The 55,960-nt window shown below is 71.5% G+C and carries 54 protein-coding genes and 4 tRNA genes (2 of these 58 only partly in view); 42 read left to right on the top strand and 16 right to left on the bottom strand.

From position 1 onward, the window contains the following. The 6 genes from H0E84_RS02185 to H0E84_RS02210 all read left to right on the top strand — a co-directional run. Window positions 1–587, top strand: the 3' portion of a protein-coding gene (locus H0E84_RS02185) for a PepSY-associated TM helix domain-containing protein (protein WP_180676985.1). Its footprint begins 967 nt before the window's first position; only the last 587 of its 1,554 coding nucleotides appear in the window; the start codon falls outside the window, past its left edge; its stop codon occupies window positions 585–587. Further along, the gene (locus H0E84_RS02190) at window positions 584–850 is read left to right on the top strand and encodes a DUF3325 family protein (protein WP_180676986.1); all 267 of its coding nucleotides are present in this window, start codon (window positions 584–586) and stop codon (window positions 848–850) included. The genes H0E84_RS02185 and H0E84_RS02190 overlap by 4 nt, the downstream gene beginning before the upstream one ends. A gap of 56 nt (window positions 851–906) precedes the next feature. After that, window positions 907–1,857, top strand: coding sequence for a 4-hydroxy-3-methylbut-2-enyl diphosphate reductase (gene ispH / locus H0E84_RS02195; RefSeq protein WP_180676987.1), 951 nt, complete (start codon window positions 907–909; stop codon window positions 1,855–1,857). A gap of 75 nt (window positions 1,858–1,932) precedes the next feature. Next, window positions 1,933–2,008, top strand: a tRNA-Thr gene (locus tag H0E84_RS02200). 52 nt (window positions 2,009–2,060) lie between these two features. Further along, the gene (locus H0E84_RS02205) at window positions 2,061–2,321 is read left to right on the top strand and encodes a hypothetical protein (RefSeq protein ID WP_180676988.1); all 261 of its coding nucleotides are present in this window, start codon (window positions 2,061–2,063) and stop codon (window positions 2,319–2,321) included. Between the two features lie 164 nt (window positions 2,322–2,485). Continuing rightward, a complete protein-coding gene (locus tag H0E84_RS02210) occupies window positions 2,486–2,815 on the top strand; it encodes a hypothetical protein (RefSeq protein WP_180676989.1) in 330 nt (109 codons plus the stop codon). Between the two features lie 11 nt (window positions 2,816–2,826). Here H0E84_RS02210 and H0E84_RS02215 read toward each other — a convergent pair whose 3' ends face one another. After that, window positions 2,827–3,246, bottom strand: a complete 420-nt coding sequence (locus tag H0E84_RS02215) for a VOC family protein (RefSeq protein ID WP_180676990.1) — start codon at window positions 3,244–3,246, stop codon at window positions 2,827–2,829. Window positions 3,247–3,350: 104 nt separating this feature from the next. Beyond that, window positions 3,351–4,286, bottom strand: coding sequence for an AraC family transcriptional regulator (locus H0E84_RS02220; RefSeq protein WP_219339556.1), 936 nt, complete (start codon window positions 4,284–4,286; stop codon window positions 3,351–3,353). 86 nt (window positions 4,287–4,372) lie between these two features. Here H0E84_RS02220 and radA point away from each other — a divergent pair, with 86 nt between their 5' ends. Then, a complete protein-coding gene (gene radA / locus H0E84_RS02225; RefSeq protein WP_180676992.1) occupies window positions 4,373–5,752 on the top strand; it encodes a DNA repair protein RadA in 1,380 nt (459 codons plus the stop codon). 321 nt (window positions 5,753–6,073) lie between these two features. On the opposite strand, the gene H0E84_RS02230 is transcribed toward radA, so the two are convergent. After that, a complete protein-coding gene (locus tag H0E84_RS02230; protein WP_180676993.1) occupies window positions 6,074–6,967 on the bottom strand; it encodes an SMP-30/gluconolactonase/LRE family protein in 894 nt (297 codons plus the stop codon). A 176-nt stretch (window positions 6,968–7,143) separates the two neighbouring features. On the opposite strand from H0E84_RS02230, the gene H0E84_RS02235 reads away from it, so the two are divergent. After that, on the top strand, window positions 7,144–7,953 hold the full coding sequence (locus H0E84_RS02235) for an SDR family NAD(P)-dependent oxidoreductase (RefSeq protein ID WP_180676994.1): 810 nt from the start codon (window positions 7,144–7,146) through the stop codon (window positions 7,951–7,953). 81 nt (window positions 7,954–8,034) lie between these two features. Here the strand turns inward: H0E84_RS02235 and H0E84_RS02240 are convergent, their stop codons facing one another. After that, on the bottom strand, window positions 8,035–8,823 hold the full coding sequence (locus H0E84_RS02240; protein WP_180676995.1) for a cytochrome C assembly family protein: 789 nt from the start codon (window positions 8,821–8,823) through the stop codon (window positions 8,035–8,037). A 219-nt stretch (window positions 8,824–9,042) separates the two neighbouring features. Between H0E84_RS02240 and ffh the strand changes: the two genes are divergently transcribed. The 11 genes from ffh (at window position 9,043) to H0E84_RS02295 (ending at window position 17,056) form a co-directional block, all read left to right on the top strand. After that, window positions 9,043–10,413, top strand: coding sequence for a signal recognition particle protein (gene ffh, locus H0E84_RS02245; RefSeq protein WP_180676996.1), 1,371 nt, complete (start codon window positions 9,043–9,045; stop codon window positions 10,411–10,413). A gap of 19 nt (window positions 10,414–10,432) precedes the next feature. Next, a complete protein-coding gene (locus H0E84_RS02250) occupies window positions 10,433–11,233 on the top strand; it encodes an aminotransferase class IV (protein WP_180676997.1) in 801 nt (266 codons plus the stop codon). Window positions 11,234–11,379: 146 nt separating this feature from the next. Beyond that, window positions 11,380–12,501 (top strand): YjgN family protein, encoded by a 1,122-nt coding sequence (locus H0E84_RS02255; protein WP_180676998.1) that lies wholly within the window; start codon window positions 11,380–11,382, stop codon window positions 12,499–12,501. A gap of 5 nt (window positions 12,502–12,506) precedes the next feature. Continuing rightward, a complete protein-coding gene (locus H0E84_RS02260) occupies window positions 12,507–13,538 on the top strand; it encodes a M48 family metallopeptidase (protein ID WP_425600450.1) in 1,032 nt (343 codons plus the stop codon). Window positions 13,539–13,633: 95 nt separating this feature from the next. Then, window positions 13,634–13,900: a 30S ribosomal protein S16 gene (gene rpsP, locus H0E84_RS02265; protein WP_180677000.1), complete on the top strand. Its 267-nt coding sequence runs from the start codon at window positions 13,634–13,636 to the stop codon at window positions 13,898–13,900. Window positions 13,901–13,937: 37 nt separating this feature from the next. Continuing rightward, window positions 13,938–14,453, top strand: a complete 516-nt coding sequence (gene rimM, locus H0E84_RS02270; RefSeq protein ID WP_180677001.1) for a ribosome maturation factor RimM — start codon at window positions 13,938–13,940, stop codon at window positions 14,451–14,453. Between the two features lie 210 nt (window positions 14,454–14,663). After that, complete coding sequence (trmD, locus tag H0E84_RS02275) at window positions 14,664–15,437, top strand: tRNA (guanosine(37)-N1)-methyltransferase TrmD (protein WP_180677002.1); 774 nt, start codon at window positions 14,664–14,666, stop codon at window positions 15,435–15,437. Between the two features lie 114 nt (window positions 15,438–15,551). Then, window positions 15,552–16,010 carry a 50S ribosomal protein L19 gene (gene rplS / locus H0E84_RS02280; RefSeq protein WP_180677003.1) on the top strand — a complete coding sequence of 153 codons (459 nt, stop codon included), beginning with the start codon at window positions 15,552–15,554 and terminating at the stop codon, window positions 16,008–16,010. A gap of 156 nt (window positions 16,011–16,166) precedes the next feature. After that, window positions 16,167–16,433 (top strand): hypothetical protein, encoded by a 267-nt coding sequence (locus tag H0E84_RS02285; protein WP_180677004.1) that lies wholly within the window; start codon window positions 16,167–16,169, stop codon window positions 16,431–16,433. A gap of 57 nt (window positions 16,434–16,490) precedes the next feature. After that, complete coding sequence (locus H0E84_RS02290; protein ID WP_180677005.1) at window positions 16,491–16,661, top strand: hypothetical protein; 171 nt, start codon at window positions 16,491–16,493, stop codon at window positions 16,659–16,661. Then, window positions 16,658–17,056 carry an RNA-binding S4 domain-containing protein gene (locus tag H0E84_RS02295; protein WP_180677006.1) on the top strand — a complete coding sequence of 133 codons (399 nt, stop codon included), beginning with the start codon at window positions 16,658–16,660 and terminating at the stop codon, window positions 17,054–17,056. The genes H0E84_RS02290 and H0E84_RS02295 overlap by 4 nt, the downstream gene beginning before the upstream one ends. A gap of 264 nt (window positions 17,057–17,320) precedes the next feature. Here H0E84_RS02295 and katG read toward each other — a convergent pair whose 3' ends face one another. The 3 genes from katG to mutS form a co-directional block, all read right to left on the bottom strand. After that, on the bottom strand, window positions 17,321–19,579 hold the full coding sequence (gene katG / locus H0E84_RS02300) for a catalase/peroxidase HPI (protein WP_180677007.1): 2,259 nt from the start codon (window positions 19,577–19,579) through the stop codon (window positions 17,321–17,323). 211 nt (window positions 19,580–19,790) lie between these two features. Beyond that, window positions 19,791–23,090 carry an AAA family ATPase gene (locus H0E84_RS02305; RefSeq protein WP_180677008.1) on the bottom strand — a complete coding sequence of 1,100 codons (3,300 nt, stop codon included), beginning with the start codon at window positions 23,088–23,090 and terminating at the stop codon, window positions 19,791–19,793. A 50-nt stretch (window positions 23,091–23,140) separates the two neighbouring features. Next, window positions 23,141–25,750 carry a DNA mismatch repair protein MutS gene (gene mutS, locus H0E84_RS02310; protein ID WP_180677009.1) on the bottom strand — a complete coding sequence of 870 codons (2,610 nt, stop codon included), beginning with the start codon at window positions 25,748–25,750 and terminating at the stop codon, window positions 23,141–23,143. A gap of 207 nt (window positions 25,751–25,957) precedes the next feature. Here mutS and H0E84_RS02315 point away from each other — a divergent pair, with 207 nt between their 5' ends. From H0E84_RS02315 to H0E84_RS02385, 15 genes are all read left to right on the top strand, one after another. Next, entirely contained in the window at window positions 25,958–26,602 is a 645-nt protein-coding gene (locus H0E84_RS02315) for a cation efflux transmembrane domain-containing protein (protein ID WP_180677010.1), read from the top strand. A 322-nt stretch (window positions 26,603–26,924) separates the two neighbouring features. Continuing rightward, complete coding sequence (locus tag H0E84_RS02320; protein WP_180677011.1) at window positions 26,925–27,245, top strand: ArsR/SmtB family transcription factor; 321 nt, start codon at window positions 26,925–26,927, stop codon at window positions 27,243–27,245. 150 nt (window positions 27,246–27,395) lie between these two features. Further along, a complete protein-coding gene (locus tag H0E84_RS02325; protein WP_180677012.1) occupies window positions 27,396–28,424 on the top strand; it encodes an ArsJ-associated glyceraldehyde-3-phosphate dehydrogenase in 1,029 nt (342 codons plus the stop codon). A gap of 166 nt (window positions 28,425–28,590) precedes the next feature. Further along, window positions 28,591–29,853 (top strand): organoarsenical effux MFS transporter ArsJ, encoded by a 1,263-nt coding sequence (gene arsJ, locus H0E84_RS02330; protein WP_180677013.1) that lies wholly within the window; start codon window positions 28,591–28,593, stop codon window positions 29,851–29,853. Window positions 29,854–30,116: 263 nt separating this feature from the next. Continuing rightward, window positions 30,117–32,768, top strand: a complete 2,652-nt coding sequence (locus tag H0E84_RS02335) for a TonB-dependent receptor (RefSeq protein ID WP_180677014.1) — start codon at window positions 30,117–30,119, stop codon at window positions 32,766–32,768. A 396-nt stretch (window positions 32,769–33,164) separates the two neighbouring features. Beyond that, entirely contained in the window at window positions 33,165–33,656 is a 492-nt protein-coding gene (locus H0E84_RS02340; protein WP_180677015.1) for a CinA family protein, read from the top strand. Window positions 33,657–33,696: 40 nt separating this feature from the next. Next, window positions 33,697–35,382: a 2-polyprenylphenol 6-hydroxylase gene (gene ubiB / locus H0E84_RS02345; protein WP_180677016.1), complete on the top strand. Its 1,686-nt coding sequence runs from the start codon at window positions 33,697–33,699 to the stop codon at window positions 35,380–35,382. A gap of 33 nt (window positions 35,383–35,415) precedes the next feature. After that, window positions 35,416–36,063 (top strand): transcriptional repressor LexA, encoded by a 648-nt coding sequence (gene lexA, locus H0E84_RS02350; protein ID WP_180677017.1) that lies wholly within the window; start codon window positions 35,416–35,418, stop codon window positions 36,061–36,063. A gap of 204 nt (window positions 36,064–36,267) precedes the next feature. Beyond that, complete coding sequence (gene recA / locus H0E84_RS02355; protein ID WP_180677018.1) at window positions 36,268–37,308, top strand: recombinase RecA; 1,041 nt, start codon at window positions 36,268–36,270, stop codon at window positions 37,306–37,308. Window positions 37,309–37,357: 49 nt separating this feature from the next. Further along, on the top strand, window positions 37,358–37,849 hold the full coding sequence (locus tag H0E84_RS02360; protein ID WP_180677019.1) for a regulatory protein RecX: 492 nt from the start codon (window positions 37,358–37,360) through the stop codon (window positions 37,847–37,849). 159 nt (window positions 37,850–38,008) lie between these two features. Beyond that, on the top strand, window positions 38,009–40,639 hold the full coding sequence (alaS, locus tag H0E84_RS02365; RefSeq protein ID WP_180677020.1) for an alanine--tRNA ligase: 2,631 nt from the start codon (window positions 38,009–38,011) through the stop codon (window positions 40,637–40,639). 150 nt (window positions 40,640–40,789) lie between these two features. After that, entirely contained in the window at window positions 40,790–40,996 is a 207-nt protein-coding gene (gene csrA, locus H0E84_RS02370; RefSeq protein ID WP_180677021.1) for a carbon storage regulator CsrA, read from the top strand. 75 nt (window positions 40,997–41,071) lie between these two features. Next, window positions 41,072–41,164 (top strand) — tRNA-Ser (locus H0E84_RS02375). 110 nt (window positions 41,165–41,274) lie between these two features. Next, window positions 41,275–41,351, top strand: a tRNA-Arg gene (locus tag H0E84_RS02380). 121 nt (window positions 41,352–41,472) lie between these two features. Further along, complete coding sequence (locus H0E84_RS02385) at window positions 41,473–42,297, top strand: EcsC family protein (protein WP_180677022.1); 825 nt, start codon at window positions 41,473–41,475, stop codon at window positions 42,295–42,297. On the opposite strand, the gene H0E84_RS02390 is transcribed toward H0E84_RS02385, so the two are convergent. The 7 genes from H0E84_RS02390 to H0E84_RS02420 form a co-directional block, all read right to left on the bottom strand. Then, window positions 42,258–43,154, bottom strand: coding sequence for an alpha/beta hydrolase family protein (locus tag H0E84_RS02390; protein WP_345776255.1), 897 nt, complete (start codon window positions 43,152–43,154; stop codon window positions 42,258–42,260). The two genes, H0E84_RS02385 and H0E84_RS02390, sit on opposite strands and share 40 nt — an antisense overlap. Next, complete coding sequence (thiD, locus tag H0E84_RS02395; protein ID WP_180677023.1) at window positions 43,151–43,957, bottom strand: bifunctional hydroxymethylpyrimidine kinase/phosphomethylpyrimidine kinase; 807 nt, start codon at window positions 43,955–43,957, stop codon at window positions 43,151–43,153. The genes H0E84_RS02390 and thiD overlap by 4 nt, the downstream gene beginning before the upstream one ends. Window positions 43,958–43,962: 5 nt before the next feature. Then, window positions 43,963–45,672, bottom strand: a complete 1,710-nt coding sequence (locus H0E84_RS02400) for a SulP family inorganic anion transporter (RefSeq protein WP_180677024.1) — start codon at window positions 45,670–45,672, stop codon at window positions 43,963–43,965. Window positions 45,673–45,675: 3 nt separating this feature from the next. Then, the gene (locus H0E84_RS02405) at window positions 45,676–45,927 is read right to left on the bottom strand and encodes a helix-turn-helix domain-containing protein (RefSeq protein WP_180677025.1); all 252 of its coding nucleotides are present in this window, start codon (window positions 45,925–45,927) and stop codon (window positions 45,676–45,678) included. Window positions 45,928–46,075: 148 nt separating this feature from the next. Further along, window positions 46,076–47,473 (bottom strand): PhoH family protein, encoded by a 1,398-nt coding sequence (locus H0E84_RS02410; protein ID WP_180677045.1) that lies wholly within the window; start codon window positions 47,471–47,473, stop codon window positions 46,076–46,078. Between the two features lie 109 nt (window positions 47,474–47,582). Beyond that, window positions 47,583–48,062 (bottom strand): peroxiredoxin, encoded by a 480-nt coding sequence (locus tag H0E84_RS02415; RefSeq protein WP_180677026.1) that lies wholly within the window; start codon window positions 48,060–48,062, stop codon window positions 47,583–47,585. A 32-nt stretch (window positions 48,063–48,094) separates the two neighbouring features. Beyond that, window positions 48,095–48,661, bottom strand: coding sequence for a glycine cleavage system transcriptional repressor (locus H0E84_RS02420; RefSeq protein ID WP_180677027.1), 567 nt, complete (start codon window positions 48,659–48,661; stop codon window positions 48,095–48,097). A 191-nt stretch (window positions 48,662–48,852) separates the two neighbouring features. Between H0E84_RS02420 and dapA the strand changes: the two genes are divergently transcribed. Beyond that, window positions 48,853–49,758, top strand: a complete 906-nt coding sequence (gene dapA / locus H0E84_RS02425) for a 4-hydroxy-tetrahydrodipicolinate synthase (RefSeq protein ID WP_180677028.1) — start codon at window positions 48,853–48,855, stop codon at window positions 49,756–49,758. A gap of 14 nt (window positions 49,759–49,772) precedes the next feature. Further along, window positions 49,773–50,291: a hypothetical protein gene (locus tag H0E84_RS02430; protein ID WP_180677029.1), complete on the top strand. Its 519-nt coding sequence runs from the start codon at window positions 49,773–49,775 to the stop codon at window positions 50,289–50,291. Window positions 50,292–50,392: 101 nt separating this feature from the next. On the opposite strand, the gene fdxA is transcribed toward H0E84_RS02430, so the two are convergent. Both fdxA and H0E84_RS02440 read right to left on the bottom strand, forming a co-directional pair. Next, the gene (fdxA, locus tag H0E84_RS02435; RefSeq protein ID WP_180677030.1) at window positions 50,393–50,716 is read right to left on the bottom strand and encodes a ferredoxin FdxA; all 324 of its coding nucleotides are present in this window, start codon (window positions 50,714–50,716) and stop codon (window positions 50,393–50,395) included. Between the two features lie 247 nt (window positions 50,717–50,963). Continuing rightward, a tRNA-Glu gene (locus H0E84_RS02440) sits at window positions 50,964–51,039 on the bottom strand. A 143-nt stretch (window positions 51,040–51,182) separates the two neighbouring features. Between H0E84_RS02440 and pcnB the strand changes: the two genes are divergently transcribed. The 6 genes from pcnB to pgi all read left to right on the top strand — a co-directional run. Beyond that, on the top strand, window positions 51,183–52,517 hold the full coding sequence (gene pcnB / locus H0E84_RS02445) for a polynucleotide adenylyltransferase PcnB (protein ID WP_180677031.1): 1,335 nt from the start codon (window positions 51,183–51,185) through the stop codon (window positions 52,515–52,517). Beyond that, entirely contained in the window at window positions 52,514–53,062 is a 549-nt protein-coding gene (gene folK, locus H0E84_RS02450; RefSeq protein WP_180677032.1) for a 2-amino-4-hydroxy-6-hydroxymethyldihydropteridine diphosphokinase, read from the top strand. Before pcnB ends, folK begins: the two co-directional genes overlap by 4 nt. 4 nt (window positions 53,063–53,066) lie before the next feature. Then, entirely contained in the window at window positions 53,067–53,876 is an 810-nt protein-coding gene (panB, locus tag H0E84_RS02455; protein ID WP_180677033.1) for a 3-methyl-2-oxobutanoate hydroxymethyltransferase, read from the top strand. A 48-nt stretch (window positions 53,877–53,924) separates the two neighbouring features. Then, window positions 53,925–54,782, top strand: coding sequence for a pantoate--beta-alanine ligase (gene panC, locus H0E84_RS02460; RefSeq protein ID WP_180677034.1), 858 nt, complete (start codon window positions 53,925–53,927; stop codon window positions 54,780–54,782). 103 nt (window positions 54,783–54,885) lie between these two features. Then, window positions 54,886–55,266 (top strand): aspartate 1-decarboxylase, encoded by a 381-nt coding sequence (gene panD / locus H0E84_RS02465; protein WP_180677035.1) that lies wholly within the window; start codon window positions 54,886–54,888, stop codon window positions 55,264–55,266. Between the two features lie 2 nt (window positions 55,267–55,268). Then, window positions 55,269–55,960, top strand: the 5' portion of a protein-coding gene (pgi, locus tag H0E84_RS02470; RefSeq protein WP_345776256.1) for a glucose-6-phosphate isomerase. The gene runs 838 nt beyond the window's last position; 692 of the gene's 1,530 nt are visible here — the first part of the coding sequence; it begins with the start codon at window positions 55,269–55,271; its stop codon lies beyond the right edge, outside the window.

The following is a 55,960-nucleotide window of genomic DNA, read 5'->3' on the forward strand; positions in this document are numbered from 1 at the left end:
TGGCGCAGTTCGGCGGCGCGCCGCTGCGCTGGCTCTACTTCGTCCTCGGGCTGGCCGGCTGCGTGATGCTCGCGACCGGCATGCAGGTCTGGGTGCGCAAGCGCGAACAGCGCGTGGCCGCGGCCCATGCGCTAAGCGGCTATGGCCTGGTGCGCGCGCTCAACGTCGGCGTGGTCGCCGGCATGCCCTTCGCGTGCGCGGCGATGCTGGTCGCCAATCGGCTGCTGCCGGCCTCGCTGGACGACCGGGCCGGCGCCGAGGTCATGGCGTTCTGCCTTGCCTGGGCCGCGGCCGCGGCCTGGGGCGCGGTGCGCGAGCGTTCGGGCCAAGGCTGGCGCGACCTGTTCGCGGCGACCGCACTGGCGATGGCGGCGATCCCGCTTGCCAACCTCGCCACCGCGCCGCACAGCCACCTGTTCGCCACCGCGGCGCGCGGCGAATGGGCGCTCGCCGCTGTCGACCTGACCGCGCTGGGGTTCGCGATCGCGTTCGTGGCGATCGCGCACCGCGCGCATCGGCGGCTCGCGCCCGCGGCCGCAGCGCCGCGCGCCGCGGCGGCCCGGGCCGGGGAGGAGGGCCTGACATGATCGTCGCCGGGGTCCTTCTGCTGCTGGCGGCCTGGTGGCTGCTCGCGAGCGCGATGCCGCCGCGCGATCCGCCGCTGCCGCCGCGCCGCCGCCGGTTGCGCCTCGCCGGCGCGGTCGCCCTGGCCGCCAGCCTGCCGTGCTTCGTGGTCCCGATCGGCGTGGAGCAGGGCCCGGTGTTCTGGGGAGCCGCCATGATGCTCGCGGCGATGGCGATCGCCCTGGTGCGCGCGCTGCGCGACGGCGGCCGGGCGCGCCGCGGCTGACGGCGCCGCTGCGGGTTCGGGCGCCGTTGCGCCTGCCCGCGGTAGAATCCCCGGCCATGGACATCGTCCTCGCCAACCCCCGCGGCTTCTGCGCCGGCGTCGATCGCGCGATCGAGATCGTCAAGCGCGCCCTGGAAACCCTTGGGGCGCCGATCTACGTCCGTCACGAGGTGGTGCACAACCGCTACGTGGTCGAGGACCTGCGCCGCCGCGGCGCGGTCTTCGTCGAGGAGCTGGACGAGGTGCCGGACGGCGCCACGGTGATCTTCAGCGCCCACGGCGTCTCCCAGGCGGTGCGCGCCGAGGCGGAAACCCGCGGCCTGAAGGTGTTCGACGCCACCTGCCCGCTGGTGACCAAGGTGCACCTGGAGGTCTCGCGGCATTGCCGCGCCGGCCGCGACGTGGTGCTGATCGGCCATGCCGGGCATCCCGAGGTCGAGGGCACCATGGGGCAGTGGCGCGCCGAGGCCGGGTCGGGCGCGATCCACCTGGTAGAGGACCTGGGCGACGTCGACACGCTCGTCCCGGGCCAGCCCGACAATCTCGCCTACACCACCCAGACCACGCTGTCGGTGGACGACACCCGCGGCATCATCGCCGCGCTGCGGGCCAGGTTCCCCGCCATCCAGGGCCCGAAGAACGACGACATCTGCTACGCCACCCAGAACCGCCAGGACGCGGTGCGCGAGCTGGCGCGGCAGTGCGACCTGGTGCTGGTGGTCGGCTCGCCCAACAGCTCCAACTCCAACCGCCTGCGCGAGCTGGCCGAGCGCGACGGCGTCGAGGCCCACCTGGTGGACGGCGCCGGCGAGATCGACCCGGCCTGGGTGGCCGGGCGCCGCCACATCGGCGTCACCGCCGGAGCCTCGGCCCCCGACGTGCTGGTCCAGGGGGTGCTGCAGCGGCTCCACGAGCTGGGCGCCGGGGGCGTGCGGGAGCTGAACGGCGAGCCGGAGAACATGGTCTTCGCCCTGCCCAGGGCGCTGCGGGTGCAACTGGTCGACTGATCGCCGACCCGCTAGAATGCGCCTCCCCGGGACTCTGCCGCAGCGCCGCTGCGACGGGCTCTCCGGGGCCCACATGCCGGAATAGCTCAGTTGGTAGAGCGGCGCATTCGTAATGCGTAGGTCGTAGGTTCGAATCCTATTTCCGGCACCAGATCCTGACCGACGGCCGCCGCCGGTGGCCCGAGGCGTGCGAGGTGATGCAGTTGGAACCGATTGCGCTCGAAGACCTCGCCCTGCTCGAAGTGCTGGTCCGCATCGACCAGCGCGCCGACCTGGTCGAAGGCGACACCGAAATCGTCAAGCGCCTGGTCGAAAGCGGCCTGGCGGAGAACGGCGACGGCGAACTCACCCTGACCGTGGCCGGCGTGGAGATGTGCAAGTCGCTGCAGCATCGCGCCGCCGCCGACTCCCAGGCCGAGCGCATCCGCAGGGAGCGCAGCGGCGCCAGCGACGCCGCGGCCTGAGCGACGCGCCCGCGCTGCATCCCGCCGCCGGTTCGCGCGCGGAACGGTCGCCGCACCGGCTCCCTTGCCGGTGTTCCCGCGCCCTGCCGATCCGGCGGCTCGCCGTTTCGCGGGTTCATCGATCGGACATCCCCGTTTCATCGGATGTACGCGCGAGCGCGGGCATGCTGCAGTTCCCCTCGGCGCTTCCCGACGGCATGAACCGCTATCGCATCGACATCTTCCTGGCCGCCGACGGCCACGGCTACGTGATCGCACCGGCCGGCGCCGCCCTGGCGCCGGAACTGGTGCGTGCGCTGGGCGGCCTGCACCATGGATGGACCCAGGACGTCGGCGCCGCCGCAACCCTGCCGGGATGGCGCGCGGTGCGCGACGACATCGACGCCTGCGGCTACAGCATCCTTGCCGAGACGGATTTCGCCAGGCTGCTGCTGGCGCCGCGCCTGCAGACGCCGAAGGTGGTGCCTGCCGCGCGGCGGACCGAAGCGGCCTGAGCCGTCGCCGGCTATCGCGCCGGCATGTACGGATCCCAGAACCCCGCCGCAGGTTCGGTCTGTTCGACCACGTCGACCCACATGCCCGAGGGGTCGCGCACGCCGAAGCGTCGCTGGCCCCAGGGCTCGTCGGCCAGCGCGTAGGCGATCGAAGCGCCGGAGCGCTGCAGCCGCTCGAACTCGGCCGCGGCGTCGGCGACCTGCAGGGTCAGGAACATGCCTTCGCCGTTGAAGCGTTCCGGCCCGGGCGGAGTGGAAGGATGGTCGGGCGTCATGAAAGCGATGGCGGCCGGATGCTCGCTGGTGGATTGCAGGTAGGTGAACCAGGTCGATTCGAACGCCACGGCGAAGCCGAAGTGCCGGACGTAGAAGTCGCGGCACTCGGCCATGCGCTCGGTGACGATGACGGGATAAGCCGATTGCAGGAGCATGGCGGGGGTTTCCTGTGCAAGGACGGGCGAAGGGCCGGATTCGGCGAAGGCGTGCGGCGCCGGCGAACCGGCGATCGGGAGCAGCAGGGCGAACACGATCGCCCTCACGGCGCGGCGTCCCCGCGCAGCGGCAGGCGGATCGCCGTCCGCCATTCGGCCGGCGGCAGCGACTGCGGATCGTTCAGGTATTCCTCGACCACGGGCGCGTCGGCGGCCTCCTCGCCGCTGGCCGGGAGCCATTCGCCGAACAGCCAGCGGTACGGCCGTTCCAGTTCGGCGTAGGGACCGACGAACTCGACCGCGGCGTAGCGGCCGCCGGCGATGGTGCGGCGTTCGAACTCGCCGTCGCCGGCGAAGGTCTCCTCGACCTGGATGCAGGCGTCTGCGACCAGTTCGCTGGCCGGCTTGCTTTCGGGGTCGTCGTAATAGAGTCCGAATGAGCGCGCCTGCACCGGATCCAGGCCGCGGCCTGCGGCCCAGGCGCCCAGGCGGCCGAAGGCCTGCCCGATGTCGTGGTAGGGGCCGTGGTGGCGCAGCGCCGCGACGGCGATGGCCGGCTGCCGTTCGATCTTCGCCTCGTACATGGGCGTGTCCTCCTGATTTGCGAAGGGGCAGGGCGGCGGCTGTGCGCTGCCCTGGCGCCGGCGGAACTCCCCGGGCGGCAGGCCGTAGGCCAGGGCGAAGGCCCGCCCGAACGCGGCGCTGCTGCCGTAGCCGCAGCGACGGGCGACCGCATCCAGCGTGAGCGAGCCGTGCAGCAGTTCGACCGCGGCGCGGTGCAGGCGCAGGCGCCGCAGCGTCTCGGCCACGGTCTCGCCCATCATTCCGCGGTAGATGCGGTGGAAGTGGTGCGGTGAGAAGTGGCCGACCGCCGCCAGCCGATCCAGCGTCAACGGCTGGTCCAGCCGGTCGGACAGGTACGCGACCACCTTGTCGATGCGGGCGGCGTACTGGCTGCGGGTGGCGGGGCGTTGCATCGGGGCGATTCCGTCGTGGCGCAGGTGCAGGGTGCCGGGACGCGATTGATCCAGGTTGCGCATTGTTTCGCGGGGAGGGCGCGTCTCCGTCGCTGAGACGCGCTCGGGTATCCTGCAGGTCCGGAAGCGAATGCGAAAGCGGCGGGAAAATGGGCAAGGCCAAGACCGCCTACGTCTGCGGCGAATGCGGCGCCGAGTACAGCAAGTGGCAGGGCCAGTGCGGCGAATGCGGCGCGTGGAATGCGCTGTCGCAGGTCGTGCTGGAGCCGGCCGCGGCCGCGCCGGCCGCCGCGCGGCGCTCGGGCTGGGCCGGCAAGCTCGATGCGCCGAAGATCACCGCGCTCAAGGACGTGCGCAGCAGCGAGGAGGTGCGCGTGTCCACCGGCATCGGCGAGCTGGACCGGGTGCTCGGCGGCGGCCTGGTGGAGGGCGCGGTGGTGCTGGTCGGCGGCGATCCCGGCATCGGCAAGTCGACCCTGCTGCTGCAGGCGGTGGCGCGGATGGCGGCGACGCTGCCGAGCCTGTACGTGACCGGCGAGGAATCCCTGGCGCAGGTGGCGGGGCGCGCGGCGCGCCTGGACCTGCCGCTCGACGGCCTGCAGGCGCTGGCCGAAACCGGCGTCGAAGCCATTCTGCAGCACGCCGCGGCGGCGCGGCCGCGGCTGATCGTCGCCGATTCGGTGCAGACCCTGTGGACCGAGTCGCTGACCGCCGCGCCCGGCTCGGTCAGCCAGGTGCGCGAAAGCGCCGCGCGCCTGGTGCGCTACGCCAAGGAGACCGGTACCGCGGTGTTCCTGGTCGGCCACGTCACCAAGGAGGGCGGCATCGCCGGGCCGCGCGTGCTCGAGCACATGGTCGACGCGGTGCTGTATTTCGAGGGCGAGAGCGGCAGCCGCTTCCGGGTGCTGCGCGCGTTCAAGAATCGCTTCGGCGCGGTCAACGAACTCGGCGTATTCGCGATGGGCGACAAGGGCCTGAAGGAGGTGCCGAACCCGTCGGCGATCTTCCTGTCCGGCGGCAGCACGCCGCAGCCGGGCAGCTGCGTGATGGTCACCCGCGAGGGCACCCGCCCGCTGCTGGTCGAGGTGCAGGCGCTGGTGGACTCCTCGCCCCTTTCCAACCCGAGGCGGGTCGCGGTGGGCCTGGAGCAGAACCGCCTGGCGATGCTGCTGGCGGTGCTGCACCGGCACGGCGGCATCGTCGTCGGCGACCAGGACGTGTTCGTCAACGTAGTCGGCGGCATCCGCGTGCAGGAGACCGCCGCCGACCTGCCGGTGCTGCTGGCGGTGCTGTCGTCGCTGCAGGACCGGCCGCTGCCGGAGAAGACCGTGGCCTTCGGCGAGGTCGGCCTGTCCGGCGAGATCCGCCCGGTGCCCAACGGCGAGGAACGCCTGCGCGAAGCCGCCACCCACGGCTTCAGGCGCGCGGTGGTGCCCAAGGCCAACGCGCCGAAGTCCGGGAGCTTCAAGGGCCTGGAAGTGATCGCCGTGGAGCGCCTCTCCCAGGCCCTGGAACACGCCGGCCCTTAGGAGCGGTCCCTGGCCGCGAAAGCCGCGGGCGGCTCCGGTCCGTCCGGCGGTGACCCAGGCACAGCCGCCCGCGTCGGCCATCGCGTGCATGGCACGCTCCCACGAGCCGCGCCGCCAACCGCGCGAGCATCGGTGTCCCGTAGGAGCGGCCCATGGCCGCGAAAGCCCGCGACGTCGGCCGTCTTGCGAAGCCACGAAACCGGCGATTTACGTGTACTGGCGTACGCGAGCATGGCGCGCCCCCGCGGGTAGGCAGCGCCCCTCCCATGCCGGCGATGACGCAATCGCCGCCGACATCGCGGAAGCGCCAAGCGCCGCCGGTCAGCCGCCGAAGCGCGCGGCGGCCAGGCCCGTCGCGTCGGTCTCCACCGCGAACAGCGCGCCCGCCAGCGGCTCGCGCGCGAGCCGCCCGGCATCCAGCCCGGTACGCGCGCTGGTGACGTAGAGCGTGCGCAGCTCGGGGCCGCCGAAAGCGCAGCTGGTGACGTGGCTGGCCGGCACCCGGATCCGCGCGAGTTCGCGGCCGTCCGGCGCATGGCAGCTGACGCAGGCGCCGCCCCAGCGCGCGATCCAGACGCGACCCTCGCGGTCGGTGGTCATGCCGTCCGGTGCGCCGTCGTCCGCGCCCTGCTGCAGCCACGGGCGGCGCTCGCCGAGCGTGCCGCGCTCGGGATCGAAGTCGAACGCCCAGGTGCGGCCGAGACCGGTCTCGTTGAAGTACATGGTGCGCTGGTCGGGCGACCAGGCAGGGCCGTTGGCGATCAGCACGCCGTCGAGCTGGCGGCTGCAGCCCCCGCCGGGATCGAACCGGTACAGCCCCCCGGTGGGCTCGGTGCAGGCGAAATCGGTGGTCCCGGCCCAGAAGCGGCCGCGCGCGTCGCACTTGCCGTCGTTGAAGCGATTGCCGTCGCGGTCCGGTTCGGGCCGGTGCAGGCGCTGCAGGCGGCCGTCGGCGGGATCGAAGAACGCGAAGTCGCGGCGCAGCGTCACCAGCAGTCCCGGCGCGTGCTCGCGCTCGGCGATCGCCGAGATCTCCTCGCCGAAGCGCCAGCTGTCGCGGCGCTCCCCGGCAGGCGCATAGCGGTGCAGGGCGCGGCCGAGGATGTCGACGAAGTACAGCGCCTGTTCGCGCACCGACCACAGCGCACCCTCGCCGAGTTCGGCCCCGGCCGGCCAGACGCAGCGGGCTTCGCCCGTGGGGCTGGGTGTCTGCATGGGTGAATGCTCCCTTTCGTCATATGGTCGGGTCCGCGCGCGGTGCGGCGGGGCCCGATTGTGGACCAGCCGGTCGCCGCCGGCGACCGCGATGCCGCCGCCGTGGCGGCGGTGCGCTTTCAACTTCGCCGTCGATGCTCCACCATCCCCGGGGCCCCGCACCAGGACGATCCCGCATGAGCGATGCCGCAGCCAGGCCGAAGGCATCCGCGACCGACGCGCCTGCCGAATCGACGTATCCCAGCCTGCACGGCCGCCGCGTGTTCGTGACCGGTGGGGGGAGCGGCATCGGCGCGGCGCTGGTCGAGGCCTTCGCGCGACAGGGCGCGCGGGTGGCCTTCGTCGACATCGAGGCCGGGCACAGCGATGCCCTCTGCGAGCGCATCGCGCAGACCGGACTGCCGCGGCCGTGGTGGCGCCGGTGCGACGTGATCGACGTGCCCGCGCTGCAGGCGGCGGTGCGGGACGCCGCGGCCGAACTCGGCGACTTCCACGTGCTGGTCAACAACGTCGGCAGCGACGATCGCCATGCCCTCGACGAGGTCACCCCCGAGTACTGGGACCGGCGCGTGGCGATCAACCAGCGTGCCGCCTTCTTCGCCGTGCAGGCCGTGGTGCCCGGCATGAGACGCCTGGGCGCCGGCTCGATCGTCAACATCGGGTCGACCGGGTGGCACAACAAGACCCCAGGCTATCCGGTGTACTCGGCGGCCAAGGCGTCGGTGAACGGCATGACCCGCGGCCTGGCCCGCGAACTCGGCGCCGACCGCATCCGCATCAACACCGTCGCCCCCGGCTGGGTCATGACGCAGCGCCAGATCGAACTCTGGCTGGACGAGGCGGGCGAACGCGAACTGCAGCGGAACCAGTGCCTGCCCGACCGGCTGGCGCCGGCGGACGTCGCGCGGATGGTGCTGTTCCTCGCGTCCGACGACGCCCGCGCCTGCACGGCACAGGAGTTCGTGGTCGACGCAGGCTGGAGCTGAACGGGCCCGGTCCCCACAGGCGGCCGGATGGCTCGGGCAGGCGGCCGCCGGGCCGGCGAGCCCCGGCGGACCACGCTCGGATCACGCCCGCTGGAGCACCAGCTCGAGCACGAACTTACTGCCGAAGAAGGCCAGCACCAGCAGCGCCATCGCCGTCAGGGTCCAGGCGATCGCGCGGTTGCCGCGCCAGCCGTAGCGCCAGCGCCCCACCAGCAGCGCGCCGAACACCAGCCAGGACAGCACGCTGAGCAGGGTCTTGTGGATCAGGTGCTGGGCGAACAGGTCGTGCACGAACAGCGTGCCGGTCAGCAGCGTGGCGCTGAGCAGCACGAAGCCCACCGCGATGGTGCGGAACAGCAGCGACTCGAGTTCGGTCAGCGGCGGCAGCGCATGCAGCCAGCGGTGGAACTCGCGCCGGCGCAGCGCGCGCTCCTGCGCCCACAGCAGCAGCGCCAGCAGGGCCGCCACCGCGAGAGTGGCGTAGGCGAGCAGCGCGAACCAGGCATGCAGTTGCAGGCGCCAGTCGAGCCCTTCGGCGCCGGCGGTGCCGGTGCCGGCATGGATGGCGAGGGTGGCCGCGGCGATCGGGAACACCAGCACCCCCAACGCCGCGGTATGGCCGCGGCTGGCGTAGAGCAGGGTCAGCGCCGCCATGCCCAGGCCCACCAGCGACAGCGCCGCGAAGAAATGCAGGTCGGCCCCGCCGATGGCATGCCAGCCTTGCAGGTGCGCGAACGCGTGCGCCAGCATCGCCGCGATCGCGGGAACCGCCCAGGTCGCAATGCCGGTGCGGGTGCGTCGCGCGACGCCGCGCACCAGCAGCGCCGTGGCGAGCAGATAGAGCAGGACGGCGATGAGAACGATTGTCATCGCGGCAGTGTCGCACATGCCAGGGCCGCCGACACGGGCCGAAACGCACCGGGGGACGGTGGCGCGCGAGGACTTCGGCGGGCGCCGTGGAGCGCGTCGACGTGCCGGCACGCAGGTGCGGCCGCGCCTCGTCGGCCGCCTGCTCGGTCCCGCCGATCCCCACGGGGCGCCGGGGGCCGCGCGCTATAATCCACGCCCGCCCTTCCGTTGCGACCCCGCATGTTCGAGTCCCTGACCCAGCGCCTGTCCGGCACCATGGAGCGCCTGCGCGGACGCGGCCGCCTGACCGAGGAGAACATCCGCGAGGCCACCCGCGAGGTGCGCATCGCCCTGCTCGAGGCCGACGTGGCGCTGCCGGTGGTGCAGGCCCTGATCGAGCGGATCAAGGTGCGCGCGGTCGGCCAGGAAGTGCTGAAGTCGCTGACCCCGGGCCAGGCGCTGATCAAGGTGGTGCGCGACGAGCTCACCGCGGTGATGGGCGCGCAGGCCACCGAGCTCGACCTCAACGTGCCGGCGCCGGCGGTGATCCTGATGGCCGGCCTGCAGGGCGCGGGCAAGACCACCACGGTCGGCAAGCTGGCCAAGCACCTCAAGGAGCGGCGGAAGAAGAAGGTGATGGTGGTCAGCGCCGACGTCTACCGCCCGGCCGCGATCGAGCAGCTCAGGACCCTGGCCGCGCAGGTCGACGTGCCGTTCTTCGCTTCCGACGCCTCGCAGAAGCCGGTCGACATCGTCCGCGCCGCGATCGACGATGCGCGCCGCTCCTACGTGGACGTGCTGATCGTCGATACCGCCGGCCGCCTCGCCATCGACGAGGCGATGATGGCCGAGATCAAGGCGCTGCACGCCGCGGTCGACCCGGTCGAGACCCTGTTCGTGGTCGATGCGATGACCGGCCAGGACGCCGCCAACACCGCCAAGGCCTTCAGCGAGGCGCTGCCGCTGACCGGCGTGGTGCTGACCAAGACCGACGGCGACGCCCGGGGCGGCGCCGCGTTGAGCGTGCGCTACATCACCGGCCGACCGATCAAGTTCATCGGCACCGGCGAGAAGGTCGACGGGCTGGACGTGTTCCACCCGGACCGCGTCGCCAGCCGCATCCTCGACATGGGCGACGTGCTGTCGCTGGTCGAGCAGGTCGAGCAGCAGGTCGACAAGGACAAGGCGCAGAAGCTCGCCGAGAAGGTCGCCAAGGGCAAGAAGTTCGACCTCAACGACATGCGCGAGCAGCTCGACCAGATGCAGAACATGGGCGGCATCGCCGGCCTGATGGACAAGCTGCCCGGCATCGGCCAGGTGCCCGAGCATATGAAGCAGCAGGTGACCGGCAAGGAAGTGCCGAGGATGATCGCGATCATCAACTCGATGACCAAGAAGGAGCGCCGCAACCCGGCGCTGCTCAACGGATCGCGCCGGGCGCGCATCGCCCGCGGTTCCGGCACCACCCCCGCCGACGTCAATCGCCTGATGAAGCAGTACCTGCAGATGGAAAAGATGATGGGCAAGATGGCCCGCGGCGGCATGAAGGGAATGATGCGCGGGCTGCAGGGAATGATGGGCGGCCGCGGCGGCGGCATGCCGTTCCGCTGAGCGCTTCGCGGCCGTCGCGATGACCACGGCCTGGATCGACGGGCGCCCGGCGCCCGCCGCCGCGCTGCAGGCGCTGGCGCTGACCAACTACGGGCACTTCACCACCATGCAGGTGCGCGCCGGCGCGGTGCGGGGGCTCGACCTGCATCTGGAGCGGTTGCGTGACGCGACCCGCGAACTGTTCGGCCGCGACCTGGATCCCGCACGCCTGCGCGCGGGCTGGCGCGGCGCGCTGGCCGCAGCCGGGGTCGTGGACTGCACCCTGCGCAGTATGGTGTTCGCACCCGGCGCGGATCCGGCGCCGGTCGGGACCGACGATGCTGCCGTGCTGGTGCTCGACGTGGTGTCCGTGGCGCGTGAGCCCGCCGCCGCGGCGCTCCGGGTGCGCAGCTTCGGGTATTGCCGCGCCGCGCCGAACCTCAAGCATCTCGGTACCTTCGCGCTGTTCCATCACCGCCGCCTGGCGCTGCTGGAAGGTCACGATGACGCCCTGTTCGTCGACGCGCAGGGTCGGGTGCTGGAAGGGTCGGTGTGGAACCTGGGCTTCCTCGACGGCGCCGGCGTGGTCTGGCCGGAGGGCCCGGCCCTGCGCGGCGTGACCGAGCGCCTGCTGCAGGCCGGGCTGGCCGAGGCGGGCGTGCCCCAGGCCATCCGCCCGGTCGGCCTGGACCAGGTGGCGGACTTCCGTGGCGCGTTCACCTGCAACTCGCGCGGGGTCCAGACGATCGGCGCGATCGACGGGCTGGAGTTCGCGGCCAGCGGCGATGCGGCGCGGCTCCCCCGCGAGGCGCTGGAGCGGCGCCCGTGGCAGCCGCTGTGAGGCGGCGGCCGGTCCTGCCACACGGGCGCGCGATGGGGTAAGGTTCGGCCTCGCGCCGGCACGGAACCGCCACGGAGCGGTCGGGGCCGGCATGACAGGGAACGCCGCGGCGGCATGCGCGGCAGGGGAAAGGGAAAGGGGGACACATGCTCGACCAGACCACACCGCCGCCTTCGGACGGCGGCGAAGCCGCGACCGCGCCCGCTCCGGCGCCAGAGGATGTGCGCTACCGGCCACGCTTCGACGGCCGTGCCGGCGAGTACTTCGGCATTTGGATCGTCAACCTGTTGCTGTCGATCCTGACCCTGGGCATCTACTCGGCTTGGGCCAAGGTGCGCACCGAGCGGTATTTCTACGGCAATACCAGCATCGCCGGCTCGGCGTTCGAATACCTCGCCGATCCGATCCGCATCCTCAAGGGGCGCCTGGTCGCCTATGCGGTGGTGATCGCGCTCGGGCTGAGCTCCCAGTTCATGCCGGTGCTCTATTTCGTCCTGCTGCTGGCGGTGTTCGCCTGCATGCCGCTGATCGTGTTCATGGCCACGCGGTTCCGGGCGCGCTATTCGGCATGGCGGGGGCTGCGCTTCCACTTCGCGCATACCGGTGGCCAGGCCTATGGGCCGTTCATGGGCTGGCCGGTGCTGTCCGGACTCACGCTCAGCCTGCTTTATCCGTTGATGAAGCGCAGGCAGCACGAGTACATCGTGTCCGGACACCGTTTCGGCAGGAGCGCATTCCACTTCGCGTCCGATGCGGGGCCGTATTACGTGCCCTACGTGATCGCGCTGGTGGCCGCGGTCGGCGGCGGATGCCTGCTGGTGCTGGCCGTCGGGGCGATCATCGCGCTGAGCGGCGCCACCAGCGGCGGGGCCGCGGCGGGCGAGCCGCCCGCGGCCGCGGCCGTGGCTGCGACATCGCTGCTGCTGCTCGCCTACCTGGGGATGTTCGCGGTCATGGTGTACCTGCGGGTTCGCTACACCAACCTGCTGTGGAACAGCACCCGGCTGGGCGGGCATCGGTTCGAGTCGACCCTGAGCGCGCGCCGGGTGATGTGGCTCTACGCCACCAACCTGGTGGCGGTCCTGTGCACGCTCGGGCTGGCGACGCCGTGGGCGATGATCCGGCTGGCGAGGTATCGCGCCGCGTGCTTCGCGGTGGTGGTCAGCGATGGGATCGAGGATTTCCTCGCCGACGTCGACACCGAACGCGGCGCCACCGGCGCGGAACTCTCCGATGCGCTCGATTTCGGCGTGGAGCTCGGGATCTGAGCACGATCGACGGCCAATGGCATGACGGTCGCACCACGCGCGTGCGGCCGGTGAGGTTGGAGCGCGCCGGCACCGACCGGCTGCGGATCGTCGATGTCGCGGACGGGTCGGAAACGTCCTGGCCGATGGACGAAATCGAAGTGGGCGAGCGGCTCGGGGCCACGCCGCGCGTGCTCCGTCGCGATGGCCACGGCCGGATCGAATGCCCCGACTCGCCGCAACTGGCGCAGTGGTTCCCGCGGCCGGCTGGCTGGGTCGAGGCCGTGGCCGACTGGCTCGAGCGCCGACGGTTGGCGATCCTGGCTGCCGCCTCGGTCACCGCATTGCTGGCGTTCGTGTTCCTGCGCGTAGGCGTACCGTGGGTGGCGGAGCGGATCGCCGCGGAAATGCCGCGGGCGGTCGAGGCGGAGATCAGTCGCCAGGCCGTCGCGCTGCTCGAGCGCGCCCATCTGGCGCCCAGTCGGCTGCCGGAGGCGCGACGTCGCGTCCTGCGCCAGCGGTTCGCGCGGCTGGTGGAAGGCGAACCGCGCCACGCCGACATGCGCCTGCACTTCGCCCGCGCCCCGGGTCTGGGCGCCAACGCCCTGGCATTGCCGGACGGCAGGATCTACGTCACCGACGAGCTGGTCGCGCTGGCGGCCGACGACGAGGAGATCCTGGCCGTGCTGGCCCATGAAGCCGGGCACCACGTCCATCGCCACGGCATGCGCCAGGCGATCGAGAGTTCGTCGGTGCTGCTGGTGGTGGGGCTGGCCTTCGGCGATGTGTCGGGCTCGTCGCTGGCGGTGGCCCTGCCCACGGTGCTGCTCAGCAGCGGCTATTCCAGGGGGCACGAGCGCGAGGCCGATGCCTACGCCGTGGCGCTGCTGGAGCGGCGGGGCATCCCCCCGCAGGCCTTCGCCCGGATCATGCGCGGACTTGCCGCCGAGCATGGCGAGTCGGCCGGCGCCATCGGGTATCTGTCCACGCATCCGCCGACCGCGGAGCGGATCAAGGCCGCCGAAGGGGCGCGCCGCGGGCCGGCCGGCCAGGATTGAGATGTGCGGGGGGCGATTCCCCCGGCCATCCCGATGGCGTACAATTCCCGGCTTACCTCGCCGATCTGGCGACTGGGCAACACAGGAAAACCGAGATGGTCAAGATCCGCCTGACCCGTGGCGGCGCCAAGAAGCGTCCGTTCTACCACATCATCGTCACCGACTCGCGCAGCGCGCGCGACGGTCGCAACATCGAGCGCGTGGGTTACTACAACCCCGTCGCCTCCGGTGCCGAGCAGCGCGTGGTGCTGGACACCGCCCGCGTCGACCACTGGGTCGGGCAGGGTGCGCAGATGACCGACAAGGTCCGCAACCTGTACAGGGAAGCGGCGAAGGCGCAGCAGGGCCAGGCCGCGGCCTGAGCCCCGGGCCGCGCCCCGCGCGCGGCCGCCGATGCCCATGAACGACCCCGGACGTCGCATCCTGCTGGGCAGGATCCACGGCGCTTTCGGCGTGCGCGGCGAGCTCAAGCTCGAATCGTTCACCGATCCGCCGGAGCGACTGCTCCAGTACCGGCCGCTGATCCTGCGCGACGCGCGCGGGCAAGAGTGCGAGCTGCCCGGCGTGGCCGGACGGCAGACCGCCAAGGGCATCGTTGCGCGATTGCCCGGCGTTGAGGACCGCGACGCGGCCGAGGCGATGCGCGGCGCCGAGCTGCTGGTCGCGCGTTCGGCCCTGCCGCCGCCGAAGCCCGGCGAGTACTACTGGGTCGACCTGGAAGGGTTGCGCGTGGAAACGCCCGACGGGATTCCGCTGGGCCGCGTAGCCTATCTGTTTTCCACCGGTGCCAACGACGTGCTGGTGGCCCGCGACGACGCGCGCGAGCGCATGATCCCGTTCGTCACCCCGGATTACGTGCGCTCGATCGACTTCGACGCGGGTCTGGTCGTGGCGGACTGGGACCCGGATTTCTAGCCCCGTAGAGCGGAGCTTGCTCCGCTGCGCCGGCTCCGGAGCCCACGGCAGCGGAGCAAGCTCCGCTCTACGGGGTGGGCCGTACCATTTCCGCCTTCCGCCTTCCGCCTTCCGCCTTCCGCCTTCCGCCTCCCGCCTCCCGCCTCCCGCCTCCCGCCTCCCGCCTCCCGCCTCCCGATTCCCGATTCCCGATTCCCGATTCCCGTCCCCATGCGCATCGACATCATCAGCCTGTTCCCCGAGTTCGTCGCCGCCTGCGCGGACTTCGGCGTGGTCGGGCGCGCCCGCGAGCGCGGGCTGCTGTCGATCCACGGCTGGAACCCGCGCGACTTCGCCGAGGGCAACTATCGCCGCGTCGACGACCGCCCGTTCGGCGGGGGCCCGGGCATGGTGATGATGATCGAGCCGTTGCGCGCCGCGATCGCCGCCGCGCGTGCCGCCGATCCGGCGCCGTCGCGGGTCGTCTACCTCAGCCCGCAGGGGCGCCGCCTGGACCAGGCCCTGGTGCGCGAACTGGCCGACCGCGAGCGTCTGCTGCTGCTGTGCGGGCGCTACGAGGGCATCGATGAGCGCCTGATCGCTGCGGAAGTGGACGAGGAGCTGTCGATCGGCGACTACGTCCTGTCCGGCGGCGAACTGCCGGCCGCGGTGGTGATCGATGCGGTGGCGCGGCTGCAGGAGGGCGCCCTCAACGCTGCCGAATCGGCGGCCCAGGACAGCTTCGGGGCCGAGGCCGGCGGCGGGCCAGGGCTGCTGGACTGCCCGCACTACACCCGGCCGGTCAGCCACCCGCTGGGCGAGGTGCCCGAGGTGTTGCTGTCGGGCAACCATGCCGAAATCGCGCGCTGGCGCCGCCGCCAGGCGCTGCTGCGCACCCGCGAGCGCCGGCCCGACCTTCTCGGCCAGGCCGCGCTCTCCGCCGCCGACCACGCCCTGCTGGCCGATCCGGGGGGCGCCCCGGAGGATCCGGCGGACCAGGGCTAACTACTAGCCGCGCAAGGGAAATTGCCGTTACAATACGCGGCTTGCCGTTCCATCCATGCCATGAGCGTGCGTCCACGTGCACCACGCCTACAACGACTCCAACAGGCCAAGACCATGACCACCAAGCCCTCCCTGAACACCCTGCTGCAGGATTTCGAGAAAGAGCAGGTCCAGCGCCAGCTGCCCGATTTCAGCCCCGGCGACACCGTCGTCGTCAACGTCAAGGTGAAGGAAGGCAACCGCGAGCGCGTGCAGGCCTACGAGGGCGTGGTGATCGCCAAGAAGAACGCCGGCCTGAACTCCTCGTTCACCGTGCGCAAGATTTCCCACGGCTTCGGCGTCGAGCGCGTGTTCCAGACCCACAGCGCCACCATCGAAACCGTCGAGGTCAAGCGCCGCGGCGCGGTGCGCGCGGGCAAGCTGTACTACCTGCGCGGCCTGGAGGGCAAGAAGGCGCGCATCAAGGAAGACCTGTCGGCCCGCGCCAAGGCTAAGACCGCCAAGGCCAACGCCGACCTGCGCGAGGCGGCCGCCGCCGCGGCCGCGGCAGCCGCCGCTCCCGCCGCCGAGTAATTCCGGCATCCAGTGTCGGCAGACGGCCGCCCCAGGGCGGCCGTTCGCGTTTCCGGCAGCCGCCCGCGCCGGCTGCAGGAACGTGTTCAGCCCTGGTTGCCCCAGTGAACCCGGGCGCTGGACTAGCATGCATGGATCGATCGAGGGAGAAGGCCGGTGAAGATCCTCAAGTCGCCCGCGGCGCTCCTGCTGGCCGGCGTCGTGCTTGCCGGGTGCGCCAGCGGCGGACGCGACAACGATGCCACGGTACGCCTGACCGACCGGCTGGAGTGCCAGACCAACCAGGCGGTCGAGGACGCGCGCTCCGGCAAGCGCGAGCTCGTGGATCCGCGCTGCAGGCCAGAAGAGACCGCGATCTGGTCCAGCCGGGACGACCGCAGCGGCGAGAAGATCGACTTCCGCCGCCGTTCCAGCGACGACTGAGCCTCGCTCGTGGCGTCGGCGGCTAGCGCAGCTGCCGCTACCGTCGCCATCGCCATCGTGATCCTCGCTGCTACTGCCATTGCCATCGCCATCGCCATTGCTCTCGTCATCGTCATCGTCATCGCCGCGCCCGGGCTCGTCGCCCGGTGCATCGCGGGCGTGGTTGCGGCGCCGGATCGCATCGCGTGGCCTTCGCGTTGGCACGGCGTCCGCCGCGTAGCGACATGACCGCGCCTGGCGATGCCGTCCGTCTCGACCTCTGGCTGTGGGCCGCGCGCTTCTTCCGCACCCGCAGCCTGGCCCGTCAGGCCGTGGACAACGGCAAGGTCGACGTCGGCGGGCAGCGGGCCAAGCCGGCGCGCGCGATCCGCATCGGCGACCGCCTGCGCATCGCGCGCGGCGAGGAGATCTTCGAGATCGAGGTGCTCGGCATCTCCGACACCCGCGGACCTGCCCCCGTCGCCCGGGCCCTGTACGCGGAGAGCGATGAATCGCGGGCCGCGCGCGAGGCGCGGCTGGCGGAACTGCGCGCCGGCCGCGCCGGCTACCGGCCGCCCGAGGGCAAACCCGACAAGCGCGCGCGCCGGCTGATCCGCGCCCTCGGCGACATCGATGCGACGTAGGGCCGACGCCCGGAATCGCGCCGACCCGATCTGAGCGCCCCGCGGCCTTCGCGGCCATGGGCCGCTCCTACAAGGGCGCCACCCGTGATCTGGCCGCGCGTAGGAGCGTGCCATGCACGCGAAAGCCGGCGCGGGGACCGGTGCCCGGAATCACCGCTAGCACGACCGGAGCCCCCCGCGGCCTTCGCGGCCGTGGCCCGCTCCTGCACAAGGCCCGGCCGGCGCTCCTGCGAACGCACGGCCGGCGCTCTTGCGGATCGCGCGTCAGGCGGCGAGGTCGAAACGGTCCAGTTCCATCACCTTGGTCCAGGCCGCGACGAAGTCGTCGACCAGCTTCGCCTGGCCATCGTCGCTGGCGTAGACCTCGGCCAGGGCGCGCAGCACCGAGTTGGCGCCGAACACCAGGTCGACGCGGGTGGCGGTCCATTTCTTCGCGCCGTCGCCGCGGGTGCGGCCTTCGAACAGGTCGCCCGCCTTCGACGTCGCCTTCCACTCCGTGCCCATGTCGAGCAGGTTGCGGAAGAAATCGTTGCTCAGCGCGCCGGGGCGATCGGTGAAGACGCCGTTCGGCGAGCCGTCGTGGTTGGCGCCGAGCACGCGCAGGCCGCCGATCAGGGCGGTCATCTCCGGCGCGGTCAGGGTCAGCAGTTGCGCGCGGTCCACGAGCAGGTGTTCGACCGGCACCGCCGAGGGGCCCTTGCTGTAGTTGCGGAAGCCATCGGCGAACGGCTCCATCACCGAGAAGGATTCGACATCGGTCTGATCCTGGCGCGCATCGGTGCGGCCGGGGCGGAACGGGACGTCGACGTCGAACCCCGCGGCCTTCGCCGCCTGCTCGACGCCGACGCCGCCGGCCAGCACGATCAGGTCGGCCAGCGAAATCTTCCGGCCCTCGCTCGCCTCCAGGTTGAACTCCGCCTGCAGCCGCTCGAGCGCCCCGAGCGCCTTCGCCAGCCGCTCGGGCTGGTTCACCGCCCAGTCCTTCTGCGGGGCGAGGCGGATGCGCGCGCCGTTGGCGCCGCCGCGCTTGTCGCCGCCGCGGAAGGTCGAGGCCGAGGCCCAGGCGGTCGACACCAGCTCGGCTACCGACAGGCCGGAGTCGGCGATCTTCTTCTTCAGCGCGTCGACGTCGGCCGCGTTCACCAGCGGATGGTCGACTGCCGGCAGCGGGTCCTGCCAGACCAGCTCCTCCTTCGGGACTTCCGGGCCCAGGTACCGCGAGCGCGGGCCCATGTCTCGGTGGGTCAGCTTGAACCAGGCGCGGGCGAAGGCGTCGGCGAAGGCCTGCGGGTTCTCCAGGAAGCGCCTGGAGATCGGGCCGTAGACCGGATCGAATCGCAGCGACAGGTCGGTGGTGAGCATGCGCGGGCGGTGCTTCCTGGACGGGTCGTGCGCGTCGGGGATCTCCTCGCCCGCGTCCCTAGCCACCCACTGCTGCGCGCCGGCCGGCGACTTCTCCAGCTCCCATTCGAAACCGAACAGGTTCTCGAAGAACTTGTTGCTCCACAGCGTCGGGGTCTGGGTCCAGGTGACTTCCAGGCCCGAGGTGATGGTGTCGCCGCCCTTGCCGGTGCCGTAGCTGTTGTGCCAGCCCAGGCCCTGCAGCTCGGGATCGGCGGCCTCCGGTTCGGGCCCGACGTTGTCGGCCGGGCCGGCGCCATGGGTCTTGCCGAAGCTGTGGCCGCCGGCGATCAGCGCGACGGTCTCCTCGTCGTCCATGGCCATCCGCCCGAACGTGTCGCGGATGTCCTTCGCGGCGAGCAGCGGATCCGGGTTGCCGTCGGGGCCCTCGGGATTGACGTAGATCAGCCCCATCTGCACCGCGGCCAGCGGGTTCTCGAGCCTGCGGGTATGCACGTCGCCGTCGGCATCGTCGTCGGACACCAGCACGCCTTCGTCGTCCGGCTTGTCCACGCCCTCCGAACCGTGCGCATAACGCACGTCGCCGCCGAGCCAGGTGGTCTCGCGGCCCCAGTACACGTCCTGGTCCGGCTCCCAGGTGTCCTCGCGGCCGCCGCCGAAGCCGAAGGTGCGGAACCCCATCGTCTCCAGCGCCACGTTGCCGGTGAGGATGAGCAGGTCCGCCCAGGAGATCTTCTGGCCGTACTTCTGCTTGATCGGCCACAGCAGCCGCCGCGCCTTGTCGAGGCTGACGTTGTCGGGCCAGCTGTTGAGCGGGGCGAAGCGCTGCTGGCCGCGGCCGCCGCCGCCGCGGCCATCGCCGATGCGATAGGTGCCGGCGCTGTGCCAGGCCATGCGCACGAACAGACCGCCGTAGTGGCCGAAGTCGGCCGGCCACCAGTCCTGGGAATCGGTCATCAGGTCGCGCAGGTCCTTCTTGAGCGCGTGATAGTCGAGCTTGCCGAACGCTTCGGCGTAGTCGAAGCCGTCGCCGAGGGGATTGGAGCGGTTCGAATGCTGGTTCAGCAGGTCGAGCCGGAGCTGCGTCGGCCACCACTCGCGATTGGTGGTGCCGCCGCCGGCGGTGGCGTGGTGGAACGGGCACTTGGCTTCGCTGGACATCGCTGGAGCGCTCCCTGGCTGGGTGGTGCGGGAAATGAACCCACACCCTACGCCCCCATGATGAATAGATGAAATTGAACTAAGTGAAGAAGCGAATAGGCCAGGGCTATTGCTCGCGGATCGGCTGCATCGCGTCGATCGAACCAGGCCAGGTCCGGCCAGGCTCGGGCGACGCCTGAGCCGGGTGGCCGCCGCCGGCGCCGGTCGGATCCTAGCGGATGATGTCGAAATCGCCGGCGAGCACGCGATCCAGCCGGCCACTGCGCCAGCCGCGCCGGGTATCGCGCACCAGCGGCGAAGGCTCGCCGCGGTAGCGGCGGCAGATCGGCGGCGCGGCCGCGGACAAGGGATCTCCCGGCACCGGGTCCGCGCCGCCGGGGCTCATCGGCGTCACCGCCACCTGCACCAGCAGGCGCTCGGTGGCGCCGCGCTCGTCGCTGGCTTCCAGCACGTGCAGGCCGGTCTCCGCCGCGAGCAGGCGGAACGCGCCGAATCCGGAGACCCCGAGCCTCGCACGGCAGCCCCGCGCGTCCTGCTCGACCACCTCGATCTGCATGCCGCGCCGCTCACCCCAGCTCAGGTACATGCCCAGCAGGCGCTGCCACCACTGCCGGATTTCCGAGGCGCGTCGCGAGAGCTCCGCGTCGTTCGCGCTGAGGACGAGTTCGGCATCCTGCGGCCGCCCCTGGGCGAGGTCCTCGATCGCGATCTCCAGCAGGAACAGCAGCTGCGCCAGCCTGGTCGATAGCGTGCCGTCGGCACCGCGCCGCAGCCGTTCGAGCATGCGCGCCGCGCCGCCGAGCGCGCTTTCGATGCGATCGCGGCGTTCGATGCGGTCCAGGATCCGGAACCGGCCGGGGTCGACCCAGAAGCCGCCATCGTTCATCGCCGCGAAGTCCGCGTCGCGGGCCTGGGTCCACGCGGCCGCCGAGAGGCGGGCCGACAGCGCCTCGACGTGCGGTTCCAGGATGGCGGCAGGCAGCGGCGCGTCCTGGGCCGCGTCCGCCAGCGCTCGCAGGTCCGCCGCGGCTGCGAGCGGCTGCGCCCGGGCGGCAGGCGCGTCCGGATCGATGAACTCCACGTCCAGCCGGTCGCCGGCGCCGCGCACGAACAGGAATTGCCCGCCTTCCGGCGCGCGATGTTCCACGATGCTGCGCGCCAGCGGCGCCAGCAGGTGGTCCTCGATCGCGCGGCGCAGCGGCCGTGCGCCCAGGTCCGGGGTGAAGCCGCGGTCGAGCAGGAACTCGATCGCGGAGGGTTCCCACTCCACCGCCCAGTCGCGGCTGCGCAGGCCGCGGCGTTCCAGGGCGCGCGCCAGCTCCTTGTGCAGGATGCCGCGCATCACCGTGCGGTCGAGCGGGCGGAACAGCACCACCCGGTCGAGCCGGTTGAGGAACTCGCGGCGGAACGTTTCGTACAGCGCCTTCTCCACCGCGCTGCGCGAATAGCCGCCGGCGCTGGCGGTGAAGCCGGGTCCGGCGCCGCGGGCGATGGTCGAGCCGACGTTGCTGGTGAGGATGATGATGCTGTGGCGGAAGTCGGCGGTGTTGCCGTGCTGGTCGCCGAGCCGGCCGTCGTCGAACACTTGCAGGAACAGGTCCCAGACGTTGGGATGCGCCTTCTCGAATTCATCCAGCAGCACCACCGAGAAGGGCTGCTCGCGGATCCGCGAGACCAGCGAGCGCGCGCCCTCCTCGCCGCGGCCGCCGGCGATCAGGCGATGGGCCGAATCGGGCGCCTGGAACTCGCTCATGTCCAACCTCAGCAGCCGTTCGTCGCTGCCGAACAGCAGTTCGCCCAGGGTCTTGGCCAGTTCGGTCTTGCCGGTACCGGTGGGGCCGGCGAACAGGAAGACCCCGATCGGGCGCCGGCTGTCGGTCAGGCCGGCCTTGAGCATCGCGATGCGGTCGACGAGGCACTCGATGGCCTCGTCCTGGCCGACGACGCGGCTGCGGAAGAACTCGCGCAGGCCGTCCAGTGAGAGGCGCTGGCGCTGGTCGATCACCTCCATCGGCATGCCGCTGCGTTGGCCCACGGCGAGCAGGAGCGTGTTGCCGTCGATCGGCAGGGCGGGCGGCTCGTGTTGGCGCGCGAGCGCCAGCGCGTCGTCGAGCAGGCGCAGGCTGCGGCCGGGTTCGTACTGGTCCGGGAAGTACTGCGCGGCGATGCGCAGCGCTTCGGCCAGGGCGCCGGCCTCGATCGCGTCCTGACCGCAGAGTTCGCGCGCCGCCCGCGCCCACTGGGCGGCGATGTCCGCCAGCGCGGTCTCGCCAGCGGCCACCAACGGGTGCACGTCGAACAGCCGCGCCACCGCAGGGCGAGCGAGCAACAGGCGCGCATGCTGCTGCGGCGTGAGCTCGCCGACCAACAGCAGCTCGCCGCGCTCGATCGCCGGCAGCAATAGGTCCAGGATGCCGCGCGGGTCGTTGGAATGGCTGCCCTTGTGCAGCAGATCGAAGAAGTCCGGCACGCGCCACAGCGCGCGCGGCCGCTGCAGCACGCCGAGCATCTCGCGCAGCCGGCCCTCGAGTTCGCCGACGTACTTCTGTCCCGCCAGCACGTCGGCCGCGGACGCTTCGAACACCAGCCAGCCGTCCTCGTGCAGGCGCGTGCACAGCAGGTCCAGCAGGGCGGATTTTCCGACACCGGGCTCGCCGACGAGCAGTTGCGGACGGGGTGCCGGGTCGTTGAATCGCGCGTGAAGCTCGTCGACCGCGTCGCGGAGCGCGTCATGCTCGAACCGGGGCGTCGATGGCGGGCGCGCGCCGAGCCGGCCGATGCCGCCGAGCACGCGCCGCTCGCGCCGCGCGGCCAGCGCGCCGGCGACGGCGTCGATCGATGGTTGCAGGACCGGCTCGCGGAAGCGTTCGAGCGTGGCCTTGATCTCCTCGAGGCGCGGCTCGTCCGCGTCCGCGGGCGCGGACGGCGCCGTTGCGCCAGCGGGCAGCGTCGACGCGCGACGCAGGTAGCGGCGAAGGTCGTCGCGGATGCCGCCGTAGTCCCACCACCATTCGCGTGCGGCCATCGCCACCTCGGGCAGCGTCGACGCATCCGGCAGCGACTGCAGGTACTCGAGCGCGAAGTGCAGGGCGTAGGCGCCCAGTTGCGGGATGGTCGCGACCACTGCGGCCGGGTCGACGTCGCCGCGCTGGCGCAGCGCGGCGCCCGCCATCGAGGGCAGCACGTAGCCCTGGCTGCCGAGGCATTCGACCACTTGGGCGCCACTGTAGCCTGCGCCCGCAAGCAGGCCGACGCCTTCGTTGAAGGTCGCCAGCTGCAGCAGATCGGCGGGGCGCTGGATGGCGTCGTCGTTCGCTTCGATCTCGCGTTTCAGCGCCTGGACCCGGTCCTCGGCGGCGGCGGCCTCGGCCGAAGGCATCGCGGACGTGGCATCTTCGGCTGCGGCCTCGCCCGGCGGCCGGTCGCCATCCGTGGCGCGCGTGCGCCGGGACCAGGCGAACATGGCCAGCGCCCCGGCGGCCACGCCGATGGCGAAGAGCGAAAACTCCATGGATGTTCCCCGCTTTGCCCGCCGGCAAGTCTAGACGAGGCGGCCGCGCCTCAGGACAGGGCCTTGAGCCGGTACAGCGCCTCGAGCGCCTGCTTCGGCGTCAGCTCGTCGGGATCGATCCCGGCCAGCGCGTCCAGCGCCGCCGAGGCCGGCGCGAACAGGCCGATCTGCTGCGGCGCGTCCAGCGCCTGCGGGCGCATCGTCGCGGCCTGGGTTTCGCGGCCGCGCTGCTCGAGCTCGGCCAGGCGGCCGCGGGCGTCGGCCACCACCGCCTTGGGCAGCCCGGCCAGCGCCGCCACCTGCAAGCCGAAGCTGCGGTCGGCCGGGCCGTCCTTCACCGCGTGCATGAACACCAGCGTCTCGGCGCCCGACTGGTCGCGGTGCTCCACCGCGTCCAGGTGCACGTTGGCCACGCCGCTGCCCGGCGCGGCCAGCGCGGTCAGCTCGAAATAGTGGGTGGCGAACAGGGTATAGCTGCGGTTGGCCTGCGCCAGGTGACGCGCGCAGGCTTCGGCCAGGGCCAGGCCGTCGTAGGTGGAGGTGCCGCGGCCGATTTCGTCCATCAGCACCAGCGACTGGTCGGTGGCGTGGTGGAGGATGTAGCTGGTCTCGGCCATCTCGACCATGAAGGTGGACTGCCCCTTCGCCAGGTCGTCGCCGGCGCCGATGCGGGTCAGGATGCGGTCGATCGGCCCGATCGCCGCGCGCGTCGCCGGCACGAAGCTGCCGATGTGCGCCAGCAGCACGATCAGCGCGTTCTGGCGCATGTAGGTGCTCTTGCCGCCCATGTTGGGACCGGTGATCACCAGCATGCGGCGGCCGACGTGGTCGGGGGCGCAGTCGAGCACCAGGTCGTTCGGCTCGAACGGCTCGTCGCGCACCGCCTCCACCACCGGGTGGCGGCCGCGCTCGATGCGCAGCCCCGGGTTGCCGCCCAGCTCCGGCCGCGACCAGTCCAGCGCCTGCGCACGCTCGGCGAACGCGGCCAGCACGTCGAGTTCGCTGAGCGCGCCGGCGCAGCGCCGCAGCGGCTCCAGCCGCGCGCCCAGCGCATCGAGCAGCTGCTCGTACAGCAGCCGCTCGCGGGCCAGCGCGCGCTCGCGGGCCGAGAGCACCTTGTCCTCGAACTGCTTGAGCTCCTCGGTGATGTAGCGTTCGGCGTTGGTCAGGGTCTGGCGCCGGGTGTAGTGCGTCGGCGCCCGGCCGGCCTGCGCCTTGCTGATCTCGATGTAGTAGCCGTGCACGCGGTTGTAGCCGAGCTTGAGCGTGGCGATGCCGCTGGCTTCGCGCTCGCGCGCCTCCAGGTCCACCAGGAACTGGTCGGCATTGCTGCTGAGCGCGCGCAGCTCGTCGAGCTCGGCGTCGTGGCCCTCTGCGAACACGCCGCCGTCGCGCGCCAGCACCGGCGGCTGTTCCACCAACGCGGTGGCCAGCAGGTGCGCTTCGGCGGCGTGTTCGCCGAGACTGTCGGCGAGCGCCTGCAGGCGCGGCGAATCCAGCGGCGCCAGCATCGCGCGCAGCTCCGGCAGCATCGCCAGTCCGTCGCGCAGGGTGGACAGGTCGCGCGGCCGCGCCGAGCGCAGGGCGATGCGCGAGAGGATGCGCTCGAGGTCGCCGAGGCCGCGGAAGCGTTCGCGAAGCGCCGTCTCGGCGCCGTGGTCGATCAGGGTCGCCACCGCGTGGTGGCGCTCGCCCAGCACCGTGCGGTCGCGCAGCGGCCGGTGCAGCCAGCGCCGCAGCAGGCGACCGCCCATCGGGGTGATGGTGCTGTCGAGCACGCCGAGCAGGGTGTTGCGGCTGTCGCCGTCGACGCGGGTATCGAGCTCCAGGTGGCGGCGGGTGGCGGCGTTCATCGCGATCGCGCCGTCGCTGGTCTCCACCGCGATCGAGGTCAGGTGCGGCAGGCGCTGCTTCTGGGTCTCCTCGACGTAGCCGAGCAGCGCGCTGGCGGCGGCGATCGCCAGCGGGCGGTCCTCCAGGCCGAAGCCCGACAGGTCGTGCAGCCCGAAGAACTGCAGCAGCTGGCGGCGCCCGGTGTCGGCGTCGAACAGCCACGGCGCGCGGCGGCGCAGGCCGCTGCGCGCGGTCAGGAACGCCGGCCAGCCCTCCTCGTCGGGCAGCAGCAGCTCGGCCGGCTCCAGCCGCGAGAGCTCGGCCTCGAGCTGGTCGTCGTTGGCCACCTCGTTGACCAGGAAGCGGCCCCCGGCCAGGTCGGCCCAGGCCAGGCCGTAACCTTGCTTCGACCGCGCCAGCGCCAGCAGCAGGGTGTCGCGGCGCTCGTCGAGCAGCGCTTCGTCGGTGACCGTGCCGGGGGTGACGATGCGCACGACCTTGCGCTCGACCAGGCCCTTGCTGGCGGCGGGGTCGCCGATCTGTTCGCAGATCGCCACCGACTCGCCCAGCGCCACCAGCCGCGCCAGGTAGCCCTCGGCGGCGTGGTGCGGCACGCCGGCCATCGGGATCGGCGCGCCGCCCGAGGCGCCGCGCTGGGTGAGGGTAATGTCGAGCAGCCGCGCCGCCTTGCGCGCATCGTCGTAGAACAGCTCGTAGAAGTCCCCCATCCGGAAGAACAGCAACACGTCCGGGTGCTCCGCCTTGGCGGCGAAGAACTGGCGCATCAGCGGGGTGTGTTCGGGCGTCTGGGCGGCGCTGTTGGACATCGGCGGGGCGGCTGGGCGGCGGCGGACATTGTAGCGGCCGCCCCCGGGCGGCCGCTGCCGCGGCTCCGGGCAGGGGCGTGAGACCGCCGGTAGCACCGGACGCGCACGGCGCGCGCAGTGGCGCAAGGTCGCCGCGCCGGGTCGAAGCGTCCCCGGCGCGGCGTCCGGCTTCCGGGGCGTCGTTGCGCGGAGCGCTATGCTGTTCGCATGGGCGACTCGTGCTGCGGCAAGTCGATCGAGGTCCGGGCCCTGCAGGCGCGGCAGCGTCGTGTGCTGGTCATGGTGCTGGCGATCAACGCGGCGACGTTCCTGATGATGGTGGCGGCGGCGTTCGCGGCGGGCTCCTCGTCGCTGCTGTCCGGCGGGCTGGACAACCTCGGTGACGCGCTGACCTATGCGCTGAGCCTGGCGGTGGTCGGCGCAAGCCTGCGGGCGAAGGCCTGGGTGGCGGTCTTCAAGGGGGTGCTCATTCTTGCCGCCGCGATCGCGGTGGGGGTGCAGATCGCGTGGCGCCTGGCGCACCCGGCGGTGCCGCTGTTCGACACCATGGGCGCGGCCGCGCTGCTCAACCTGGGGGCCAATGCCGCCTGCCTCTGGCTGCTGGCGCCGTACCGGCATGGCGACGTCAACATGTCCTCGGTATGGGAGTGCTCGCGCAACGACGTGTGGGAAGGCGGGGCGGTGCTGGCCGCCGCGGCGGGGGTCTGGGCGTTCGGCAGCGGCTGGCCCGACCTGCTGGTCGCGTGCGCCCTGTTGCTGCTGTTCCTGCGCTCGGCGCTGCGTGTGCTCGGTAGCGCCCGGCGCGAGCTCGCGGCGGCGCAAGGCGCCGCGCCGGAGATCCGCGGCGGCTGACGAGAAAAGCTCACCGCTCATCGCTCATCGCTCATCGTTCGGCGGTCGGCGGTCGGCGGTCGGCGGTCGGCGATCGGCCGGCGCGCCGGCGGGGGTCGGCATCGAACGCGCACCTCCAGATCAGAAGCGCGTGCCCAGGACCCCGGCAACGGCAGCCCGGTGGGCGGGCGGCGCACGTCACCTGATCCCGGACCGCCGGGGTGGGCGCTCACCCGGTCGAGTCGCGACCTTCGTCGCTCCCATCGCTGCCGGAGAAGCGGGCGCGGTACGCGATCCATCCGTGGTCAGCTATTAATTCAAATATTCCAGTATGATGGAATCAATGCAGACCGCCGCCGCACTCGATGCCCTGTCCGCGCTGGCGCAGAAATCCCGCCTGGCGCTGTTTCGCCACCTGGTCCAGCTCGGGCCCGGTGGCGCCACCCCGGGGGAGTTGGCCGAGGCGCTGGGCCTCGCCGCCACCACGCTCTCGTTCCACCTCAAGACCCTGGCCCAGGCCGGGCTGATCGAGGCCGAGCAGCACGGCCGAAGCATCACCTACCGCGCCGACTTCGCCGCGATGCAGGGGCTGGTCGACTATCTCACCGAGAACTGCTGCGGCGGCGACCCCGCACGCTGCGCACCCAGGGCAGCGCGGCGGTGACGGTGGCGGCTGCCATGGCTCCCACGGTGGCCGGCGCTGTCGATTCCATCCGAAAGACGCCCTCGCTTTCACGCGGGTTGCCGCTGCCGGTGGGCTCGTGGGGGAGATCACGGTGCGCAATGCTTTGATTCACTGGCTGGAGTTCCGCACATGAGCATCAAGATCGGGATCAACGGGTTCGGCCGGATGGGTCGGCTCGTCCTGCGCGCGGCGCTGGAACGCGACGATCTCGCATCCGCGTCCGAATTCGTCCGCATCAACGATCCCGCCGCCGACGCGGCCACCCTGGCGCATCTGCTCGCCTTCGACTCGATCCATGGACCCTGGCGGCGCGAGATCGGCCACGAGGGAGACGCGCTGGTTGTCGATGGCCGCCGGATCCCGGTCGCACGCAACCGCGGCATCGCCGACACCGACTGGTCGGACTGCGACGTGGTGATCGAAGCCTCGGGGCGGTTCCGGAAGCAGGAAGCCCTGCAGCCCTATCTCGACCAGGGCGTCGCGCGCGTGGTGGTGACCGCGCCGGTGAAGCAACCTGGCGTGCTCGACGCCGTGGTCGGGGTCAACGATCACCTGTTCGACCCACTGGCGCACCGTATCGTCACCGCGGCCTCGTGCACCACCAACTGCCTGGCGCCGGTGGTCAAGGTGATCCACGAGGGGATCGGGATCCGCCACGGCAGCATCACCACCATCCATTCGCTCACCAACACTCAGACCATCGTCGACGCCGCGCACAAGGACCTTCGCCGCGCCCGCGCCTGCGGCAGCAGTCTGATTCCTACCTCCACCGGTTCGGCCACGGCGATCGCGGAGATCTTCCCGGAGTTGCGCGGGCGCCTGGACGGCATTGCGGTGCGAGTGCCGCTGACCAACGCCTCGCTCACCGATTGCGTGTTCGAAGTCGAGCGCGCCACCACGGTGGAGGAGGTCAACGGACTGCTGCGTGCGGCCACGCTGCAAGGCCCGCTACAGGGCATCCTTGGCTACGAGGCGCGGCCGCTGGTGTCGATCGACTACCGCACCGATCCGCGTTCGTCGATCGTCGACGCGCTGTCGACCCGGGTGATCAACGGCACCCAGGTCAAGATCTACGCGTGGTACGACAACGAGTGGGGCTATGTGAATCGCACCGCCGAGCTGGCGCTGAAGGTGGGGCGGGCAGGGCCGCCGGCGTGACCACCCGTCCGGAGCCGGCGCAGCCGATCGCGCAGCCGAGCAAGCTCGGCTCTACCAGGGCGCGACGTAGAGCGGAGCTTGCTCCGCTGCTCCCGGCTCCGGAGCCGGCATAGCCGAATGGCGCAGCCGAGCGAGCTCGGCTCTACAGGGGGAATTTGGGACCGGCATGAACCACGCACCGTCGCCATCGCCGTCGCCGTCGCCATCGTCGCCCGGGCTGCGCCAGTACGCGCTGGTGACCGGAAACTACTGGGCCTTCACCCTCACCGACGGGGCGTTGCGCATGCTGGTGGTGCTGCATTTCCACCAGCTCGGCTACGCGCCGCTGCAGATCGCGCTGCTGTTCCTGTTCTACGAGTTCTTCGGTGTGGTCACCAACCTGGTGGGCGGCTGGCTGGGCGCGCGCATCGGCTTGAACCGGACCATGAACATCGGTCTGGGCCTGCAGATCGTGGCGCTGGCGATGCTGGCGGTGCCGAGCGCATGGCTGGCCGTGCCGCTGGTGATGACGGCGCAGGCGCTGTCGGGCATCGCCAAGGACCTCAACAAGATGAGCGCCAAGAGCAGCGTCAAGCTGCTGGTGGCCGACGGGGCCCAGGGCACCCTGTATCGCTGGGTTGCGGCACTCACCGGTTCCAAGAACGCACTCAAGGGCGTCGGCTTCTTCGTCGGCGGCGCGCTGCTGACCTGGCTGGGCTTTCGCGGCGCGGTGCTGGGGATGGCGGCCGCGCTGGCGCTGGTGTGGATCGCCAGCCTGCTGCTGCTGCGCCGGGACCTGGGTCGCTCCCGGGCCAGGCCGAAATTCAGCCGCATCCTGTCCAAGAGCCGGCCGGTGAACGTACTGTCGGGGGCGCGAATGTGCCTGTTCGGCGCGCGCGACGTCTGGTTCGTGGTGGCGTTGCCGGTGTACCTGGCGACCGCCCTGGGCTGGGACCACTGGCAGGTCGGCGGGTTCCTGGCCTGCTGGGTGATCGGCTACGGCCTGGTCCAGTCGCTGGCTCCGCGCATCACCGGTCGCGGCCAGGCGCACTTGCCGGACGGGCGCACCGCGCTGGGCTGGGCCGCCGTGTTGGCGGTGGTGCCTGCGGGGATGGCGGCGTTGCTGGCCGCGGACGCCTCGCCCCAGGTCGTGCTGGTGGCGGGCCTGGGGCTGTTCGGGCTGCTGTTCGCGGTGAATTCCTCGTTGCACAGCTACTTGATCGTCAGCTACGCCGACGAGGACGGGGTATCGCTGGACGTGGGCTTCTACTACATGGCCAATGCCCTGGGGCGGCTGCTGGGCACGCTGCTGTCCGGCTGGATCTACCAGGCGTCGGGGCTGGTCGCCTGCCTGGTGGTGTCGGCGGTGCTGATCGCGCTCGCCGCCATGGTTTCGGGCGGCCTGCCGCGGCACCGCGTCGCCGTCGGCGTGGACCGGCAGGGCGGGTAGCCCGGCGCGATCCGACGGCCCGATCGAAAGGCCAGGTCCGGGTCGACACCCCCGGAGCAATCCGCCGGACCCGGCCCATTGGTCACGTACGCCACCGTCCGGAATTATGTTAGCTTTCCGTAATGCGCGTGATGGCGGCGCGCTGGACCAGTCCCCCACACGGGTCCCCGCCGCCGCCCCGGCCCGTCCGCGGGCGCGCATGCCGCCTCGCACGGCGGGTCGCAGATTTTCGGTTCAACGTACATCCACGCTAGGGGGACGCAATGCTTTCGCAGCAGCCGAAACACAAGATTCTTGCCACTGCCGTGCTGGTCGCACTGGTCTCCATGACGCAACTGGAAGCCGCGCACGCGCAGGACGTACCGCCCGCTGCCGACGCCGACGAGCCCACCACGCTCGCACGGATGGTGGTGACCGCGCAAAAGCGCGAGGAAGTGCTGCAGGACGTGCCGATCTCGGTCACGGTGATGGACGAGCAGCTGATCCGCGACACCGGCGTGCGCGACATCAAGGACATGCAGGTGCTGGTACCCGGCCTGACCGTGACCAGCACCCAGAACGAGGCGATCACCACCGCGCGCATCCGCGGCATCGGCACCGTCGGCGACAACGTCGGCCTGGAGTCGTCGGTCGGCGTGGTGATCGATGGCGTCTACCGGCCACGCAACAGCGTCGGCTTCGGCGATCTCGGCGAAATCGAGCGCATCGAGGTGCTCAAGGGCCCGCAGGGCACGGTGTTCGGCAAGAACACCTCGGCCGGCGTCATCAACGTGATGACCCGTCGCCCCAGCTACACCCAGAGCGTGGAAGGCGAGGTCACCGTCGGCAACTACGGTGCGATGGGGGTGTCCGGCGCCTACAACGACGCCTTCAACGACAACGCCGCCTTCAGCGTGTACGCCGCCAAGCGCAAGCGCGACGGCTGGATGGACGTGCGCACCGGCGGCGGCCCGCGCACCGAGGACGAAGACTACGACCAGAACTACCACACCCTGCGCGGCAAGCTGCTGCTGGAGCCCACCGACAGCGTGGACATCCAGTTCGCTGCCGACTTCACCAGCCGCGAGGAGAACTGCTGCACCGCCGTGCAGCTGGTGACCGGAGGCACCGCGCCGATCATCCAGGCGCTCGGCGGCGGCGACGCCATCGCCATGCCGGCCGATCCGTTCGCGCGCGTGGCCTACAGCAACCGCTCGACCTCGCAGGACATCAAGGACAAGGGCGTGTCGGCGCAGGTCGACTGGGAGCTCGGCGCGATGGGCGGCGCCACCCTCACCTCGATCACCGCCTACCGCGAGTGGCAGGCGATCAACGGCCTGGACTTCGACTTCACCACCGCCGACATCATCTACCGCAACGCCGACGAGGACGAGTCCTTCTCGGGCTTCGAGACCTTCAGCCAGGAATTCCGCCTCACCGGCTCCACCGACAGCATCGACTGGATGGCCGGCTTCTTCTATTCCGACGAGGACCTGGCGCGCAACGATTCCTACCGGGTCGGCGCCCACTACGAGCCCTACCTCTCCACGCTGGTGTACCAGAACGTGGCCCAGAGCCTGGGTGCGGCCGGCATTCCGCTCGACAACCCCCTGGGGTTGCCGGCGGCGGCCTTCCTATCCCAGGTGAGCGGCGTGCCGTACGGCAGCAACTTCGGCGGCCTGGGCGCGCTCGACCGTCACGACCAGAGCGCCAAGAGCATGGCGCTGTTCACCAACAATACCTGGCACGCCACCGACGCGCTCGACCTCACCGTCGGCCTGCGCTACACACGCGAGGAGAAGGAGCTGCGCTCGGTCTACAGCAATCCGAACGGCAGCCTCGGCTGCGGTTCGGCGCTGATCGACCAGAATCCGGCGAATCCGGCGCGGTTCGCGCAACTGCGGTCGGCGCTGGCGTCCCGGAGCACGGCCTTCGCCTCGCTGCCGGCGCCGGTGCAGGACGCGATCATGGCCCAGACCGGCCCGGGGATCGCCGGGTTCATGTGCCTGCCCTGGGCCAACGCCCTGCACAACGGGCGCGCGACGTTCCAGGAGCGCACCGAGAACGAGTGGTCGGGCACCCTGAAGGCGTCCTACCGCTGGAACGAAAGCCTCATGACCTACGCCTCGGCCGCGCGCGGCTACAAGGGCGGCGGCTTCAACCTGGACCGCGTGCAGTCCTCGAACGGATTGTCCAGCGGCGGCCCGGGCATCACCCCGGTCGACGACACCTCGTTCCCGGGCGAGTTCGTCAACAGCTTCGAACTGGGCGCCAAGACCACCTTGGCCGACGGCAACCTGCTGCTCAACGCCACGGCTTTCCACCAGACCTACGACGACTTCCAGCTCAACAGCTTCCTCGGCACCAGCTTCGTGGTGCGCTCGATCCCGGAGGTGGTGTCCAAGGGCATCGATACCGAGATCCTGTGGCAGCCTGCCGCGGTGTCCGGGCTGATGCTGCAGGGCGGCCTGATGTACACCGACACCAAGTTCGGCGACGACATCCCCGGGGCGGACTTCCAGGCCCCGAACGGCGCGCTCTACAAGCTGCCGGGCGCGCGCATGCCGTTCGCCCCCGAGTGGTCCGGGTCGATCTCGGCGACCTACGAATGGGACGTCGGCGACCGGCTGGTAGCGCGCTTCAACACCGGCGCCAAGTACATGTCGGACTTCAACACCGGCTCCGACCTCGACGCCGAGAAGCATCAGGACGCCTATACCGTGGTCAACGCACGGCTTGGTTTCGGGTCCCGCGACCGCCGCTGGATGGTGGAGCTGTGGGGGCAGAACATCTTCGACGAGGACTACGTGCAGGTCGGCTTCGACGGCCCGCTGCAGGCGGTCGGCAGTCCGCAGCCCGGCGACCCGATGAACACCTACAACGCCTTCCTCGGCGCGCCGGCCACTTACGGAGTCACCTTCCGCCTGCGTTACTGACCGCGGGCCCGACGCTGGGCTCCCCGCGGCTTTCGCGGACACGGGCCGCTCCTGCAGAGGAGCGGCCCGTCCCGTAGGAGCGTGCCATGCACGCGAAAACCGGCGCGGGCGGCAATGCCCGCACTCGCCGCCACGCCCCTCGGAGACTCCCGCGGCCTTCGCGGCCATGGGCCGCTCCTACAGGTGAGGCGGCCTGCGGTGCCCGTTGGGAGCGTGCCGGGCACGCGAAGCCGACGCGGCCGGCCCGGCCCGCGATCACCGCCTGCCACGCCGAAGCCTCCCGCGGCGTTCGCGGCCATGGAGCGCTCCTACGGGTCAGGCGTCCCAGCCCGGCGGGTTTCGCCGGATGGCGGGATCGGCTACAACGGGCCTTACCCCCCTTCGAACCCCAGCCGCATGACCGTTCCCTCGGACGAAGAACTCCACGCACTGGCCGCCCGGGTCGGCGAACGCCTGCGCGAAGCCCGGCACCGCCTGGTCACAGCCGAGAGCTGCACCGGCGGCTGGATCGCCAAGACCGTCACCGACCTGCCCGGCAGCTCGGACTGGTTCGACTGCGGCATGGTGGCGTACAGCTACGAGGCCAAGCAGGCGATGCTTGGGGTCAATCCCCATACTCTCGAGCAGGAGGGGGCGGTCAGCCGCGAGACCGTGGTTGAGATGGTGTCCGGAGCGCTGGTGCATTCCGGCGCCAGCGTGGCGGTGGCGGTGACCGGGATCGCCGGCCCAGGCGGCGGCACCGAGGACAAGCCGGTCGGCACCGTGTGGATCGCCTGGAAGGGCAGGGGCGGCTACCCGCGCGCGGAACTCTTCCAGTTCGCAGGCAATCGCGAGGCGGTGCGCCGCCAGACCGTGGCCGCGGCGCTGCTGGGTCTGGACGCGCTGTGAATTCGCCGGCACGCGGCGACCGCGCGCGGGGGACGAGCTGATGTGGGAGACGCTGGGCACGGTGCGCGACCTGGGGCGGCTGCAGGAGATCGCCTCGGTGCTCATCCGCTACGGCTTCGGCGACGTGGTCAGGCGCATCGGCATGGCCGGCGCCCTGGAGCGCGCCGGGCGCCTGCTGCACTGGCACCACGCCGAGGAGAGGGCGCGGATGGAGTCTCCGGCGCGGCTGCGGCACGCGCTGGAGGAGCTCGGGCCGACCTTCGTCAAGCTCGGCCAGGTGCTCGCCACCCGTGTCGACCTGTTGCCGCCGGAGTGGATCGCCGAGCTGGGCGGGCTGCAGAACGCGGTGCCGGCGCTGCCCTGGGAACGGATCCGTCCGCAGTTGCTCGAGGACCTGGGCCGCGATCCCGAGGAACTGTTCCTCCGCCTCGAGCGCGAGCCGCTGGCGGCCGCCTCGCTGGCGCAGGCGCACCGCGCCTGGCTGCCCGACGGCACCGCTGTGGTGCTGAAAGTGCGGCGGCCCGGCATCCGCGAGGTGATCGAGGCCGACCTGCGGCTGCTGGCGCGGCTGGCGGAGATCGTCGAGGTGCAGGCGCCGGACCTGCAGCGCTACCGGCCCAGGGAAATCGTGCAGCAGTTCGCCGCGTCGCTGCGGCGCGAACTGGACTTCGCCGCCGAGTGCCGCAACGCCGAGCGCATCGCCGCCAACTTCGCCGGCTTCGACGGCATCCTGATCCCGCGCGTGCACTGGCAGTGGACCTGCGAGCGGCTCAACGTGCAGGACCACGTCGACGGGATCCCCGGCGGCGATCTGGCCGCGGTCGACGCTGCCGGGCTGGACCGTCGCGCGCTGGCGCGCACCGGAGCCGCCATCGTGCTGAAGATGGTGCTCGAGGACGGCTGGTTCCACGCCGATCCCCATCCCGGCAACATCTTCTACCTCGCCGACGGCCGCATCGCGGTCATCGACTTCGGCATGGTCGGGCGCATCTCCGGGCAGCGCCGCATGCAGGTGGCGCAACTGCTGCACGGCCTCGTGGCGCAGGAGGCCGAGGCGGTGAGCGACATCCTGCTGGAGTGGACCGACGGCGGCGTCGACGTCGACGAAGGGCGGCTGCAGTCCGATACCGAACTGTTCGCCGAACAGTACCGCGGCGTACCGCTCAAGGACCTGCGGATGGGCGCGATGCTCATCGAGATCACCGCCATCCTGCGCCGCCACCGGCTCAGCCTGCCGCCGGACCTGGCATTGATGATCAAGGCCTTCCTGACCCTGGAGGGCCTGGGACGCCAGCTCGACCCGGACTTCGACATGGCGGGCGAGGCGCGCCCGTACGTCGAGCAGGCCATGCTGCAGCGCTACTCGCCACAGACGCTGGCGCGCAGGGGAAGGCGCAGCGTGGCAGGGCTGGTCGACCTGCTCGCCGACCTGCCGCGCGACCTGCGCCGGCTGCTGCAGGCCGCGCGTCGCGGCCGCATGCGCGCGCAGATCGAGGTGCCGACCCTGGACGCGTTCGGCGACCGCATCGACCGCGCCGCCAACCGCATGACCATGGGGATCGTCACGGCGGCGCTGATCATCGGCTCCTCGATCGTCATGAACAGCGTCGGCGGGGGCATGCCGAACCGCTGGCTGATGGCGCTGGGCGTGCTCGGCTTCGTCGGCGCCGCGCTGGCGGGGGTGTGGATCCTGTTCTCGATCTGGCGCAGCGGCCGCCGGCGTTGACCTCCTCGGCGGTTAGTAGTATTACTACTAACCATGAAGCTCACCGCCACCCAGCAGGCCGTGCTCGCCCTGATCGCCGAGCGCATCGAGGCCGAGGGCATGCCGCCCTCGCAGGCCGAGATCGCGCGCGCCTTCGGCTTCGCCGGCGTCCGCGCCGCGCAATACCACCTCGAGGCGCTGGAGGCGGCGGGCGCGATCGAGCGCCTCCCCGGCCGCGCCCGCGGGATCCGCCTGCTGGTCGCCCCCGAGACGCCGCAGCGGCAACTGCCGCTGCACGAAGCCGGCGCCGAGGACACCGCGCTGCGGCTGCCAGTGCTGGGCCGCGTGGCCGCCGGTGCGCCGATCGGCGCCGACGTCGGCTCCGAGGACTACGTGGTCCTGGACCGCGTGCTGTTTTCGCCGGCGCCCGACTACCTGCTCAAGGTCAAGGGCGATTCGATGCGCGACGAGGGCATCTTCGACGGCGACCTGATCGGCGTGCACCGCACCTCCGATGCGCGCTCCGGGCAGATCGTCGTTGCCCGGATCGACGAGGAGATCACCGTCAAGCTGCTCAGGCTCGGCCGCGACCGCATCCGCCTGCTGCCGCGCAATCCCGACTACGCGCCGATCGAGGTGCTGCCGGACCAGGACTTCGCCATCGAGGGCCTGTACTGCGGCCTGGTGCGGCCGAACCGGTGACCGACGTGGCCCGCCGCCGCCGGGATGCCGCCTGCAGGGCGCTGCGCGCGGCGTTTTCCGACAGGCGGCCGCGGTATTCCCGGCTTGGCCGGGCCGCCGGGGTCGGCACAATGAACCCTGCCTCCGCGGCCGTCGCAGCCCGTGCGATCCGCCGCCACTAGATTGCCAGTCAACCCGAACAGACAACCCGCGAGGACCACCACGATGGACGAGAACAAGAAGCGCGCGCTTTCCGCGGCCCTGACCCAGATCGAGAAGCAGTTCGGCAAGGGCTCGGTGATGCGCATGGGCGACGGCACCGCACAGGTGTGGGAGTCGATCCCCACCGGCTCGCTGCAGCTCGACATCGCCCTGGGCATCGGCGGCCTGCCCAAGGGCCGCGTGGTGGAAATCTACGGTCCCGAGTCCTCGGGCAAGACCACGCTGACCCTGCAGACCATCGCCCAGTGTCAGAAGCTCGGCGGGACGGCGGCATTCATCGACGCCGAGCACGCGCTCGATCCGGGCTATGCCACCAAGCTGGGCGTCAACATCGACGACCTGCTGGTCTCCCAGCCGGACACCGGCGAGCAGGCCCTGGAGATCGCCGACATGCTGGTGCGCTCCAACGCCGTCGACATGGTGGTCATCGACTCGGTCGCCGCGCTCACCCCCAAGGCCGAGATCGAGGGCGAGATGGGAGACCAGCTCCCCGGCCTGCAGGCCAGGCTGATGAGCCAGGCGCTGCGCAAGCTGACCGGCAACATCAAGCGCAGCAACTGCATGGTGTTCTTCATCAACCAGTTGCGCCACAAGATCGGCATCATGATGCCGGGGCAGAGCCCGGAAACCACCACCGGCGGCAATGCGCTCAAGTTCTACGCCTCCGTGCGCCTGGACATCCGCCGGATCGGCGCGATCAAGAAGGGCGACGAGATCATCGGCAACCAGACCAAGATCAAGGTGGTCAAGAACAAGATGGCGCCGCCGTTCAAGCAGATCATCACCGAGATCCTCTACGGCGAGGGCATCAGCCGCGAGGGCGAGCTGATCGACATGGGCGTGGAGGCCAAGCTGGTCGAGAAGGCAGGTGCCTGGTACAGCTACGGCAAGGAGCGGATCGGCCAGGGCAAGGAGAATGCGCGCCAGTACCTGAAGGAGAATCCTGAGGTCGCCGCCAAGCTGGAGGCGGCGCTGCGCGCCCAGTTCGTGCCGGCCGATATCAAGCCGGAGGCCAAGGAGGCCGAGGAAGCGGAGGAGGCCTGATCTCGAGCCCGGCCCCGTCACGCGGTGCCGGGCTGGTAGTGCCGGCACCATGCGCGACTCTCCACGACGCCGACGCAAGCGGCCCGAGCCCACCCCCGCGCAGCGCGCGTTGGGGCTGCTGGTGCGGCGCGAACATTCGCGCCGCGAACTGGAGCGCAAGCTGGCGGCCCGCGGCGTCGAACCGGAGGAAGCGACCCGCGCAGTCGCGCGCATGGCTGCCGAGGGCTGGCAGGACGACACCCGCTTCGCCGCCAGCCTGGCGCGCTCCCGCGCCGTTGCGGGGTACGGTCCGCTGCGGATCCGGGTCGAGCTGGACTCCCACGGCCTGGACGCCGGCGTGGTCGAGGCCGCGTTCGCCGCCCTGGCCGAGGACGGCGAGGACGACTGGGATGCGCGCGCCCGCGAGCTGGTCGAGCGCCGTTTCGGCGACTTCGGCCCGGAGGATTTCGGACGCCGGCGCAAGGCCGCCGAGTTCCTGATCCGGCGCGGCTTCGGGGTCGGCAGCGCGCGCCGGGCAAGCGGATTCGACCCCGAGGACTGAACGCAGCTTCAGCGGGACGGGCGGGGCGCCGCCTCCGGGACAGCCAACCGGGCGGCCGTCCTGCTACCCTTGCGGGATCGGGTTGTCAGCTCCACGTCGTGGCCGCATCTGGCGGTCGGGCGCCGGACCGGCGCCCTTCACGCATTCCCACGCCCGACGATGAAGACCACTTCCGAGATCCGCCGCGAGTTCCTCGACTTCTTCCGCGGCAAGTCCCACACCATCGTGCCCTCTGCGTCGCTGGTCCCCGGCAACGACCCGACCCTGCTGTTCACCAATTCCGGCATGGTGCAGTTCAAGGACGTGTTCCTGGGCGCCGAGAAGCGCAGCTACGTGCGCGCTGTCGACGTGCAGCGCTGCCTGCGCGCGGGCGGCAAGCACAACGACCTCGACTCGGTCGGCTATACCGCGCGCCACCACACCTTCTTCGAGATGCTCGGCAACTGGTCGTTCGGCGACTACTTCAAGAAGGAGGCGATCGCCTGGTCCTGGGAGCTGCTGACCGAGGTCTGGAAGCTGCCGGCCGAGCGCCTGCTGGTGACGATCTACGAGACCGACGACGAGGCCTACGGCATCTGGCGCGACGACATCGGCCTGCCGCCTGAGCGCATCATCCGCATCGGCGACAACAAGGGCGCGCCCTACGCCTCGGACAACTTCTGGCAGATGGCCGACACCGGCCCCTGCGGTCCGTGCACCGAGATCTTCTACGACCACGGCCCGCATATTCCCGGCGGCCCGCCCGGCTCGCCCGAAGAGGACGGCGACCGCTTCATCGAGATCTGGAACCTGGTGTTCATGCAGTTCGACCGCCAGCCCGACGGCGCCCTGCTACCGCTGCCGGCGCCCTGCGTGGACACCGGCATGGGCCTGGAGCGCCTGGCCGCGGTGCTGCAGGGCGTGCACAGCAACTACGAGATCGACCTGTTCCAGGCGCTGATCCGCCGCGCCGGCGAGCTCACAGGCACCGCCGACCTGGGCAACAAGTCGCTGCGGGTGATCGCCGACCACATCCGCGCCTGCAGTTTCCTCATCGTCGACGGCGTGCTGCCCTCCAACGAGGGTCGCGGCTACGTCCTGCGGCGGATCATCCGCCGCGCGCTGCGCCACGGCTGGATGCTGGGCGTGCGCGAGCCGTTCTTCCACCGCATGGTCGAGGCCGTGGACACACTGATGGGCGAGGCCTACCCCGAGCTGCGCGCGGCCCGCGAACTGGTCGAGCGCGCGCTCCGGGCGGAGGAGGAGCGCTTCGCCGAGACCCTCGACTCGGGCATGCGCATCTTCGACGACATCGCTGCGCGCAGCGGCGCCACCATTCCGGGCGAGGACGCCTTCCGGCTCTACGACACCTACGGCTTTCCTCTCGACCTCACCGCCGACATCGCCCGCGAGCGCGGCCTGGACGTGGACGTGGCCGGCTTCGACGCGGCGATGGCGCGCCAGCGCGAGACCGCCCGCGCCGCCGGCAAGTTCTCCTCGGCCGCGGGCCTGCCCGCAGACCTGGTGGCCAGGTTGCAGCCCACGCAGTTCCTCGGCTACGACCAGCTGCGGTCCGGTGGCCTGGAGGTGGTGGCGCTGCTGCGCGACGGCCGTCCGGTCGAGACGATCGCCGCCGGCGAGCAGGCCGTGGTGGTGCTGGACCGTACGCCGTTCTACGCCGAATCCGGCGGCCAGGTCGGCGACGTCGGCGAGCTCGACGAGCAGGGCGTGCGTTTCCGGGTCGAAGACACCCAGAAGTTCGCCGGCCAGTTCCACGGTCATCTCGGTCGGCTCGAGACCGGGGCGCTGCGCGTCGGCGATCGCGTGCTCGGATCGGTCGACGAGGCCCGCCGCGGGCGCACGGTGCTCAACCACAGCGCCACCCACTTGCTCCACGGCGCGCTGCGCGGGCTGCTCGGCAGCCACGTCGCCCAGAAGGGATCGCTGGTGGCGCCGGACCGGCTGCGCTTCGATTTCTCGCATTTCGAGCCGGTCGACGCCGGGCGGATCGCCGAGATCGAACGCCTGGTGAACGCCCAGGTGCGCGCCGACCACCCGGTCGAGATCCGCGAGATGGACATGCAGCAGGCCCTGGATGCCGGTGCGATCGCCCTGTTCGGCGAGAAGTACGGCGAGCGCGTGCGCGTGGTCAGGATGGGCGAATCGGTGGAGCTCTGCGGGGGTACCCATGTCGGCCGGACGGGCGAGATCGGGCTGTTCCGGCTGGTCTCGGAGAGCGGGGTGTCCGCCGGCGTGCGCCGGGTGGAAGCGCTGACCGGCCAGGCCGCGCTCGACCACGTCGCCTCCGAGCAGCGGCAGCTGCAGCAGGCCGCCAGCCTGCTCGGCGGCACCACCGCCGAGGTCGCCGACAAGCTGCGCAGCCTGCTGGAACGCCAGAAGCGCCTCGAGCGAGAACTCGAGGCGCTCAAGGCCAAGGCCGCCAGCGGCGCCACCGCCGACCTGGCCGGATCCGCGGTCGAGGTCCACGGGGTTCGCGTCCTGGCGGCACGGCTCGAGGGCTTCGACGCGAAGGCCCTGCGCGAAGCGACCGATCGCCTCCGGCAGCAGCTGGGCGACGCCGTGGTCGTGCTGGCGGGTGCCAGCGACGGCAGGGCGGCGCTCGTCGCCGGGGTCAGCGGCGCGGCCGCCGGCAGGATCCGCGCGGGGGAACTCATGTCCCATATCGCCGGTCAGATCGGCGGCAAGGGCGGCGGCAGGCCCGACCTGGCCCAGGGCGGAGGCGACGACGGCCCTGCACTGGCACAAGCGTTGCAGGGAGTGGAGGCGTGGGTCTCCACGCGACTTTCATGACTGCAGCGTGACTTTTCACCTACTCGCGCGCGACCGGCGGCCGCTATCATGGTCGTTTGTCGTTATTGGTTCCCAAGAGCGCGGCGGAGGCCATCTCGACGGCTTCCGCCCGCCGCTGGCGGATGCCCCGCCGGTTCATGGAGAGTTCTCATGTTGATTTTGACTCGACGCGTCGGAGAGACCCTGATGATCGGCGACTCCGTCACGGTCACCGTGCTGGGCGTCAAGGGGAACCAGGTCCGTATCGGTATCACTGCGCCGAAGGACGTGGCGGTTCACCGAGAGGAGATCTACCAGCGCATCCACCGCGGTGAGGGCACCGAGCCCCCCTCCGGGGGCAGTGGAACGGACGGTTGAGGGTTTGCCGCGTTCGCGGCGAGCCGGTATCCTGCGCTGGCGTTCGCGCCAGCGCGCGACCGCGGCGCTGCCAACGGAGAGTTGCCCGAGTGGCTGAAGGGGCTCCCCTGCTAAGGGAGTATGGGGCTTAAAACTCCATCGAGGGTTCGAATCCCTCACTCTCCGCCATCCCCTCCGGGGATGGCTCCGAGTTCACGATTTCCGGCCCGGCGCAGCGCGCCGGATGTTCGCGCGGAATTGACGAACCGCGGGAGCGCCGGTCATAATTTCCGTTCTGCGCGCCCGTAGCTCAGTTGGATAGAGCACCAGGCTACGAACTTGGGGGTCGGAGGTTCGAATCCTTCCGGGCGCGCCATTCATGATCGAGGGCCGATGGGCAACCATCGGCCCTCTTTTTTTGGTCTGCGCCGACCATGTCGGCCGCGCCGTGGGTGGAGCGGTGGCTCGTCCCCGCCGTGCGGGAGTATCGTTGCGCCATGCACGCACTCGTCCCGCTGCTCTCCGAGTCCGACCTGCACGATCTGCGCCGGGCGCGGGGCATGCTGGAGAGCCCGGGCCTGGCCGCACAGCTGGCCAATGCGGTCGGGGCGCCGATGGAGTACGTCTTCGCCCGGCGGCTGCCGGCCCCCGTCACCCGGCTGATCAACAGCACCACCCGCAAGGCGCTGGAGCAGTCGTTGCGGCTCGCCACGGCCACCCTGGACGCGGATGCGCGCAACCAGCCGGCGCGCAGCGGCGTCCACGCGGCGGCCGTGGCGACGACCGGCGCGCTGGGCGGCGCCTTCGGACTGTTCGGCCTGGTGCTGGAGCTGCCCGTCACCACCACGGTGATCCTGCGCTCGATCGCCGACATCGCCCGCAGCGAAGGGGAGGATCTCGCCGATCCGGGCGCCACCCTGGCCTGCTTCGAGGTGCTCACCATGGGCGGGCGCAGCCCTCGCGACGACGGCGCCGAATCCGGCTATTTCGCCGCGCGTGCGGTGCTGGCGCAGCAGGTGGCGGCGGCCGCGGAGTACATCGCCGCGCACGGGCTGGTGAGCAACGGCGCGCCGGCGATCGTGCAACTGCTGGCGGCGATCGCTTCGCGGTTCTCCATCAACGTCACCAAGAAGGTCGCGGTACAGAGCGTGCCGGTGATCGGCGCGGTCAGCGGCGCGACGCTCAATACGCTGTTCATGCGGCATTTCCAGCGCATGGCGCGCGGCCATTTCACCGTACGGCGGCTGGAGCGCCGGGTCGGCGCGGCCGCGGTACGCGAAGCCTATCTCGCGCTGGAGCCGGAGGACGCCGCGGCCGCCTGAAGCGCGCCGTCGCGTCCGGCCTCGTCCAGCAGCGCCTCCGCTAGCGCTTCCGGCTGTCGCATCCAGGAGAAGTGGTCGGCGGGAACTCCCAGCGCTTCCGCGCCGAGCGTGGTCGGCGCGGTCCCGGGAGCGCCGAGTTTCGAGAGCAGGAACCGCAACGACGACGCCGGCGCCAGCCAGTCGTCGCGCAGTAGCACCGCATCGACCGGGGCGGTCACCTTGGCGAGCGCGGCCTCGAGGTCGGCGTCCAGGCCGGCGGCGGCGTAGCGTCCCGCCAGTCCTGTACGGGCCCAGTCGCGGATCAGGCTGCGCGCCTCGGTGCCGCCGAAGCCGATGGCGCGGCCGGGCAGGGCGCCGCGGCGGAACGCGAGCCATGGCAGGAAGCGGTAGGCCAGCGGCAGCAACAGCCGCCGCGGCGCCGGGAACGCGCGCCAGTACGGCGCCCCGCTGGCGACCAGCCAGATCCGTTGTGCGCTCTCCGGCGACAGCGCCAGCCGGCAGCACGCGAGCTGCCCCCCCAGGCTGTGGCCGCCGATCAGGCGCGTCGCCGCCGGCAGGTCCGCGCTGATCGCTGCCTCGCTCGCGGGAAGGTCGAGGGTGAGCAGTTCACGGTAGCCCCAGTCGCGATCGCGCGAGGCGCGCAGGTCGCTGCTGCCATGGCCTCGCCATTCGTGCACGTACACGGCCACGCCCTCAAGCGCCAGCGCGTCGGCGAAGGGGAGATAGTGCTTCGCGGCCACGCCCAGCGCCGGCAGCCACAGCAGCATCGCGCGTGGCTGCGGCGGGATCCGTCCCGCCAGCGACCAGCGGTGGCCATCCGGCCCCCGCACCGCGAGCTCGCGGCCGGCAACCGTCACGGGGCGGCGCCGATATGATCGAGCACCAGCACCTCGCTGCGTCCGGGCGCGTAGCCTCCGGCGAGCGCGCGATGCACGTAGCCGGTCGCGGCGACACAGGCTTCGCGCAGCGGCAGCCCCAGGCACAGCTGTGCCGTCACCGCCGAGGCCAGGGTGCAGCCGGTGCCGTGCGCCGAATGCGGCAGGCGCCGATGGGTGAGCTCCTGCACGCCGTCCGCGTCGGCGTAGAGGTCGAGCACGGTGTCGGCATCCTCCTCCAGGTGTCCGCCCTTGAGCAGCACCGCCCCGGCACCGCACCCGAGCAGGGCGCTGCTGGCCGCGCGCATCGACGCGCGGTCCCGGATCCGGATGCCGAGCAGCAGTTCCGCCTCGGGAAGGTTGGGCGTGAGCAGCGCGGACTTGGGCAGCAGCCGATGGCGCAGGACGTCCAGCGCCGCGTCCTCGAGCAGCCGTGCGCCCGAGGTCGCGACCATGACCGGGTCGAGCACGATCGGGACGGGTGCGCGCGCCTCGAGCGCGTCCGCCACCGTGTTCGCTGTTTCCGCGTTCGCCAGCATCCCGAGCTTGACCGCGCCGATGGCGAAATCGTCGAAGCAGGCGTCGATCTGGGCGCGCAGGAAGTCCGCGGGCGGCACGTGCACCGCGGTGACGCCGCGGGTGTGCTGCGCGGTAAGCGCGGCGAGCGCCGACAGGCCGTGCACGCGGTGCGCGGCGAAGGTCTTGAGGTCGGCCTGGATGCCGGCGCCGCCGCCGGAGTCGGAGCCGGCGATGGCGAGCGCGCACACGGGGCGGGGGGCTTGCATGCGCGCTATTGTGCAACGGATCCTGGCGACGGCGCCTTTTCGGCGGCGATGCTCTCGGCCAGCAGCAGCGCGCGCTCGAAGTCGGACGCGAAACGCACCTGGCCGTCCCTGCCCAGCGCCATGTCGGCCAGGATCCGGTTCGGCTGCGCCTGCAGCCCCGAGACGATCAGCACGATGCCGCGGCGCCGGCAGCGGTCGGCCAGCGCCCGGAGTGCGTGCACGCCGCTGGCGTCGATGATCGGCACCAGCCGCATCCGCAGGATGAATGCCCGCGGCGTTTCGACGAACTGGTCCAGCAGGTTGTCCAGGCGGTTGGCGGCACCGAAGAACAGTGGCCCGGAGATCCGGTAGACCTCGACCCCGGCCGGCAGCCGTTGGCGCTGCCGGCCTTCCGCATCATCGCCTTGGCCATTGTCGTCGTCCGGATGCATGCCGCCGCTGATCTCGACCGACTCCGACATCCGGAACATGAAGACGAACGCGGCCACCACGATTCCCGCCTGGATCGCCACGGTGAGGTCGACGAACACGGTCAGGAAGAAGGTCAGCAGCAGCACCAGGCGGTCGCCCCAGGGCGCCGACAGGGTGTGGCGGAAGTGCTGGTGCTCGCTCATGTTCCAGGCCACCACCAGCAGCACCGCGGCCAGTGCCGCCAGCGGCACGTGCCGCATCAGCGGCGCGAACAGCAGCAGGAACACCAGCAGGAAGCCCGCGTGCAGCATCCCGGAAACAGGAGAGCGCGCGCCGGCGCGCACGTTGGTGGCGGTGCGCGCGATCGCGCCGGTCGCCGGCAGCCCTCCGAACAGCGCCGAGCCGACGTTGGCCACGCCCTGCGCGACCAGTTCGCCGTTCGAGCGGTGGCGACCGCCGGTCATCCCGTCGGCAACCACCGCCGATAGCAGCGATTCCACCCCGGCCAGGAAGGCGATGGTGAACGACGCGGGCAGCAGCTCCAGGGTGCGTTCGAACGGAATCTGCGGAATCGAGAACGCCGGCAACGCCGACGGCAGGCTGCCGAAGCGCGTGCCGATGGTTTCGGCCGGGAGCGCGAGCGCCACCGCGACTGCCGTGCATGCGCTCAAGGCGATCAGGAACCCCGGCCATTTCGGTTTCCAGCGCCGCAGCGCGACGATGATCAGCAGGCCGGAGACCACCAGCGCCACGGCCGTGGGCTGGGTGGTCCCCAGATGCCTGCCGTAGGCGATCCAGCGCTCGACGAACTCGGCCGGGACCTGCTCCATGCGCAGCCCGAGCGCATCCTTGATCTGGCTGGAGAAGATGCTCACCGCGATGCCGGCGGTGAAGCCGGTGATCACCGGCTGCGGCATGTACTTCATCAGCGTGCCCAGGCGCAGCAGGCCCGCGGCGATCAGCATCAGCCCGGCCAGCAGCGTGCACAGAATCAGCCCGCCGTAGCCGAACTCGGCGATCACCCCGAACACCACCGGGATGAACGCCGCGGTGGGCCCGCCGATCTGCACCCGCGAGCCGCCCAGCGCCGAGATCAGGAACCCGGCGACGATCGCGGTGGTCAGGCCCTTGTCCGGGGTGGTGCCGCTGGCGATCGCCAGCGCCATCGCCAGCGGCAGCGCCACCACCGCCACGGTCAGCCCGGCGACGGCGTCGGCGCGCAGGTCGCCCCAGCCGTAGCCGCGGCGCAGCACCGCGAGCAGCTTGGGCTCGAACTGCTGCCGCAGCGACTGGGGGCGATCCATGGGCTAGACGGGATCCTTCAGGCGCACACCGCGCCCGCGCCCCTGGCTGGGTTGCTCGTTGCCGATGAGTTCCACGCCCGCTGCGTCCAGCGCCTCGACGATCCTGGTCAGCGTGCCGACCACGCCGCGGACGTCGCCGCGGCTGGACTCCATGCGCTGGATCGTCGGCAGGGAGACACCGGCCATCGCCGCCAGGGTGCGCTGGTCGATGCCGAGCAGGGCCCGGGCGGCGCGCAGTTGGGCGGCGGAGATCATGCCGGTCTCCCGGGGCGGACGTCGAGGCCATTCTTGCGCCACAAGCTTGCCTATGCAATCTCATGACCAATATCGTGATGTCTGATACATCACGATGCTGCAGGTTGCCGCTCCGGGCGCCTGTCTCTGGGGGCGCTCCCCGCGGCCGCTACAGCACTTCCGAAGCGTAGTCGGCCAGCCGCGAACGCTCGCCGCGGCGCAGGGTGACGTGGGCGCTGTGCTCCCAGGTCTTGAAGCGATCCACCGCGTAGGTCAGGCCGGAAGTGGTCTCGGTGAGGTAGGGCGTGTCGATCTGCTCGACGTTGCCCAGGCAGACGATCTTGGTGCCCGGGCCGGCGCGGGTGATCAGCGTCTTCATCTGCTTCGGGGTGAGGTTCTGCGCCTCGTCCAGGATCAGCCAGCGGCTGAGGAAGGTGCGCCCGCGCATGAAGTTAAGCGAGCGGATCTTGATCCGCGAGGCCAGCAGGTCGTTGGTCGCCGCGCGGCCCCAGCTGCCGCCTTCCTGGTTGTGGGTCAGCACTTCCAGGTTGTCGGTCAGCGCGCCCATCCACGGCGTCATCTTCTCCTCCTCGGTGCCGGGCAGGAAACCGATGTCCTCGCCGACGCTCACCGTGGCGCGGGTCATGATGATCTCGCGGTAGCGCTGCTGGTCCATGGTCTGGGCCAACCCCGCCGCGAGCGCCAGCAGGGTCTTGCCGGTGCCGGCGGTGCCGAGCAGGGTGACGAAGTCGATCTCGGGGTCCATCAGCGCGTTGAGCGCGAAGTTCTGCTCGCGGTTGCGCGCCAGGATGCCCCACACCGCGTGCTGGCTGCTGCGGAAGTCGTCGACGATCTGCAGGGTAGCGCGGTCGCCCTCCACCCTGGACACGCGGAACTCCGCCTCCTCGTCGCCGGGCAGGTAGAGGTACTGGTTCGGGTGCCAGTCGTCGGCTTCGCCGGGGCGCACCTCGTAGTAGGTGCGGCCCTTGTCGGTCCAGGAGCGCAGGTCCTTGCCGTAGCGCTGCCAGAAGTCCTCCGGCAGCGCGGTCGCGCCGGTGTAGAGCAGGCTGAAATCGTCCAGCGCGCGGTCGTTCTCGTAGTCCTCCGAGGCGATGCCGGCGATCGCCGCCTTGATCCGCAGGTTGATGTCCTTGGAGACGAAGACCACCGGCAGGTCGGCGTCGGCGTGCTGCAGCACCTGGATGGCGTGGATGATGTCGTTGTCGGGCACCCGGCCGTCGGCCTGCAGGCGGCCGTCGAGCGCGCCGGTCTGGAAGCGCAGCCGGCCGATGCTCTCGGCGCCGCGCAGCTGCAGGCCGTTCGGGCGGCTGAGCAGCAGGCCGGGAGCGATCCGCTCGGTGCCCTGCGATTCGATCAGCTCGTTGATGAAACGGCTCACCTGGCGCGCGTTGCGGCTGGCCTCGGAGGTGCCCTTCTTGCCGTTGTCGAGCTCCTCGATCACCTGCATCGGCAGGTAGACGTCGTGCTCCTCGAACTTGAACAGCGCGGTCGGGTCGTGCATCAGCACGTTGGTGTCGAGCACGTAGATGCGCTTGCCTTTGGTCATCATCGGCTTGTCGTTCGCCTGGTGGGGTGGTGTTGGACGGAAAACGCGCAGCGGCAGTTCGCCGCGGCCCGCGGGGCGGGGCGGCGAACGGGGCGGGCGGGGCGGGGGATCACTGCGCTTGTGCTTCCTTCAGCGCTTCGAGCACGGCTTCGGCATGGCCCGGCACCCTGACTTTGCGCCACGCGCGCGCGATCCTGCCGCGCGGGTCGATCAGGAAGGTGCTGCGCTCGATGCCGATCACCTTGCGCCCGTACATGTTCTTCTCGCGGATCACGTCGAACGCGCGGCACAGCGCCTCGTCGGGATCGCTGACCAGCGGGAATGCGAATCCCTGCTTCGCGCAGAAGTTGTCGTGCGACTTCACCGAGTCGCGGGACACGCCCAGCACCGCCGCGTCGCGGCGCCTGAACTTCTGCAGCAACGCGTTGAAGTCGAGGCCCTCGGTGGTGCAGCCGGGCGTGGAGTCCTTGGGGTAGAAATACAGCACCAGCCACCGGTCGGCATAGTCGGCCAGGGTCGCTTCCGCGCCGCCGGACAGCTGCAGCGGCAGCTTGCGGACGGTCCGATCGAGGGTGTCGCCTTCGTTCATGCGAGGCCAGGTCCTTGTGGGTCGCGCGGCGCTCAGAACTTCATCGGATCCATGATCGCGTCCAGGTTCAGGTGGTCGCAGAACTCGAGGAAGTCGTCGCGCAGCGCGGCGATGTGCATGTCGGCCGGCACGCCGATGGTCACCTGCGCCGAGAACATGTCGGCGCCGGTCTGCATCGCCCGGTAGCGGGAGGAATGCAGGCTCTCGATGGTGATGCCCTGGCGGTCGAAGAAATCGGCCAGCTGGAACAGGATCCCCGGCTTGTCGGCGGCCACCACCTCGACCACGTACGGCAGCAGATTGGACTGCACCGGCTTGGGGCCGGTGCGGTACCACACCAGCTTCAAGCCTTCCTCGCGGTCGAGGCGGGCGAGCATCGCCTCGAGCTTGGCCACCGCGTCCCAGGAACCGGTGGCCAGCGCGGTCACCGAGACGTCGCGGCCCACCGTGGACAGGCGCGCATCGACCAGGTTGCAGCCGCTGTCGCTGATCCGCCGGCTGACCGAGAGCAGCGGCGACTGCGGATGCGTCGTGTACGCGTTGATGATCAGGTGGTTCTCGTTCGGCGCAGGACGGGAAGCTGTGTCGGAATCGGTCAAGGCGGCGTCCGCGGCTGTCGGGTCTGAACGGCGGCCGGTCGTCGACCGGATGCCGCGACCAGCATACTTGCCCGTGCTTCGGAGCCGCAAGTAAGATCGTGCACCGCCGCATGCGCGCTCCGTCCGGGGCTCCCGCGCAGGCGGTCCAACCGCCTTTCCGCGCCGCCTCCGGCCCGCCCAGAGATCCGCCCTTGCGACTTTCCGGCAGCATCACCGCCCTGGCGACGCCCTTCACGGCCGCCGGGGAACTCGACCTCGACGCCTGGCGCCGCCTGCTGCAGCAGCAGCTCGATGCCGGGACCCAGGCCTTGGTGGTGGCCGGCTCCACCGGCGAGGCCGCGGCCCTGTTCGCGGCCGAATACGACACCCTGCTGCGCACCGCGGTGGAGGCCGTGGCCGGGCGGGTGCCGGTGCTGGCCGGCACCGGCCAGTCCAGCACCGCCCGGACCATCGAGCAGACCAGGCGCGCCGGGGCGCTGGGCGCCGACGCCGCGCTGGTGGTCGTGCCGCCCTACGTGCGCCCCACCCAGGCGGGCCTGGCGGCGCACTACCGCGCGGTGGCCGACGACGGCGCGTTGCCGCTGGTGCTCTACAACGTGCCGGTCCGCACCGGTTGCGACCTGCTGCCGGAGACCGTCGCCGGGCTGGCGCAGCACCCGCGCATCGCCGGCATCAAGGAAGCGTGCGCCGAACCGGAGCGCATGCAGGCGCTGCTGGCGCTGCGGGAGGAAGGGTTCGCGGTGCTCAGCGGCGACGATCCGACCGCGGCGCGCGCGATGCTGGCCGGCGCTGACGGGGTGGTCTCGGTGGTGTCCAACGTCGTTCCGGCGGCGATGCGGCGCCTGTGCGAGCTGGCGCGCGGCGGCGACGAGGATGCCGCCCTCGCGCTGGACGCGCGGCTACGCCCGGTCTACGACTTCGCCGCCCTCGAGTCCAATCCGATCCCGGTCAAGGCGCTCCTCTTCCGGGCCGGCCTCGGCCATGGCCTGCGCTTGCCGCTGACCGGCCTGGACGCCGCGCACGCCGACGCCGCGGCACGCACCGCCGCCCTGACCGAAGAACTAGAACGCGCCTGCCGCGATACACTCGCGGCCTGACCCAGGAGATGCCGATGTTCCAGACCCGTCCCGTGTTCCGCACCACCGTGCTCGTCGCGCTCGCCCTCGCGGTGCTGGCGGCATCCGGCTGCCGCTGGTTCCGCAAGGAGAACTCGCTCTACGCGGGGACCGCGGAAACCCGCCCGCTCGAGGTACCGCCGGATCTGGACCGTCCCGCCACCGACGGCGCGATGGCCCTGCCCGATGTGCCGCAATCGGTGACGCGCTCGGAGGCGGGGCCTGGGCGGACACAGGTCGCCAGCACCACCGGCTTCAACGTGTCGGGCAACCGCGACGAGATCTTCACCCGCGTAGGCGAGGTGCTCGGCGCGATCCCGGACCTGCAGATCTCCAGCAGCGCGCGCCTGCTCGGCACCTACGACGTCAGCTACGGCGGCAGCAACTTCCTGGTGCGCATCGCCCAGACCGGCGACGGCGCCTACATCTCGGCGGTCGATCCGCGCGGCCTGCCGGCCGGCGGCGAGGGGCCGACGAAGCTGATCGCGGCGCTGCGCGCCGAACTCGGCGGCTGACCCGCAAGGCGCGGCGCCCGCGCGTCGCGCATGCCGGTAAAAGGAACGGGCGCCGACGGCGCCCGTTTTCCTGTCTGCCTGGCGACCGCGCGGTGCGGCGCTCAGCGCTCGAGCAGCTTCAGCTTGTCCGGCTTGCCTTCCCACTCCTTGGCATCGGGCAGACCGTCCTTGCGCGCGGTGATCACCGGCCAGTCCCTCGACAGCTCGGCGTTGAGGGCGATGAAGGCTTCCTGGCCGGCCGGCACGTCGTCCTCGGGGTAGATCGCGTTGATCGGGCACTCCGGCTCGCACAGGGTGCAGTCGATGCACTCGTCCGGATCGATCACCAGGAAGTTCGGGCCTTCGTGGAAGCAGTCGACCGGGCACACCTCCACGCAGTCGGTGTACTTGCACTTGATGCATTCTTCGGTGACGACGAAAGGCATGGCGCGTGTCCTGTGATGACCGCGATAGTGTACGCCGTGGCGGCCGCGCGACGCGATCGCGCCGCGCGCCGGCCTGCCCGCGAAGCCCATCTGACCAGCGAGTCGACACATGGAATCGCGCGCGTCGCGACTTCCGTCGCTCCCACGAGGGTCACGACCAGCGGACGGCTATCCGGCTCCCCTGAGTGGGGAGAAGAACCCAAAAAAAGCGGAAGCCCGCGTCCTTGCGGACGCGGGCTCCTGGAAATGGCGCTCCCTACGGGATTCGAACCCGTGTTTTAGCCTTGAGAGGGCCACGTCCTAGGCCTCTAGACGAAGGGAGCGGGGACGGCCCTTGGGGCCACCGGCTGGACGACCGGCCTGCGGCGGCCGGATCGGCCGTGCAGCTTGCTAGTATAGCAGGACGATGGGCGTTGCAACGAGGCCGAAGGCCGGCGCCCGCACGAGCCACCCGACCGAATCCTAGATGCCCACCCAGACCCAGACCGAGCCCCTGACCGAGCTGCGCAGCATCCCGCGCGACCAGCATCCGATCTCCCGCAAGGGCATCAGCGCCAGCGCGCTGCGCGTGCTCTACAAGCTGCGCGAGGGCGGCCACGAGGCCTACCTGGTCGGCGGTGCGGTGCGCGACCTGCTGGTGGGGCTGCAGCCCAAGGACTTCGACATCGCCACCGACGCCACCCCCGAGCAGGTCAAGGCGTTGTTCCGCAATTGCCGGCTGATCGGCCGGCGCTTCCGCCTGGCGCACGTGGTGTTCGGCCGCGAGATCATCGAGGTGGCCACCTTCCGCGCCAACGTCGACGACGGCAGCGGCGACCGCGAGCTGCACGAGGGCGGGCGGCTGCTGCGCGACAACGTCTACGGCAGCATCGAGGACGACGCGATCCGCCGCGACTTCACCGCCAACGCGCTGTACTACGCGATCGAGGACTTCTCGGTGCGCGACTACACCGGCGGTTTCGAGGACGTGCAGAACCGGGTGATGAAGCTGATCGGCGATCCGGAGCTGCGCTACCGCGAGGATCCGGTGCGGATGCTGCGCGCGGTGCGGCTGGCCGCCAAGCTCGACTTCGGCATCGACCCGGGCACCGCTGCGCCGATTCCGCATCTGGCGCATCTGCTCGCCGAGGCCGCACCGGCGCGTCTGTTCGAGGAATGCCTGAAGCTGTTCCTGTCCGGCCATGCCGAAGCCAGTTTCCTGGGCCTGGAGCGGCACGGCCTGCTGCCGGCGCTGTTCCCGGAGTCGGCCGCGGCGCTGGCCGCGAACCGCAGCGGCGCGCTGCGGCGGATGCTGCTCGAGGGGCTGCGCAACACCGACGCGCGCGTCGCCGCCGAGGAGCCGGTGTCGCCTGCGTTCCTGTTCGCGCTGCTGCTGTGGCCGGCGTACTGTCGCGCGCTGATGGCGTTGCAGGCCGAGGGTGTGCACGCCGCCGAAGCGCAGCGCCGAGCCGCCGACCGCGTCACCCTGCACCAGCTCGGCACGGTGGCGCTGCCGCGGCGGTTCTCGCTGCCGATGCAGGAGATCTGGCTGCTGCAGGCGCGCTTCCCGCTGCGCCAGCGCAAGCGGGTGGTGCGGACCCTCTCGCACCCGCGCTTCCGCGCCGCGTTCGATTTCCTGGTGCTTCGCCAAGCGGCGTCGGACGACCATGCCGACGACGTGGCGTTCTGGCAGGAGGCGCAGCAGGACCCCGACCATGCCATCGCCGCGCATCCGCCCGAGGCCTCGGCCGGCGACGACGCCGAAGGCCAGGCGCCGCGGCCGCGCCGCCGCCGTCGCCGCCGGCCCTCGGCCGCGGAATGAACCCGCCGGCCGTCGCCTGCGTCGGCCTGGGCGGCAACCTCGGCGACGCCGCCGCGACCCTGCACGCGGCGGTCGCCGCGCTGGCGCGACTGCCGCGCACGCGTCTGCTGCGCGCCTCGCGGCTGTACCGCAGCCCGCCCTGGGGGCCGCAGGACCAGCCCGCCTTCGTCAACGCCGCAGCCGCGCTGGAGACCGGCCTGGAGCCGCGCGCGCTGCTCGACGCCCTGCTGGCGGTCGAACGCGACTTCGGCCGCGTGCGCGCCGCCGACGGCAGCGACCGCTGGGGGCCGCGCACCCTGGACCTCGACCTGCTGCTGTACGCCGACGCCGTCATCGACGCGCCCGGGCTGCGGGTCCCGCATCCGCATCTGCACGAGCGCGCGTTCGCGCTGGTGCCGCTGCTCGAGGTGCTGCCCGACGCCACGATTCCCGGCACCGGGCCGGCGCGTCTCGCGCTCGCCGGCCTCGCCGCGGACCAGGTGCGCGCGCTGCAGCCGGTCGAGGCGGCTGGGCTACCGCGCCCGCCGCCGCAGGCCCTAAGCTAGCCCCATGAACGCCGCAGCCCGACCCCTCACCGTTCCCGACCTCGCCGCCGCGCGCGAGGCGGGCCGCAGGCTGGTCATGCTGACCGCGTACGACGCCGGCTTCGCCCGCGCCTGCGACGCCGGCGGCATCGACCTGGTGCTGGTCGGCGATTCGCTCGGCATGGTGGTGCAGGGGCACGCTTCGACACTGCCGGTCACCGTCGACGACATGGTCTACCACACCCGCTGCGTGGCCCGCGGCCTGCGCCGTGCGCTGCTGGTGGCGGACCTGCCGTTCCAGGCCGACGCCACGCCGGAGCGGGCCCTCGACGCCGCAACGCGCCTGCTGCAGGCCGGCGCGGGAATGGCCAAGCTGGAGGGTGCCGGGCCGAAGCTGGAGGCGATCCGCTTCCTGGCCGAGCGCGAGATCCCGGTGTGCGCCCATCTCGGCCTGACGCCGCAGTCGGTGCTGCGCATGGGCGGTTTCAAGGTGCAGGGCCGCGAGGAGGCCGCCGCGGCGGCGCTGCGCGCCGATGCGCTGGCGGTGGCGGAAGCCGGCGCTTCGCTGCTGGTGCTCGAAGGGGTGCCGTCGGCGCTGGCGCGGGCGATCACCGCCGCCAGCCCGGTGCCCACCATCGGCATCGGCGCGGGCCCGGACTGCGACGGCCAGGTGCTGGTGCTGCACGACTTCCTCGGCCTGGACAGCGGCCACCGGCGCCCGAAGTTCGTCAAGGACTTCCTCGCCGGGGGCGGCTCGGTGGCGGGTGCCGTGGAGGCCTATGTCGCCGCGGTGCGCGACGGCAGCTTCCCGGACGCGGCGCATTCGTATGAGTGAGGGGCCGCGCGCCGCCGCGGTGGCGCTGCGCAGGGCCGCGGGCCGGCCATGATCGAGGCGACCGGCGGGCTTGCGGAGCTTCGGCGACGCGTCGCCGGCTGGCGCCGCGAGGGGCTGCGCGTGGGCCTGGTGCCGACCATGGGCAATCTGCACGCCGGGCACCACGCACTGGTGCGGCTGGCGCGGCGGCACGCCGACCGGGTGATCGCCAGCGTGTTCGTCAATCCCACCCAGTTCGGACCCGGCGAGGACTTCGCGCGCTATCCGCGCACCCCCGAGGCCGACGCCGCCGGGCTCGGACAGGCGGGCTGCGACCTGCTCTGGCAGCCGCCGGTGGACACGATGTACCCGTTGGGGACCGGCGCCGCCGTGCGGATGCGCGTGCCCGGCATCGCCGAGGTGCTCGAGGGCGCGCACAGGCCGGGTCATTTCGATGGCGTGTGCACGGTGGTGGCGCGGCTGTTCAACCAGGTGCAACCCGACCTGGCGGCGTTCGGGCGCAAGGACTACCAGCAGCTGGCGGTGATCCGTCACCTGGTCGCCGACCTCGCCTTCCCGGTGGAGTTGCTGGCCGGCGACACCGTACGCGAGGCGGACGGCCTGGCGATGAGTTCGCGCAACCAGTATCTCGCCGCCGGCGAACGCGCCGCCGCCCCGCAGCTGTACCGTAGCCTGCAGGCGATGCGCGAGGCGAGCCTGGCGGGCGCGCCGCGGGCGGCGGTGGAGGCGGCGGCGCGGGAACGGCTGGAGGCGGCCGGGTTCGCGGTCGACTACGCCGTCGTGCGCACCCCCGGCCTGGCCGAGCCGGCGGACGGCGCCGCCGGTGCGCGGGTCGCGCTGGTCGCGGCGCGGCTGGGCGCGACGCGGCTGATCGACAACCTGGAATTCACCCTGCCGGGCGGCTGAATCGGCCGCCGGCGCCTTTGTTGCGATGCGCAAGATCGCCCCTATACTTGGCGATCAGGCGGTCTTTCCGCGCCCCGATGCCGCAACCCGGCCCCGCGATGCCATGCAACTGACCCTGCTCAAAGCCAAGATCCACCGCGCCTCGGTCACCCACGCCGAACTGCACTACGAGGGGTCCTGCGCGATCGACGGCCGCCTGCTCGACATCTCCGGCATCCGTGAATACGAGCGGGTGGAGATCTACAACATCAACAACGGCGAGCGCTTCGCGACCTACGCCATCCGCGCCGAGCCCGGCAGCGGCATCATCTCGGTCAACGGCGCCGCCGCGCACAAGGCGCAGCCCGGCGACCTGGTGATCATCTGCGCCTACGGCGCCTGCGACGAGGCCGAGGCCGCGCAGTTCAAGCCGACCCTGGTCTACGTCGACCGCCAGAACCGGCTCACCCACACCAACGACTCGATCCCCGCGCAGGCCGCCTGACCGTGTCGGCGCAGCGGCTCACCGGTTCGCTGGCGCCGCACGCGCGGCGCCTGGCCGGCGCGCGCATCGCCGAGCTGGTGGCGGCGGATCCGGGGCGGGCCTCCGAGCTCGCGCTGCGGGTCGGCCCCCTGTACGCCAATTTCTCGCGCCAGCGCGTCGATCGCGACGCGCTGGGCGCGCTGCTGCGCCTCGCCGACGATGCCGCGCTGCCGCAGGCCTTCCGCGCGCTGTTCGAGGGCGAGCGGATCAACCGTTCCGAGGACCGGCCCGCGCTGCACGTGGCGCTGCGTTCGGATCTGGGCGGCAGCGACACCACGCGCCAGGCCCGCGCCCAGGCCGTGGACGCCCACGCGCGAATGGCCGCGATGCTCCAGGCGCTGGCGGACTCGGACGTCACCGATCTCGTCAATGTCGGCATCGGCGGTTCCGACCTCGGCCCGCGGCTGGTGGTCGACGCGCTCAAGGACGCCCACAGCGGCCGTTTCCGCGTGCATTTCCTCACCAACGTCGACGGCAGCGACGCCCAGCACACCCTGCGCGGCCTCGACCCCGCGCGCACCGCCGCCATCCTGGTGTCGAAGAGCTTCGGCACCCAGGAGACCCTGCTCAACGGCACCATCCTCAGGGACTGGCTGGGCGGCGGCGAGCGCCTGTACGCGGTGTCGGCGAACGTGCCGAAGGCCGAGGCGTTCGG

This window comes from Luteimonas salinisoli (assembly GCF_013425525.1).
GTDB lineage: Bacteria > Pseudomonadota > Gammaproteobacteria > Xanthomonadales > Xanthomonadaceae > Luteimonas > Luteimonas salinisoli.

Coding starts and splice junctions, on each gene's coding strand:
- H0E84_RS02325 (WP_180677012.1), top strand. CDS start 27,396: ATGAGCATCAAGATCGGGATCAACGGGTTCGGCCGGATGGGTCGGCTC.
- H0E84_RS02320 (WP_180677011.1), top strand. CDS start 26,925: ATGCAGACCGCCGCCGCACTCGATGCCCTGTCCGCGCTGGCGCAGAAA.
- H0E84_RS02250 (WP_180676997.1), top strand. CDS start 10,433: ATGACCACGGCCTGGATCGACGGGCGCCCGGCGCCCGCCGCCGCGCTG.
- H0E84_RS02430 (WP_180677029.1), top strand. CDS start 49,773: ATGTTCCAGACCCGTCCCGTGTTCCGCACCACCGTGCTCGTCGCGCTC.
- H0E84_RS02240 (WP_180676995.1), bottom strand. CDS start 8,823: ATGACAATCGTTCTCATCGCCGTCCTGCTCTATCTGCTCGCCACGGCG.
- H0E84_RS02385 (WP_180677022.1), top strand. CDS start 41,473: ATGCACGCACTCGTCCCGCTGCTCTCCGAGTCCGACCTGCACGATCTG.
- H0E84_RS02215 (WP_180676990.1), bottom strand. CDS start 3,246: ATGCTCCTGCAATCGGCTTATCCCGTCATCGTCACCGAGCGCATGGCC.
- trmD (WP_180677002.1), top strand. CDS start 14,664: ATGCGCATCGACATCATCAGCCTGTTCCCCGAGTTCGTCGCCGCCTGC.
- H0E84_RS02400 (WP_180677024.1), bottom strand. CDS start 45,672: ATGGATCGCCCCCAGTCGCTGCGGCAGCAGTTCGAGCCCAAGCTGCTC.
- ubiB (WP_180677016.1), top strand. CDS start 33,697: ATGTGGGAGACGCTGGGCACGGTGCGCGACCTGGGGCGGCTGCAGGAG.
- radA (WP_180676992.1), top strand. CDS start 4,373: ATGGGCAAGGCCAAGACCGCCTACGTCTGCGGCGAATGCGGCGCCGAG.
- rplS (WP_180677003.1), top strand. CDS start 15,552: ATGACCACCAAGCCCTCCCTGAACACCCTGCTGCAGGATTTCGAGAAA.
- ispH (WP_180676987.1), top strand. CDS start 907: ATGGACATCGTCCTCGCCAACCCCCGCGGCTTCTGCGCCGGCGTCGAT.
- H0E84_RS02360 (WP_180677019.1), top strand. CDS start 37,358: ATGCGCGACTCTCCACGACGCCGACGCAAGCGGCCCGAGCCCACCCCC.
- rimM (WP_180677001.1), top strand. CDS start 13,938: ATGAACGACCCCGGACGTCGCATCCTGCTGGGCAGGATCCACGGCGCT.
- panD (WP_180677035.1), top strand. CDS start 54,886: ATGCAACTGACCCTGCTCAAAGCCAAGATCCACCGCGCCTCGGTCACC.
- panC (WP_180677034.1), top strand. CDS start 53,925: ATGATCGAGGCGACCGGCGGGCTTGCGGAGCTTCGGCGACGCGTCGCC.
- H0E84_RS02405 (WP_180677025.1), bottom strand. CDS start 45,927: ATGATCTCCGCCGCCCAACTGCGCGCCGCCCGGGCCCTGCTCGGCATC.
- H0E84_RS02235 (WP_180676994.1), top strand. CDS start 7,144: ATGAGCGATGCCGCAGCCAGGCCGAAGGCATCCGCGACCGACGCGCCT.
- H0E84_RS02255 (WP_180676998.1), top strand. CDS start 11,380: ATGCTCGACCAGACCACACCGCCGCCTTCGGACGGCGGCGAAGCCGCG.
- H0E84_RS02415 (WP_180677026.1), bottom strand. CDS start 48,062: ATGAACGAAGGCGACACCCTCGATCGGACCGTCCGCAAGCTGCCGCTG.
- arsJ (WP_180677013.1), top strand. CDS start 28,591: ATGAACCACGCACCGTCGCCATCGCCGTCGCCGTCGCCATCGTCGCCC.
- H0E84_RS02335 (WP_180677014.1), top strand. CDS start 30,117: ATGCTTTCGCAGCAGCCGAAACACAAGATTCTTGCCACTGCCGTGCTG.
- H0E84_RS02340 (WP_180677015.1), top strand. CDS start 33,165: ATGACCGTTCCCTCGGACGAAGAACTCCACGCACTGGCCGCCCGGGTC.
- mutS (WP_180677009.1), bottom strand. CDS start 25,750: ATGTCCAACAGCGCCGCCCAGACGCCCGAACACACCCCGCTGATGCGC.
- pcnB (WP_180677031.1), top strand. CDS start 51,183: ATGCCCACCCAGACCCAGACCGAGCCCCTGACCGAGCTGCGCAGCATC.
- alaS (WP_180677020.1), top strand. CDS start 38,009: ATGAAGACCACTTCCGAGATCCGCCGCGAGTTCCTCGACTTCTTCCGC.
- H0E84_RS02410 (WP_180677045.1), bottom strand. CDS start 47,473: ATGACCAAAGGCAAGCGCATCTACGTGCTCGACACCAACGTGCTGATG.
- csrA (WP_180677021.1), top strand. CDS start 40,790: ATGTTGATTTTGACTCGACGCGTCGGAGAGACCCTGATGATCGGCGAC.
- H0E84_RS02230 (WP_180676993.1), bottom strand. CDS start 6,967: ATGCAGACACCCAGCCCCACGGGCGAAGCCCGCTGCGTCTGGCCGGCC.
- panB (WP_180677033.1), top strand. CDS start 53,067: ATGAACGCCGCAGCCCGACCCCTCACCGTTCCCGACCTCGCCGCCGCG.
- recA (WP_180677018.1), top strand. CDS start 36,268: ATGGACGAGAACAAGAAGCGCGCGCTTTCCGCGGCCCTGACCCAGATC.
- fdxA (WP_180677030.1), bottom strand. CDS start 50,716: ATGCCTTTCGTCGTCACCGAAGAATGCATCAAGTGCAAGTACACCGAC.
- ffh (WP_180676996.1), top strand. CDS start 9,043: ATGTTCGAGTCCCTGACCCAGCGCCTGTCCGGCACCATGGAGCGCCTG.
- H0E84_RS02190 (WP_180676986.1), top strand. CDS start 584: ATGATCGTCGCCGGGGTCCTTCTGCTGCTGGCGGCCTGGTGGCTGCTC.
- H0E84_RS02305 (WP_180677008.1), bottom strand. CDS start 23,090: ATGGAGTTTTCGCTCTTCGCCATCGGCGTGGCCGCCGGGGCGCTGGCC.
- H0E84_RS02295 (WP_180677006.1), top strand. CDS start 16,658: ATGACCGCGCCTGGCGATGCCGTCCGTCTCGACCTCTGGCTGTGGGCC.
- H0E84_RS02210 (WP_180676989.1), top strand. CDS start 2,486: ATGCTGCAGTTCCCCTCGGCGCTTCCCGACGGCATGAACCGCTATCGC.
- thiD (WP_180677023.1), bottom strand. CDS start 43,957: ATGCAAGCCCCCCGCCCCGTGTGCGCGCTCGCCATCGCCGGCTCCGAC.
- katG (WP_180677007.1), bottom strand. CDS start 19,579: ATGTCCAGCGAAGCCAAGTGCCCGTTCCACCACGCCACCGCCGGCGGC.
- rpsP (WP_180677000.1), top strand. CDS start 13,634: ATGGTCAAGATCCGCCTGACCCGTGGCGGCGCCAAGAAGCGTCCGTTC.
- H0E84_RS02315 (WP_180677010.1), top strand. CDS start 25,958: ATGGGCGACTCGTGCTGCGGCAAGTCGATCGAGGTCCGGGCCCTGCAG.
- lexA (WP_180677017.1), top strand. CDS start 35,416: ATGAAGCTCACCGCCACCCAGCAGGCCGTGCTCGCCCTGATCGCCGAG.
- H0E84_RS02220 (WP_219339556.1), bottom strand. CDS start 4,286: ATGCGCAACCTGGATCAATCGCGTCCCGGCACCCTGCACCTGCGCCAC.
- folK (WP_180677032.1), top strand. CDS start 52,514: ATGAACCCGCCGGCCGTCGCCTGCGTCGGCCTGGGCGGCAACCTCGGC.